This is a genomic window from Streptomyces glomeratus (assembly GCF_021462825.1).
GTDB classification, from domain to species: Bacteria; Actinomycetota; Actinomycetes; order Streptomycetales; family Streptomycetaceae; genus Streptomyces; species Streptomyces glomeratus.
The window spans coordinates 1-53,932 of record NZ_JAKEEB010000027.1; the positions used below are offsets into that span (position 1 = coordinate 1).

Consider the following 53,932-nt stretch of genomic DNA (forward strand, 5'->3'; position numbering starts at 1 on the left):
GCGCACGGCCCCGACTGGTGGCTGCTGGATACCGGTTACGGAGCCGCGGCCGACCACCGGGGCGTGCGCGACCTGGTCCGCGAGCTGAACACCGTCTACCGCCGGACTCCCGCCCTGTGGCAGCGCGACACCCGCCCCTCGGGCTTCCGCTGGGTGGTCTGCGATGCGGCCGACGACAACGTTTTCGCGTTTCTGCGCTTCGACGCCCAGGGCACACCCCTGCTCGCGGTGTCCAACTTCTCGCCGGTCGTCCGCCACCACTATCACCTGGACGTGCCCGACGACGTGCCGGCCTGGCACGAGGTCCTCAACACCGACGCGGCCCGCTACGGCGGCAGTGACATCCACGACGCGGGCCCCGTGACGCCCGGGGTCGGCCCGGGGCGCGGCATCCGTCTCACGCTCCCTCCTCTCGCCACCCTGTGGCTGGTTCCCGTCACCGGATGTCCCTCCGATGGGGGGCAATAAATTCCCGGGATATTCCCCGGGCGCATAGAATTCCGCTCACTCGCGCACTTCCCCACTCGGGCACTTTTCCCCGTCACCTATCGAAACGACGGGATTGCCGGCCGTCACCATCGGCCCCACCGGCGATCCATGAAACGTTTCTCGTGAATGGTTTGGCGTCGGAAATAGCGGGAATGGCTCGTTATGAGTGCTTCGGACAGGAGGCACCTCCGTGGAAACTGGCCCAGCAGATTCCGGGTGTGTGTGTCTCCCCTTGCGGTCTGTGAATGCGCCTTCCCACGGTGACTGCCCAGTCAGCCCCTTGAGGGAGTTGAAGAGCACCATGCGCATCGCGGTGAAGTCCAAGCAACACCCCCATGATGACGCCCCCGACACCACCGACGCCTTCGCGCGCCTGTGTGAGCTGCCCGAGGGTCCCGAGCGCCGGACACTGCGCGACGAGATCGTCCGGTCCTGGCTGCCGATGGCCGATCGCATCGCCCGGCGCTACCGAGGGCGGGGCGAGTCGGTCGAGGACCTCTGCCAGGTGGCGGCTCTGGGGCTGGTCAAGGCGGTCGACCGCTACGATCCGGCCCGGGGCTATGCCTTCGAGAGCTACGCCATCCCCACCATCACCGGCGAGATCAAGCGTCACTTCCGCGATCACATGTGGGTGCTCCATGTGCCCCGCCGAGTCCAGGACCTGCGCAATCGGGTACGGGCGGCGGTCAAGGAGATATCCCAGGAGAGCCCGGGGCACGGCCCCACACTCGCCGAGATCGCCGAGCACGCCCACCTCAGCGAGGAGGACGTCCGGGTCGGCCTGGAAGCCATGGACAGTTTCACCGCCCTCTCCCTGGACGCCGAGGTCTCGGGCAGCGACGACGGATACGCACTGGGTGACGCCCTGGGCGACTCGGACTCCGGGTACGACCTGATCGTCGACCGTGAGGCCGTCAAGCCGTGTCTGCGGTCGCTGCCGGAGCGCGAGCGCACCATCCTCTACCTGCGGTACTTCCGCGGGATGACCCAGAGCCGCATAGCGGACCAACTCGGTATTTCCCAGATGCATGTCTCACGTCTGCTCAGCGGCTGCTGCGCGCGCGTACGCGAAGAGGCTCTTGCCGATATCCCCTGACAAGGCCGATCCTGATCCTTCCCGGCCCCGATCCGCACTATCAGGGCCCGCGCCTGTGAAGGACTGCATCCGGCCGCCCGGCTCGGCGAATCGTCGACCGGACGGCCGTTTGCGGCGGGCTCACTGCCGAACCCTCCCGGGAACGGCTAGGCAGTGCGCCGCTCCTTCCGGACTATCCGTGAGAGGGTATTTGAAACACGCCGCCCACGGGACAACGGAAGGGAACCGAAAGGTTATTGACCGGAGATCATCGACCCGTCCCGGACAGGGCCCGCCGGACGTGTGCGAGCCGGGGGAAGGGGTACCCCGAGGACCGGGCCGGCACAGCGGGCCCGGAGGTGAGGCAGGCATGAGCCGTTCCGACGACACCCGGGCGAGCGCCTATGACGCGACCCCCTTCCTGCCGGACGAAGGGGGACTGGCCGCCTACCGGCGCGCGGCCGCGGACTGCCGGGGCTGCCCCCTGTACGAGAACGCCACCCAGACGGTGTTCGGCAAGGGGGACAGCTCCGCCCGGGTCGTGCTGGTCGGAGAGCAGCCCGGCGACCAGGAGGACCGGCAGGGCGAGCCCTTCGTCGGGCCGGCCGGACGCCTGCTGGACAAGGCCCTGGAGGAGGCGGGCATCGACCGCGGCACGGCGTACGTCACCAACGCGGTCAAGCACTTCAAGTTCACCGTCGTTCCCGAACGAGGCAAGCGGCGTATCCACAAGGCGCCGAGCCTGCGCGAGCTGAGTGCGTGCAAGCCGTGGCTGCGCGCGGAACTGGAGCTGGTCCGTCCGGAGGTCGTGGTGGCCCTCGGCGCCACGGCGGGCAAGGCGCTGCTCGGCGGCTCGTTCCGGGTGACCAAGGACCGGGGGAGCCTGCTGCCGATGCCCGGCACCGACGAGGAACAGTACGTCGTCGCGACCGTGCACCCTTCGGCGATCCTGCGCGCCGACGACCGGGAGGCCGCGTACGCCGGTCTCGTCACGGACCTGAGGGTGGTGGCGCGAGCGCTGAACGGGCATCGCCGCGCGTGATCCGAGGCCCATGTCCCGGCCCTCGCGTGTGACGGCCGCACCGTGATCGCCCCGCCTGGACGGCCGATCTCCGGGTACCCGCCCGCCATGCGTACCCTTCTGCAGCGCCTGAGCCGGCGCAAGAAGCCGACCCGTACCGCCACCGAAGAGCTGCTCGAAGAGGCGAAGCAGCAGGAACTCGAGGACGACACCGGCATCTCCCGGGACACCGGGGGCGGGGCCGGCGACCCGATCACACCGAGCCCACGCGCCAACCGCAACACCGCCGAGGGCCATCCCTCCGGCGACGACTCCTGACCGGACCCGTCGACGAACCAGGCGATCCCCGGGGGCACGGATCCGGCCGGGGAACCCCTCGGCGGCGACGCCCGCCGCCCCCCGGACGGGTCACCACGACCTGCGGGCCTCCTCGCCCACCCGGTGCAATGGACGCGTGACCGTGCCCCCGGACGACTGCCTCGCCCGCAACGAGTGGATCTGCGGCGCGTATCTGCGCACCCGCCGCCACATCCTTCTCGACGCGGTGGCCCAGCATCTGCAACTGACGGCGGCCTCCGTGCTCATCGCTCTCGTCATCGCCGTGCCGCTCGCCCTGCTGGCGCGCCGCTGGGCCGGGATCGCCGGGCCCGTCCTCGCCGTCACCACCATCCTGTACACCGTTCCGTCCCTGGCGATGTTCTCGCTGCTGCTGCCCCTGTACGGGCTGTCACCCACCCTGGTGGTCGCCGGTCTCGTCCTGTACTCGCTCACCCTGCTGGTCCGGAACATCCTCGCGGGACTGCGCGCCGTCCCCGAGGAGACCCGGCGGGCCGCCCACGGCATGGGATACGGACCGATCCGGCTGCTGGTCACCGTGGAACTCCCGCTGGCGCTGCCCGCCGCCATGGCCGGGCTCCGTATCGCCACGGTCTCCGCGATCTCCCTGGTCACCATCGGCGCGATCGTCGGCTTCGGCGGACTCGGGAACCTGATCTACGCGGGCATGAACACCTACTTCAAGGCACAGGTGCTGACCGCGTCCGTGCTGTGTGTGCTGATCGCCGTGGCCGCCGATCTGCTGCTGCTCGGCGTCCAGCGGCTGATCACCCCCTGGGCGAGGGCGGCACGCGGATGAGGACCCTGCGCGAGACCTGGCACTGGCTCATCGACCCCGTCCACTGGGCGGGCGACGACGGCATCGGGCACCGGCTGGCGCAGCACGTCCTCCTCACCCTCGGCTGTCTGATCATCAGCTGTGTGATCGCCCTGCCGGTCGCTCTTGTCCTCGGGCACCTCGGCAGCGGCGGCGCGCTCGCCGTCAACCTCTCCAACGCCGGCCGTGCCGTGCCCACCTTCGCCGTGCTGGTGCTTCTGCTGCTCACCCCGATGGGCCGCTGGGGACAGGGGCCCACCGTGGCAGCCCTCGTCCTGTTCGCCGTACCGCCTCTGCTCACCAACGCCTACGTCGGCATGCGCCAGGTCGACCGCAGTGTGGTGCGGGCGGCGCGGGGGATGGGGATGACCGGCCGGCAGACGCTGCTGCGCGTGGAACTTCCCCTGTCGCTTCCGATGATGGTGAACGGGGTACGGATCGCCGCCGTACAGCTCGTCGCGACCGCCACCATCGCCGCGCTCGCGGGCGGAGGCGGACTCGGCCGGATCATCACCGCGGGCTTCAACCTGGCGAGCACTCCGCAGGTGGTGGCCGGGGCGCTCCTGGTCGCGGTGCTGGCACTGATCGTCGAGGGGGTCTTCGAGTCCGTCGAGCGGCTGGTCCCGCTGCGGGCCGGAGGCTCACGATGAGACGGCACGCGGCGGCCGCGGTCCTGCTCCTCGCCGTCGGCTGCGCCACGGGCCCGTCCCTGGAGACACGCGGCCGGGTCACCGCGCCGCCCGGCGACGGCAGGCATCTGACCGTCGGCTCCGCAGGCTTCACCGAGAGCGACGTGCTCGCCCATATGTACGCATTGCTGCTGGACCACGCCGGCTTCACGACGTCCCTGATCACCGTCGCCAACCGCGAGCTGTACGAACCCGCCCTGGAGTCCGGGCGGATCGACGTCGTCCCCGAGTTCGCGGCCACCTTCGCGGACTGGCTCAACGCCAGGACCCACGGCCCCGACGCCCCGCCCGTCGGCTCGCCGGACCTCGGCACCACGATGAAGGCCCTGCGCAGACTCGCGGCGCCCCGTGGTCTCACCGTCCTCGACCCCGGGCGGGCGGTCGACCGGAACGCCTTCGCGGTGACCCGGGTGTACGCCCGTGAGCACCGCCTGAGGACGCTGAGCGACCTCGGCGGATCCGGTCTGAAGGTACGGCTGGCGGCAGGCGACGAGTGCGTGCGGCGACCGTACTGCGCACCAGGGCTCAGGAAGGTGTACGGCATCGACGTCATCGGTGTCGACCCGAAGGGCGTCGGTACCACCCAGGCCAAGCGGGCCGTGCAGAGCGGACGGGACCAGGTGGTGCTCACCACCACCACGGACGCGACCCTCGACGCGTTCGGGCTCGTCCTGCTCGCGGACGACAGACATCTGCAGAACGCGGACCACGTCGTCCCGGTCGTGGGCCGCTCCCGGGCGGGCGGCGCTCGCGTCACCAAGGCGCTCGGTGCCCTCAACCCTGTTCTCACCACGCAGGATCTGGCGTCGATGAACGATCAGGTCGACAGCCGGCGGCGGCTTCCGGGGGACGTGGCCCGTGCCTATCTCGAGGACAAGGGCCTGCTGAAGTGACGGCGTGCGACGTCCCCGGCCGGCCGGACGCGCCGACGGCGGGGCTCCGTCACGCGTCGGCCACCGACTCGTAAGGCACCTCGCGCCGCGAGACGCCCCGCGCGTCCGCGTCCACCGAGCGGCGCAGGGCCTCATGGAGCTTGGCGGGTGTCAGGACCCCCAGGAACCGTCGCCCGTCCAGCACCGCCACCCAGCCGGCGTCATGCTGGAGCATCACCGCGAACGCCTGCTTGAGCGGAGCGCCCACCGCCACCCAGGAGGTCATCCGGTGCGCGTGGTCACCGACCAGGCCACCCCCGGCGAGCTCGTCGACGCCCGCCCAGCCGTGCAGATCGCCGGCGGTGTCCAGCACGACCGCCCAGCGTGCCCCCTGCCCGCGCAGCCGGGCAGCCGCCGGCCCGGCGGGCTCGTCGAGCCGTGCGACCGGCGGCTGCTCCAGATCGCTCGGCTCGATCACGGTCACCGACAGCCGCTTCAGGCCCCGGTCCGCCCCCACGAACTCGGCGACACGCGGCGTCGCGGGCGCGCCCAGCACCGCCCCCGGCGTGTCGAACTGCTCGATCCGCCCCTGCCCGTACACCGCGATCCGGTCGCCGAGCCGGACCGCCTCCTCGATGTCGTGCGTGACGAGCAGCACCGTCTTGCGCACGGCCGTCTGCATCCGCAGGAACTCCTCCTGCAACTGCTCCCGCACCACCGGGTCGACCGCCCCGAACGGTTCGTCCATCAGCAGCACCGGCGGATCGGCGGCCAGCGCCCGTGCCACCCCCACCCGTTGCCGCTGACCGCCGGACAACTGGTCCGGGTAGCGCGGCCCGTAAGTCTTCGGGTCCAGGCCCACCAGGTCGAGCAGCTCGGCCGCGCGCGCCCGCGCCCTCGCCTTCCTCCAGCCGAGCAGACAGGGCACGGTCGCGGTGTTGTCCAGCACGGTCCGGTGCGGGAACAGCCCGACCTGCTGGATCACATAGCCGATCCGGCGCCGAAGCCGCACCGGGTCGACGGTCGCGACGTCCTCGCCGCCCACGAAGATCCGTCCCGAGGTGGGCTCGATCAGCCGGTTGACCATCATCATCGTGGTCGTCTTGCCGCAGCCGGACGGTCCGACGAGCGTGACCAGTTCGCCCTCGGAGATCTCGAAGGACAGGCCGTCGACGGCCGTCGTACCGTCCGGATACCGCTTGCCGACCTGCTCGAACCGGATCATTCCCTCACGCTAACGGCCCGGGTCACGCCTCGCTCATCAGCACCACCTCCAGGGTGCGCGGACCATGCACCCCCTCGACGCGCTCCAGCTCGATGTCACTGGTCGCGGAGGGCCCGGAGATCCAGGTCATAGGGCGTGTCGGGGTGAGCCGCCGCAGGGCCTGGGGCACGGACGACACGACCTGGTCCGGAACGCGTACGACACAGATGTGATGGTCGGGCACCAGGGTGATGCGGGGGCGCCCCTGGTCCGGCGAGCCGTCCAGCACCAGGGTGCCGGTCTCGGCGATCGCGACCGCGCAGCCGGTGACCACGCTGTCGACGCGGTCGAGTTCGTACGGGGTGCTCTCCGCCCGGTCGGCTACCTGCTCGACGCCCGTGAGCCAGTGGGACGGCAGTCCCGCCGGTACCAGCACGGTCCGCGCGCCCCGCGCCGCGAGAAGACCGGCAAGCACCGACGGCAGGCCCGGGGCGTTCGTGCGGTGCACGATCGCCCGGTAGTCCGCGAGATTCTCCGCGAGCAGATCCACCGTCTCCGCCGGGGTGCGCTCGCCGTGCCGCTCCCCATAGTCCCGGGGAACGGCCTGCTCGTACGGCGTTTCGTCCTCGGGTACGTCCGCCAGCGCGCGCCGTACCCGGCCCAGGATCAGCTCCCTGCTTCCGCTCACCTCACCTCGCCTCCTTCCCTCCGTGTGTGCGCTGCCACCAGTCGCGGAACGGTTCCGCGGGCAGCGCCGGCAGGTCCCGGCTCGCGCTCCACGCCCTGCCGGGGCCCGGCAGCGTCCGCGGGTGGAAGCGGCGCGAGCGCGACGCCAGGCGCTGACCCGCGCGCAGCGCTCCCGGGTGGCTGAACGCCCAGCGTGCCGCCCGCATCACCGCCCGCTCGGCGGCGTGTCCCTTCGCCGGCTTCAGCACGACCTTGTTGCCCGCCCGTGTCACGGGACCGCCCTCCACGACGCGCTCCCGCAGATGCACCAGCACCTCCGGAATGTCGATGGCGACCGGGCACACGTCGTAACAGGCGCCGCACAGCGACGAGGCGTACGGCAGCGAGGCGTCGATCTCGCTTCCGGTTCCCCGCAGTTGAGGGCTGAGGATGGCGCCGATCGGCCCCGGGTACACCGAGCCGTAGGCGTGGCCGCCCGCCCGTTCGTACACCGGGCAGACGTTGAGACACGCCGAGCAGCGGATACAGCGCAGCGCCTGACGGCCGACCTGGTCGGCGAGCGTGTCGGTGCGCCCGTTGTCCAGCAGGACCAGATGGAAGGCCCGGGGGACGTCCGCCGTGCCGGAGCCCGTGGTGCCCGTCCACATGCTCGTGTAGGGGTTCATACGCTCGGCCGTCGAGGAGCGGGGCAGCGTCTGCAGGAACACCTCCAGGTCCCGCCAGGTCGGCACGATCTTCTCGATGCCGACGACCGAGATCAGCGTCTCGGGCAGGGTGAGGCACATTCGCCCGTTGCCCTCGGACTCGACCACCACCAGCGTGCCCGTCTCCGCGACCATGAAGTTCGCACCGGAGACGGCGACCTTGGCCCGCAGGAACTTCTCGCGCAGGTGCCGCCGTGCCGCCTCGGCGAGTTCGGCGGGCGAGTCGGTGAGATCCTCGGGAGCCGGCCGGCCCCACGCGCCCATCCGGGAGCGGAAGATGTCCCGGATCTCGCCGCGGTTGCGGTGGATGGCCGGAACCAGGATGTGCGACGGCCGGTCTCCGCCCAACTGCACGATCAGCTCGGCGAGATCGGTCTCGTACGCCCGGATCCCCTCGGCCTCGAGCGCCTCGTTCAGGCCGATTTCCTGCGTGGCCATGGACTTGACCTTCACGACCTCCGACTCGCCTGTGGCCTTCACCAGTTCGGCGACGATCCGGTTCGCCTCGTGAGCGTCCGCGGCCCAGTGGACGGTGCCCCCGGCCGCAGTGACCGCCTCTTCCAACTGGATCAGGTAGCGGTCGAGATGACGCAGTGTGTGGTCCTTGATCCGCTTGCCCGCCTCCCGCAGCGCCGCCCAGTCGGACAACTCCGAGACGGCCCTGGCCCGCTTGGCGCGGATGGTGTGCGTGGCGTGACGCAGGTTCCCGCGAAGTGTCTCGTCGGCGACGGCTTTCCGAGCCGCCTCGGGAAACGCCGGCATCCCGAGGAACGTTCCACTCATGCGCTGCGCCCCCTCACCCGGTCGACGACGCTCATACCAGCGGCTCCTTCTCCGTGCTCGCCAGGATCTCCGCGATGTGCACCGGCCGCATGCCGACGCGCAGCCGCGTCATCGTGCCGCCGAGGTGCATGAGACAGGAGTTGTCTGCCGCGCAGAGCACCTCCGCGCCCGTGGACTCGGCGTTGCGCACCTTGTCGACGCCCATGGCCGAGGAGACGTCGGCGTTCTTCACGGCGAAGGTGCCGCCGAAGCCGCAGCACTCCTCGGCGCCGGGCAACTCGATCAACTCCAGTCCCTTGACGGCCCGCAGCAGCCGCACGGGGCGGTCGCCGAGCCGGAGGCTCCGCAGCCCGTGGCACGTCGGGTGGTAGGTCACCGGATGCGGGTAGTACGCCCCCACGTCCGTCACCCCCAGCACGTCCACCAGAAACTCGGTCAGCTCGTAGGTCTTCGCGGCGACGGGCGCCACCGTGGCCGCGAGGGCGTCCCCGCGGCCCTCGGCCCGCGCCCGCTCACCCATCCGCGGGTACAGTTCCCGCACCATCGCCGCGCAGGACCCGGACGGGGTCACGATCGCCTCATACCCCCGGAACACATCGGAGAACTGCACCGCGAGCGGCTCGGCGTCATGCCGGTAACCGGTGTTGTAGTGGGCCTGGCCGCAACACGTCTGCGCCGGCGGAAAATCGACCTCGACGCCCAGCCTGGTCAGGAGTCTCACCACGGCACGCCCGGTGTCCGGATAGAGCGTGTCGTTGACACAGGTCAGGAACAGAGCGACGCGCATCGCGGCTCCTCCGGTCGGTCATGGGACGCGTGCAGGGTAATGCGCGGACGTGGCGCGGGGAGGGGAGGGGCCGCCCCACGGCGCCGTGTCGCCTCGCGCGCTCCCGGCCCGCACATCGCCGCGCCCGTCGTTGTCTGTGTCCTCACCGGGGAAGAGGGCCCATGACCGCCGCCTTCGACGCCGGGTGGGCGACACCCGGGTAGCCGTATGCGGGCGTGTCCTCGGCGGTGACCCTGCTCAGCGACGCCAGGCCGCCGCTGACGTTGACCACCACGGGGGCGGCCGACCGTCGCAGCAGCGGCAGGAAGGCGTGGGTGACGCGGACCAGGCCGAACACGTTCGTCTCGAACACCGTCCGCATCACATCGGCGGTCACCTCCGCCGCGCCGACCACACCCCCGTCCCGCGTCCGGCTCTCGATACCGGCGTTGTCGACCAGGACGTCGAGTCCGCCGTCGGCCTCGATGCTCTTCGCCGCGGCCGCGACCGACGCGTCGTCGGTCACGTCGAGCAGGACCGCCCGCGCGCCCAGCCGCCCGGCGGCCCGGCGTCCGCGCTCGGGATCCCGGCTGCCCAGGTAGACGGTGTGCCCCGCCTCGACGAGCCGTCGCGCGGTCTCGAAGCCGAGGCCCTTGTCCGCTCCGGTGATCGGTGTGGTTGTCATGCCCCCAGGGTGCTGCTCCGCTTGCCCTACGGCCAGGGCCCTCTTGCCCGGTGGTGCTCCGGGCACGTCGTCGAGTCCCCGATCCGGGCATGACCGCGCCGCCGAGCCGGGCGGAAGTGGCAGGCAGCGCAGGTAATGTGAGGTGTTTTCTCCGCCGCCCACAGAGCCCTGGAGGTCCCCGCCCGATGGCCCAGTCGGTGGGTATCAAGGATGTCGCCCGCGTCGCCGGAGTCTCCGTGGGCACCGTCTCGAACGTCATCAACCGTCCCGAGACCGTCGCCTCCGAGACCCGCGCACGCGTGCTGTCCGCGATCGACCGCCTCGGCTACGTCCGCAGCGAGTCGGCGCGGCAGTTACGGGCCGGGCGCAGCCGGATCATGGGGCTGCTCGTCCTCGACATGGGCAACCCCTTCTTCGTGGACGTGGCCCGCGGAGCCGAGCGTGCCGCCCGCGAGGCCGGGCTCGGCGTGATGGTCTGCAACAGCGCGCAGAGCCCCGCCGAGGAGGCCGAATACCTGTCGCTCTTCGCCGAGCAGCGGGTGCGCGGCGTGCTGCTCACACCTGCCGACGCGACCGGCCGCAACATCGAGGCGTTCCGTCGCCACGGCATTCCGTTCGTGCTGGTCGACCGGGTCGCCGAGGGCACCACGGAGTGCTCGGTCTCGGTCGACGATGTGACGGGCGGCGCCCTGGCCGTGCGGCATCTCGTCGACGCCGGGCACCGCACCATCGCCTACGTCAGCGGGCCGCCCGGACTCCACCGGATCAGGGATCGCCGCACCGGCGCCCTGAACGCGCTCTCCGAGGCCGGACTGGGCCCCGAGGCGCTGCGGGAGCTGCCCACCGAGCGCCTCGACGTCGCGGCGGGCCGGGACGCCGGGGCCCGGCTCCTCGGGCTCGCCGACCGCCCGACCGCCGTCTTCTGCGCCAACGACCTGCTCGCGCTGGGAGTCCTGCAGGCCCTCTACGCGGCCGGGGTGAGCGTCCCCGAGGACCTTGCCCTCGTCGGCTACGACGACATCGAGTTCGCCGCTGCGGCCGCCGTGCCCCTCACCTCCGTACGACAGCCCGCCGTCACCCTGGGCACGCTGGCCGCGGAGCTTCTGCTGGAGGAGACCCGGGCGGGGTCGCCGGACGGCCGGCACGAGCACCGGCGGGTCGTGCTCCAGCCGGAACTGGTGGTGCGCCGCTCCAGCCTGGCGGCCCGCTGAACCGCTCCCGTGCGGGAGCCCGCCGCCGGCTGGGCTGCCGTTCAGCAAGCCCTTCTCGATCCCGGGCGCGTACGGCGCCGGACCGTGTGCTGAACTGGGGCGAGACTGCATCCGTCCGTCTCGGGAGCCCCGTTGACTCTCAGCTACCGCCAGCCCGGTGTCGTCCTCACCGACCGGCGCTTCACCGTGCCCCTCGACCACGACACCCCCGACGGGGAGACGATCGAGCTGTATGCGCGAGAGGCCGTCGCGAGCGACAAGGCGGACGCCGACCTGCCCTGGCTGGTGTACCTCCAGGGCGGTCCGGGCTTCGGGGCGAACCGTTTCATCGGAAAGCAGGCCTGGCTGGGCCGCGCACTGGAGGAGTACCGCGTCCTCCTCCTCGACCAGCGGGGCACCGGCGCCTCCACTCCCGCCAACCGCCAGACGCTCCCGCTACGCGGAGGGCCCCGTGAGCAGGCGGACTACCTCACCCGCTTCCGTGCCGACTCCATCGTCCGCGACTGCGAGGCCATCCGTGCCCGGCTCACCGGCGGCGCCCCATGGACCGTCCTCGGGCAGAGCTTCGGCGGCTTCTGCACCGTGAACTACCTCTCGACGGCCCCCGAGGGCCTGCGCGCTGCCGTGATCACCGGTGGGCTGCCCTCCCTGGACGCGCACGCGGACGACGTCTACCGGGCCGCGTACCCCCGCATCGAACGAAAGGTCGCCGCCCACTACACGCGCTACCCGCAGGACGTGGAACGCGCCCGCCGAATCGCCGAGTACCTGCTCCGGCACGAGCCCGTGCTGAACGGCGGCTACCGGCTCACCGCCGAGGCGTTCCAGTCCCTCGGCATTCTCCTCGGCGGCGGCGAGGGCAGCCACCGCCTCCACTTCCTCCTCGAGAACGCCTTTGTGCGCACCGCGCGGGGCCTCGCGCTCTCGGACTCCTTCCAGGAGGAGGTACAGGCTCTCCTGTCGTACGCGGGCCATCCCCTGTACGCGCTCGTCCACGAGGCGATCTACGGCCAGGACGGCCGTCCCACCGCCTGGTCCGCGGAGCGGGTACGGGCGGAGTTCCCGCAGTTCGACGCGGCGAAGGCGCTGGCGGGCGAAGACCCGGTGCTGTTCACCGGGGAATCCGTGCACCCCTGGATGTTCGACACCGACCCGGCGCTGCGCCCGCTGCGCGAGACCGCGCACCTGCTGGCCGAGCGCACCGACTGGACGCCGCTGTACGACCCGGCCCGCCTCGCCGCCAACGAGGTGCCGGTGGCCGCGGCGATCTACCACGACGACATGTACGTCGACACCGCGCACGCCCTGGAGACGGCCCGCTCGATCCGCGGACTGCGCACCTGGGTGACGGACGAGTTCGAACACGACGGCGTCCGCGCGGGCGGCCCCCGCGTCCTCGACCGTCTGCTGGCGCTGACGCGGGACGAGGTCTGACCCGAGAACCGGGCCGCGGACCGGGCGCGGTGCCTCCCTGACCCCTGATGCACGGGCGCTCCACGCCCACCGCACCCCCGGCAGGGCGGGCGCCGCCGGTCTGCGGCCATGACGGAGCCGCGGGACGACCCGAGAGATCGCGTATGTGCTTGCGACGCGCGGTGAGACGGGCGTCGACTCACCGGAGCCCGCCGTGTGCGGACCCGTCCCTCGACGTCGGGCCATGCCGTGGAGGCGGCACCGGGCCCGGAGCGCGCGGTGCGGTCGCTGCCGGAACACCGCACGTACGTCGAGGCGTTGACCGATCAGGACCCGGAGACGTACGCACGGTCCTTCCTGACCTCCCGTGCAGAGGCGGTGAGCGAGCGATTCGGTGGCAAACCGGCCGTGGCGTTGGAGCTTTTCGGCCACCGGCCGGTCACGGCTCCGACGGGGTGTCGAAGCCGTGCTTCCATCGTTTCCGCAGCCCACGCAGACGGCTTCTCGAAACGGGGATCGATGGACGACAAGGAACTGCTGGCCGAACGCTTCCAGACGCAGCGAGGGCACCTCAGAGCCGTCGCCTACCGGATGCTCGGCTCGCTGGGCGAGGCCGAGGACGCGGTGCAGGAGACCTGGTTGAGGCTGAGCCGCTCCGACGTGAGCGAGGTGACGAACCTGGCCGGCTGGCTCACCACCGTGGTCGGCCGGATCTGCCTGGACATGCTGCGCTCGCGCGCGGCACGCCGCGAGGAACCCATGGCCGACACCTTCGTCCCGGACCCCGTCGTCACGCCCCTGGGGCGCGTCGACCCCGAACAGGAGATGCTGCTCGCCGACTCGGTCGGGCTTGCCCTCCTCGTCGTCCTGGAGACACTGGAGCCCGCCGAGCGACTGGCCTTCGTCCTGCACGACATGTTCGCCGTGCCCTTCGACGACATCGCTCCCATCGTGGGGCGCACGTCCGCCGCGACCCGGCAGCTCGCCAGCCGCGCCCGCCGCCGGGTGCAGAGCGCGGAGCCCGCGTCCGATCCGGATCCGGCACGGCAGCGTGAGGCGGTGGAGGCGTTCCTCGCGGCCTCGCGCGCGGGTGACTTCGAGGCCCTGGTCGCCGTCCTCGACCCGGAGGTCGTGCTGCGGGCCGACTCCGGCCCCCTGGTGTCCGGCGTGGCCGCGTCCAAGGTGGTGCGCGGCGCGACGACCGTGGCGAAGGGGGCGCTCATGTTCCGGCAGTACTCCGCATACGCCCGGCTCGCCCTGGTCAACGGCGCGATCGGGCTGGTCACGGAGCCCGAGGGCCGGCTCATATCGGTCATGGGCATCACCGTCGTCGGCGGCAGGATCACCGGCATCTACATCCTGTCGGACCCCGAGCGGCTGGAGCGGCTGGGCCTTGCGGCACCGGCGGCCTGACCCGCGGGGTCAGACCCCGGTCCGTTCCGCCACGCGCAGCGGAGCCACCGCCCTTCCGTCAGGAAGCAGTTCGCCGGTGTCGTCGAAGACGATGGTGCCGTTGCACAGCAGGTTCCAGCCCTGCTCGGGATGGGCGGAGACGATCACCGCGGCGTCGTGGTCGGGGCGGTCGGCCGACGGACACGGAGGAAGGTGCGTGCACATGACGTCTCTCCAGGGTCGTACGACGGTGTGTCTCCGTGGTAGCGGAGTTTGTTTTCGTACGGATGAGAGGACCACCACAGGGCAGGAAACTCAACGGTGAGCTTTCCCTTCGGGGCAGCCGTGGCGCGGTGCCCAGGTACAAGCGGTCAGTCGTTCCACTCAGGCTCCCGCCCGCTGGTCGCGAGCGCACGGTGGAAGGCGGGGGCGTCGGCCGCGGTGGGCACGGGCGCCCCGTAGCCACCGGTGGCCCGGGCCTGTTCGGCGATCTGTTCGACGACGCCGAGAGTGACCCGTGCGGTCTCCTCGCTGACGATGAACGGCCGGCCGGTGGCGCGGGCCAGGTCCCAGCCGTGCAGGGCGAGTTCCTGCAGGGTGATGGCGGCCGCGAAGGAGGCGGGCATCTCTCCGGTGCCGAACTCGGTGACACCCTCGTACGCCGCCGGGTCGGCCCACGCCGTGGCGGCCAGGGCGGCGGACTCCGCGACGGCCGCCGGCGACATCGCCTGGGACAGGCCCTCGCGCGGCTGCGGTTCCTTGCGGGCGGCCCGGGCGGAGGAGGACAGGGTCCCGCCCAGGTGGGCGAGGAGTTCGGCGACGGTGAACTTCTCGCAGGGGGTGCGGTCGTCGAGCTGTTCGGTGCGGATGCCGGAGGCCGTGGCCGCGACGGCGTCGGCGCATTCCTTGAGGGCGGGGTACAGCGTGCTGTGCCGGGCGTTCATGGGGTTCCTTCCTCGGGGGTGGCGTGCCGGTGCGTCCGGCGGGGGTCGGTGCGGTCGGGCCGCGGGGGGTGCCGGCTCAGCCGGTGAAGAAGGGCACGGGTTCGCCCTGCTCGGCGTAGGTCGTGAGCTGGGCGAACTTCGTCGCCCAGCCGTACGTGAAGTCCCGGTAGGCGTCGTCGACGGCGGGGAATCCGCGGTGGGTGAAGCGCAGGGTGACGCCGCCCTCCGGGCGGGGCAGCACCTCATAGCTCTGGACGGTGCCGGTCCAGGGGCCGTTCTCGCCGGCCAGGACGAGCCGCCTGCCGGGCTCCGCCTCCGTGATGCGCAGTCGCCACGGCTCCGGCACACCGGGGAAGCGCAGTTCGTGCACGCCGTCCACGCCCTCCTCGGCGGTGGCGGTCGTGGTGAACCAGCCGTAGATGCCCTCGGCCGTGGAGATCGCCGTGTACACGGTGTGCGGGTCGGCCTCGATGTGCAGCTGCATCGCGATGTCAGCCATGACGTGTGTTCCTTCCGTCGTTGCGATCAATTTAGTGAAGACTAAAATGACGAAGCGCTCGATGGCAAGCTGTAGCGGTGGCTAAAATGACGTCCATGGATGCGGTGCGAGCGGTCGCGGAACCCAGACGGCGCGAGATCCTGCGCCTGGTCTGGGACGCGGAGCTGTCCGCGGGCGAGATCGCCGAGCGGTTCGACGTCACCTTCGGGGCCGTCTCGCAGCACCTCAAGGTGCTGCGCGATTCCGGCCTGGTTACGCTGCGCCAGGAAGGCAAGAAGCGCTTCTACCGTGCCGACCGTGAGGCCATGGGCCCACTGGCCGACTATCTGCAGTCCATGTGGGCCGCGAAGCTGGACACACTGGCCGAGCTGGCGGAGGCGGCCGAGCGGGTGGAGCGTGGGGGGCCCGGACACTCCGAAGGGGCGAGCCCTTGAACGCGAACGTGGTCACCGTGGAACGGCTCATCGCCGCCCGGCCCGAGACGGTGTTCTCCTTCTTCACCGACCGTGACAGGTGGCTGTCCTGGATGGGCAAGGACGGCGAGTTCGCCTTCGAGCCCGGTGGCGCCTATCGCACGACCGTCACCGGTGAGAACGTCGCGGAGGGCCGTTTCCTCGAGATCGACCCGCCCACACGGCTGGTCTTCACCTGGGGCTGGGCGGAGGGCGGGATGCCCGTGCCGCCCGGCTCGACCACCGTTGAGATCACCCTCGAGCCGGTCGCCTCCGGGACCCTGCTGCGCCTGGTCCACCGGGACCTGCCCTCCCCGGAGGCGTGCGCCGCGCACGAGGAGGGCTGGGTGCATTACGTCGACCGGCTCACCACGGTGTCGGCGGGCGGCGACCCGGGGCCCGACGACTGGATGTGAGCCGGCGGGGAACGGCCGGTTCGGCGCCCCGCCCGGCCCGTGCAACCGCCGGGGCCCTCCCCGAAACGGGTTTCTGCGGCAACGGCCGAGGTCGTTAGGGTGAACGTCATGCACGCCACCCCAGTCGCCCCCTCCGACCTGCGCGCCGACTGCAGCCGCTGCTTCGCTCTGTGCTGTGTCGCGCTGCCCTTCGCCCGTTCGGCCGACTTCGCCATCGACAAGGACGCCGGCACCCCCTGCCGGAACCTCCGGGACGACTTCCGCTGCGGCGTCCACACCGAGCTCCGGCAGCGCGGCTTCTCCGGCTGCACGGTCTACGACTGCTTCGGTGCCGGGCAGAAGGTCTCCCAGGTCACCTTCGGTGGGCAGGACTGGAGGTCGGGCGGCCCGGAGCACGCACGGCGGATGTTCGACGTGTTCCCCGTGGTGCGCCAACTCCACGAACTGCTGTGGTACGTGGCCGAAGCGCTCACCCTGCCCGCCGCCCGGCCGGTCCACGCCGACCTCCGCCGCATGCGGGAGAAGACCGAGCGGCTCACCCGGCGGACCCCGGAAGAACTGGGGCGGCTGGATGTGGCGGCGCACCGGCAGGAGGTCAACGTGCTGCTGCTGCGCGCCAGTGAGCTGGTGCGCTCGGGTGCGGGGCGCCGCACCAAGGACCGGCGGGGCGCCGACCTCATCGGCGCCCGACTGAAGGGCGCCGATCTTCGGGGTGCCAGTCTGCGTGGCGCCTGCCTCATAGCCGCCGACCTCACGGGTGCCGATCTGCGCGGCGCCGATCTCATCGGTGCCGACCTGCGCGACACGGACCTCACCGACGCCGATCTGACCGGTGCTCTCTTTCTGACCCAGCCCCAGATCAACGCCGCCCGGGGCGGCGCGGGCACCAGGCTCCCGGCGTCAGTCGCGCGCCCCGGTCACTGGGCAGCGCACCTCTGACGGTGTGTCGGGGAAGGCCGCCGGCGCACGCGGCGGGGCGGCCCGCCGGTCGAGATGCAGCCGGAGGTCCTCCGGGATCACCGTCAGCCGCTCCGCGACCCGCAGCCGGTAGGCCGGGTCCGGCCGCAGCTCGTAGCGGCGCAGCAGGAGCCCCAGCACCAGCGTCGCCTCGTGCAGCGCGAACTGCCGCCCGATGCAGGCCCGCGCCCCCGTCCCGAACGGCTTGAACGTGTGCGCGGCGCGCGCCCGTACGGCGCCCGCCTCGAACCGGTCCGGGTCGAACCGCTCCGCGTTCGCGCCCCACACCTCCGGATCCCGGTGCAGCAGGGGCGTCAGGACCAGGGCCCAGGCGCCCCGGCGCATCGGATGGACGCCGTCCAGCACAGTGTCGTCCCGCGCCTCCCGCGCGTAGGCGGGAGCGGTCGGCCACAGGCGCAGGGATTCGTCGAGGACCCGGCGCACATACCGCAGCCTGGCGACCTGCTCGTAGCCGGGCCGGGCGACGTCACCCCACACCCGGTCCACCTCCTCCCGGGCGCGCGCGGCGACGTCCGGGTGCCGGGAGAGATAGTGCAGGGCGAAGGAGAGCGCTCCCGAGGTCGTCTCGTGCCCGGCCACCAGGAAGGTGATCACCTGCCTGCGGACGTTCTCGGGCGCCAGCCGCTCCCCGGTCTGCGGATGCGCGGTCTCCAGCATCCGGTCGAGCAGGTCGCCACTTCCGGCGCCGGTGCGCCGGGCGCGTACGAGGTCGTCCACCGTGCGGTTCAGATAGGCCATGTCCACCTCGTTGCGCCGGGCGGCGTCCCGCAGCAGGAGTGAGCTCAGCGGCCCGGGGATGACGTTGCGGCGCTGCGCGAACGTCAGCGTGCCGACCATGGCGGTCACGAAGGGATGCGGCCGGGAGCGCTCGAAGGAGCCGAAGTCATGGCCGAAGCCGGTCCGCGCGATGGTCTCCAGCGTCAGCTTGGTCATGTCCCCGGGCACGTCCACGGGCCGGCCCCCGGCCTGCTCCGCGTCCCAGCGGTCCAGCAGCCGCTCGGCCACGTCCAGCATCATCGGGTGGTAGCCCGCCATCGCCTCCCGGCTGAAGCCGGGGGCCAGGATGTCGTGCGCCAGCTGCCAGTTGGGCTCGTCGTTGTACGCCGTGAACAGCCCGTCCCCGGCCATCGGCCGGAGATTGGCGACCCCGAGGCCCACATGCTTGGCGAAACGCGACTCGTCGGCGAGATCGGCCGCCAGGCGCCCGCCCCACACGAAGACGATCTCCCGGCTGAAGTACTTCCTCCGGAAGATGGGGCCGAGCAGACGGCCGTAGCGCATCGAGTCCTGCAGCGGCCTGCGGCGGTCGGCGCCGAGTACGTCTCCGACGAACGGGAGCCGGTGCGGCGGGTGAGGGATGCGGTCCAGCTGCGGCCAGCCCAGTCGCGCGCTGCGGAAACCCCTCGGAAGCGCGGTCGCCGTCGTCTCCGCCATGACGCCATCTCCCTTGATGCAACGCAGGCCGGGCCCCGGCCGAGCAGGGCCGACGGGCATGTTGTACGTGGGTTCAATAGCGTTTTCAGTCTCGTCCCGTCGTTGAACCCGCGTCAAGTAGAGTGCGGTCATGGCCGCGAACCAGGGGGAGCGCACGCGCCGCCGGCTCAGCACCGGGGAACGCAGGGAGCAGCTCCTCGCGGTCGGGGCGCGGCTGTTCTCGGAGAGCCCCTACGACGAGGTGTGGATCGAGCAGGTCGCCGAGATCGCCGGGGTCTCGCGCGGGCTGCTGTACCACTACTTCCCGACCAAGCGTGACTTCTTCGCGGCGGTCGTGGAGCGCGAGAGCGAGCGGATGCTGCGGATGACGGAGGCCGTCCCCGGGGTTCCGGTGCGCGATCAGCTCGCCGCCTCTCTGGACACGTTCCTCGCGTACGTCGAGGAGCACGCGCACGGCTTCCGTGCCTTCCATCGCGCGGACGCGGCGGGGGACCAGGCGGTGCGGAGGGTCTATCAGCGGTCACTGGCGGCGCAGGAACGGCAGATCCTGGCGGCGCTCGCGGCGGATCCCGAGTTCGGAGCGGCCGTCCTGGAGCGACCCGGCGTGAGGATCGCGGTGCGCGGCTGGCTGGCCTTCACGACGGCCGTGTGCCTGGAGTGGCTGAGGGGGGCCGCCCTGTCCCGGGACCAGGTGCGTGATCTGTGCGCCCGCGCGTTGTGGGGTGTCATCGCCTCCTGAGGCGGGCGCCCGCCGTCCCTGTGTCGCGAAGTGTCGGGGGCCGCGGCCGTTGTGTGCCGGGCCTGGTTGGCGCACATCCCGATCTCCGCTAGGTTAGGCAAGGCTTACCTAAGGAGGTTGGGAATGGCTGACCGTCATGCCTGGACGGCCGCGCCTGCCGCGGCGGAGCGCGCCCGATCCGTGCCGGCCGCGGCATGGTCCTGCGCGGTGACCGCGGAAGGAGGCCGGGAGGAACTCGTCGGCGCACACACCGTGCTGGCGGACGGCCGGGTACTGCTGCATCTGCCCGAGGACAGCACGCTGCACGCCGTCGCGCTCTGCGCCCCGCGCGGAGAGCCGTCCGCGGTACTGGAATTCGCCGATGTCGCGCCGGTCCCGGTACGGTCCCGGATCCGCGCCCGGCTGTGGCTCGCCGGTTCCCTCGTACCCGAAGAGGGGAACCTGGTCCTGAGGCCGACGCGTATCGCGCTGCGCCGGGCGAACGGCGTCGTCGCCGTGGACCCCGGCGAGTACGCGGCCGCCGGCCCCGACCCGCTCGCCGCGGCCGAGGCCGGCCTGCTCACCCATCTCGCCGACGCCCACCCCGAGACGGTGGAGCGGCTCACCCGTCTCGTCGAGCCCGGCAGCCTTCACGGCGCGGTACGCGTCCAGCCGCTCGCCGTCGACCGCCACGGGCTGACGCTGCGTATCGAGCGGGCGCGAGGCCATGGCGACGTACGTCTTACGTTCCACCGGCCCGCCGATGACGCCGCCCAGCTGACCGAGCGCATGCATGTGCTGCTCGCCCAGGCCCAGCGGGCCGCCTGCCCCCGGACGCTACAGCGGCAGCGCACAGACGGCGACCGGTGAGGCGAACGGCTCGCCCGCGAGCCGCAACCCACCGCTCGCACGGTCGACGTGGAAGACACTGACCGTGCCGGAGCGCTGGTTCGCCGCGAACAGCAGCCGCCCGTCCGGGGAGAGCGCAATATGACGCGGGAAGTCACCGCCCACCGGCACCGTGTCCAGCAGCCGCAGCCGGGCGCCGCCCGCCTCGACGGCATATCGGGTCAGACTGTTGTGGCCACGGTTGGCGAGGTAGGCGTACGACCCGTCCGCCGTCACCACGAACTGGGCCGGATAGCTCGTTCCCTCGCCCGTGCCCGTGGACTGAGGCTCGCCCGGGGTGAGGCGCCCGGTCCGGGGATCGTAGGCGCAGACGACGGCCGTGTTGTCGACCTCGTTGGCCAGGTAGGCGAAGCGACCGCCGGGGTGGAACGTCAGATGCCGGGGCCCTGCGCCCGGCCGGGTCCGCGCCCGGGAGACCTCGGTGAGCGTGCCCCGGGAGGGGTCGAGACGGTAGGTGTAGACGGTGTCCGTGCCCAGGTCGACGGCCAGCACATGGTCCCCGTCGGGGCCGGTGAGGAACTGGTGGGCGTGCGGCCCCTGCTGCCCTGGACCCGGTGGCGGGCTGGAGTGCGTGACGAGGTCGGTGCGCTCGCCCAGCGCGCCCGAGGGATCGATGGGGTGAACCGCCACGCTGCCCGAGAGGTAGTTGGCGCTGAGCAGCCACCGCCCGCCCGGATGGACCGACAGATGACAGGGGCCCGCCCCTCCCGTGCCACGGGCGCCCAGAATCCGGCGCCCGTCCAGGCGCACGGCCGTCACCGCACCGTCCTGTCGCTCGTCGACCGCGTAGAGCGTGCGCCCGTCGGGATGCGCCGCGAGATACGACGGGTCGGGCACGCCGCTCAGCGTGCCGGACCCGGTGATCCTGCCGCTCTCCGGGTCGTACGACGCGAAGCCGATGCCCTGGCCGTCGCCCTCGACGGAGGTGACGTGCCGAGGAACAGCGCGCGGGGGCCGAAGGAACGGCGCGGTGCCGAGGGCGTACGGGCCGGAGCCGGCCGGGAGGTGTCCGAAGCCTGTCCGGGCGCGGCGGGTGTCGCGACCGTCGTCACCGCGGTCGCGGCCGTGGCGGCGCCGAGGAAACGACGCCGGCTCCAGCCCCCGCCGGACGAAGCCCGTGTCATGTCCGCACCCTTGCTCATCCCGCACCTCGAGAATCGACGGCCTCATCCGAGACCGCCACCATGGCCCGTCCCGGCCGTCAAGTGCAAGAAAGGCAATGAGGGTTGCGCATTCTGCAACAACCGGCGGTCACCAGTCGCCGTCCTCCACCGGGTGGCCCGGCGCGTCGCCCAGTGGCTTCACCTGGTGCGGTGACGGCTGCTGCCACGGCTCGTGGTCGTCCCCGAGCCAGTCGCCGGCCGGCTTGACCGCGCCGAGCGTGTCCGTCGGCGCGAGGTCCTGGCCGTCCTGGTCGTAGTAGTCGAACCACGGGAGCCCCGCCTCTGTGTACGCCGCACGGTCCACCGGAGACGGCGGGGGCGCCTCGCCCGTGATCCTGCGCCACTGCGGGGGCGTCACCAGATGCACGAACACCCGCCCGGCCGGCTCCTTGGCCCAGCTGCCGCGCGGCCAGTCGTCCCGGTAGACCTCCTGGCGCATCGAGCCGCCGACGCCCAGCCCCATCGCGGGTGCGCTCGGCGGCGGACCGCCCGTGGCCCGGGCCATGGCGGGCGCCGCGGGCGGAGCGCCAGGGGCCGGCGGGGCGCCCGCGTACGGACCCGAGGCCGCCCGGGCCCTGGCGAACTCCAGGGCCCGCTCGCGCTTTCGCCGCTCCTCCTCACGCCACTTCGCGAGCGGGGCCTCCCGGAGCGGGAAGGCCTGCAACTGCACGCCGCCCCAGACCTCCTCGCCGGTGACCTGCCCTTCGACCGTGGCCCCCAGCCCCAGAGGCACCGCCACGAACTGGCGGACCGTGCCCCGGCCGGAGTTGATCCCGTCGAGCCACGGCTGGCGCGGCAGCACCACGTAGTTCTGCGGATCCCGGGTGAGGCGGGAGCTCCATGACCTGCCGGAGACGGCGCACACCTTGCCCACGCCCACCTGGAGGGCGGCCGGTTCCGACGCGCCGAAGCTCAGCCACATGGCCTCACGCAGATACACCGGCAGCATCACCCCGCCGCGCGCACGCCACTCGCCGGGCACCGTCCGGGCGTAGTCCTCCACCCGGCGGACGGGGAACTCGCCCAGCCCCGGCGGCAGCGGATGCGTGCCCGTCTCCGGCAGCCGCAGCGTCCGCATGAACCGGACCCGTACACCCCCCGGCAGCAGCAGTGTGTTCCCTTCGATCCGTGCCGCGTCCATGCGCCCCCCTCTTTTCGGCCCGTCCGTCCCTTCCTCATCTGGAACGCCCCGGCGGCCGTGGACGGTTCCGGCCCCGGAGCACATCGCGCAGCCTGGAGAGCCTTGGGCGCAGCACGCGCTCCCGCACCCTGGTGAGAAGCGGGTACCGCTCGCGCTCCTCGCGGGCGCCGCGGTCCAGCTCCTCCAGCAGGCGGCGGGTGCGGTGCTCGGTGTCCAGCTCGTCGAGGATGCGGTTGACCTCGGTCAGCACGGCGCCCTGCAAATGCCAGTGCCGTGCGTCCCGCTGCACGTTCTCCAGCAGCAACTGGGCCAGCTTGTCGCGGGTCGCGCCCGCCGTGACCAGCTCCTCGGCGAGGCGTCCCTCCGCGGACTCGGCGCTGCGGCTGACGTCGGTGGTGACGAGGACCGCGAAGCTGACCACGGCGTCGCCGATCTCGGACAGCAGCCGCTCCAGCGTCGCCCCCGTCTCCGGCTCGAACAGCGGGTCGGGGTCGCATTCCTTGGCCAGGTCGGCGAGGGTCCGGGCGATCACCCGCAGCACGACGGTGCAGATCTCCAGCGTGTCCAGACCGGTGCGCAGCACGATCCGGTGGAGCAGGCCCTCACGGACCCGGGGGTTGAGCTTGAGACTGTCCTCGGCCTGCCGCAGCGCCGCGTCCACCTCGACGATGTCGTGGTCGAGCCGACGGGCCTCGAACAGCCGTGCAGTCGCCAGGGCCGCCGGGACCGGTCCCGCCGCCTGCTCGCCGACGCGCAGCATCAGCTGCCGCATCCGGCGCGCCAGATCCTCGATGGACTCTCCGGCGGTGCTCACCCACACCGGCGGAGCGAAGAACAGATTGGTTCCCAGGCCGACCACCGCGCCGATCACGGTCTCCAGGACCCGGGCCCAGGCCGTGCTGCCGACCTGGGTCACCCCGAGGACCAGCATGGCGCTGATCGCCACCTCGGGCACATACTCGCTGACCCGTACGACATGGCCGACGGCGAGCGAGGCCAGGATGATCAGGGCCAGGCTCCACCAGGTCAGACCGACCAGGATGCTGAAACCGATGGCGATGACGACGCCCGCCACCACGGAGTTCACCCGGCGCACACTGTTGGTGAGCGTCGCGTACAGAGTCACCTGGACCACCAGGAGGGCCGTCAGGGGCGCGGTGAGCGGGGCCGGCTCGGGGCTGAGGCGCACGGCGACCACGTAGGCGACGGTCGCGGCCGCGGTCGAACGAACCGCTTGGACGACCTCGGGCACCTGGCGCCATTTCACCAGCCGGGCGGTGACCCTCGCCCATGCCTCACGCACATCTCGCATCCCTATCGCTCTTCCCTCTCCACCTGGGCATCGAACGTATGAGTGGGAAGGGTCACCCGTCGACATGCGGTTCGGCTCAGGCGTGCAGCTTGTCCAGGAACGCGGACAGGTTGTCCATCATCCGGGCGATCTGCTGCTCCGGGGTGAGGCTCTCCTCGAAACGGCCGCCGCCCTCGGGCACCTTCCTCCCGCGTATGTACAGCGGGCAGGCGAGGTCCGTGCACATGTAGACACCGACCGAATTCCCCTCGCGCCCCGCCGCGCCCGCCTTGCGGGCCGTCATCAGGGAGACGCCGTTGCCCGGGTGCGTGGTGAGACAGAGCGAGCACATGCTCCGGTGCAGAAAACCGCGCTGCGAGGACGGAAAGCGCAGCGCGACACCGACGAGACGGCCGGCGCGCTCGGTGACGAGATAGCTGCGGTCGGGTGCTCCCGGGTCCCGCCAGCCCAGGAAGTCCAGGTCGTCCCAGGGGCGTTCACCGAGGTCGCGGGGCACCGCCAGCCGCTTCGCCTCTCCCTTCGAGCAGTTGATGAACGCGTTGCGGATGTCCTGCTCGGTGAGCGGTCTCATGAGAAGTCCTTCTGCGGAACGACGCTGAACCCGGTCCGGAAACCTAGGGCTCTTAGGATTCTGCCTAAGCTAGCGATGGGCGGCGGGGCGGAACCAATGGTTTTCCGGAGCGGTCGGCAGATCGTCGGCGTACAGTGCGAACGCTCATATGCCGCACCGGCCCGAGCCGGCCACGCATGCGGGCCGACCCGGGATCGGCCAGACGGTGGGCTCCCTCGGTTTCCGGGATCGGCCAGACGGTGGGCTCCCTCGGTTTCCGGGAGCGGAAGTGGCGGGACACGACGGTGTGGGAAGCCCGGCTTCGAGTTTCCGGAGCCGGTCGACTTCGAGGGGCCGTAGGGCACCGCGATCGCAGGTGTCCGCTAGTCGCCCTCCTCCGGTGTGCCCGCCTGCGCGTGTACCTGGGTCTCGACGTCACTCCGTGTCCTGCCGTGTTCCTTCGCGTACTCGGCGATCTCGATCTGAAGGTCGCGGTCGAGGTCTCTCCAGGCACGGATCGCGGTCTCGTACAGGTCGGATTGCCGTTTGGTCCATGCGCTGGCGGTGGGCGGACCGTACATCTCGCGCAGCCCCGCCGCCTTCGTCTCCGCTTCGCTCGCCGCCCGCTGCATCTCCACAATCTCCTCAAATGTCTTCGCCACGGCCCCGGATATTAGGCGGGCTCATCGGGGCCGGGTTCCACGACCCGCTCGGCGTTCACGGAGATCGACCGGTCGGCCCTAGGTATCATGTCTTAAATTAGGTTCTGATTTAAGCGCGGGTTAAGGCTGCGCCCGGGCGCGGCGCGGGCAGTATCGTGCAAGTCGGGCAGGGCCGGAAGGAGTCACATGGCGGGGCGGAACGGGCGCACGGTACGTGACCTGCGCCGGGGCAATCGCGCCGAAGTGCTGCGGCGGCTGTACTTCGACGGCCCGATGAGCCGGTTCGAACTGGGCCCGGCGACCGGTCTGAGCTCCGGCTCCATCAGCAACGTGGTCGCCGAACTGGTCGCGGACGGACTGGTGGAGGAGGCCGGCAGCGTCGACTCCGACGGCGGCCGCCCGCGCACCCTGCTGCGCGTCGCGCCCGGCAGCGGGCACATGATCGGCATCGATGTCGGCGAGACCCGTGTCCGCGTCGAGCTGTTCGACCTGGCCCTCACCGAACTGGCCCGGACCGACCGGGCGCTGGAGCACCAGCGGTACGACGTCGAGGTCGTCGTCGGGCACATCCGCGACGGTATCGCGGAGGTCCTGGCGGCCGCCGGCATCGCCCCCGAACGGCTCCTGGGCGTCGGTATCGGCGTACCCGGCATCGTGGCCCGCACCCCCGGGCAGGGCGCCGTCGTGCACGGCCAGACCATCGGCTGGGACGCCGTGCCGGTGGAATCCCTGCTCCGCTCAACGTGCCGGCTCCCGGACTCCGTCCCCTACTTCATCGACAACGGGGCCAGGACCCTCGGCCAGGCCGAGATGTGGTTCGGCGCCGGGCGCGGCGCCCACAGCGCGGTCGTGGTCCTCTTCGGCTCCGGCGTGGGAGCCTGCCTCGTCACCGAGGAGGTGGGCAGCGGGCGCGCCGTGGAGTGGGGTCATCTGACGGTGCGCGTGAGGGGGCGGCGGTGCCGGTGTGGCGCCTTCGGCTGCCTGGAAGCGTATGCGGGCGCGGAGGCGCTCATCGACCGCTGGCGCGAACAGGGCGGGCGGCCGCCCGAGCACGCCGACGAGGAGACGGCGCTGACCGCCCTGCTGGCCGCCGCCTACCCGCCCGAGGGCGTAGAGGCGGACCCGGTGGCGCTCGCCCTCCTGGAGGAGACCGCCGAGTACCTGGGCGCCGGCCTGTCCGACCTGATCAACCTCTTCCAGCCCGAGCGGATCCTGATCGGCGGCTGGGCGGGCCTTCAACTCGGCTCCCGGTTCCTGCCGGCGGTGCGCCGGCACGCGATCGCCTACGCCCTGCGGTATCCGGCCGAACGGGTCACCATCGACCTGGGCAGGCTCGGTCCGGACGCGGTGACGGTCGGTGCGGCGATCCTGCCGCTCGCGGACTTCTTCGCCCGCGGCGGGCGGCGCGCGGAACCGGCGCACGAGGGGAGGCGGCCGACCTGGCGGACAGCGCTGGAGGAACGGTCGCCGCGCTGACCGGCGCTGGGGGAGGTGGCTGCGTTGTCGGTGCCGAGGATTGGTGGTTGCGCTGTCCGGTGCGGGGGGATCGGTGGTCGCGCTGTCCGGCGCTGGGGGATCGGTGGCTGCGTTGTCGGCGCCGAGGAACGGGTGGTCGCGCTGTCCGGCGCTGGGGGATCGGTGGCCGCGCTGACCGGCGCTGGGGGAACGTCGTCGCGCTGTCGGTCACCGGAACAACGGTCGCCGCGCTGACCGGCGCGTCCCGCCGCCCCGGCGACCGGTGCCCGGCGTGGTTTCGCCGACGTCTCCCTGGGGTACTCGCGGGTTCGCCCGGAAGGGGCCCGTGACCCCGCTCGCGGGCCCCGTTCGCCGGGCGAGCCGAGAACGGAGTGAGCGCCGTGACCGAACGACGGCAACGGGGTCCCGGCGAGCAGGCCCGTCCGGTCCCGCGGGACATGCCGGACCAGCAGGCCCGCAACGCCGAGGATCCATGGGACGTCCGCACCGCCCGGGACGAGAGCGAACGCACGCCGGACACCGGCGAGTCGGCGAGCGACGTACCCGACACCAACGAGGCGGGCACCGGCCCGAAGGGTGCCCCCCAGCCCGGCACAGTCCACCCCGAGCATCCCGTCCCGGACGAGCCGGCCGACTGACCCCGCACCGGCCCGCCCGCCACCCGACCGGGGCCGACCGGTGCGCGGCCGGCCCCTTCCGCATCAGGAGCGGTTGGCGAACGCGTCGACGCCGGTGAGGTCGGCGGACAGCTCCCACAGGCGCGCGGCCTGCTCAGGGTCGGTCGCCCAGTCCCTGACTCCGCCGCGCCCGCCGTCCGCCGGCGCGGGTGCCGCGATGTCGCAGTCCTCGCAGTACACCCCGCCGATGCCGGCGAGCTGGGGCGAGGTCGCGGCCCACACCTGGGTGGCCGCTCCCTGCTCGGGAGTCTTGAAGGCGCCGGGGTCCACCAGCGCGCCGGTCTCGTCGATCCAGCCGCGCTCGATCATCTCCTCCCGGGTGAGGTGGCGCTGGAGCGGGGTGAGGATCCCGCCGGGATGCAGGGAGAAGGCGCGCACGCCGTGGTCCCGGCCAAGCCGGTCGAGGTGCACGGCGAACAGTACGTTCGCGGTCTTGGCCTGCCCGTACGCCTCCCACTTGTCGTAGCCGTGCTTCCAGTGCGGATCGTCCCAGCGGATCGGGGAGCGGTGGTGGCCCGCGGACGACACGGAGACGACCCGGGCCCCGCCCGGTTCGATGGCCGGCCACAGGCGGTTGACGAGCGCGTAGTGGCCCAGGTGGTTGGTGGCGAACTGCGCCTCCCAGCCGGGGCCGACCCGGGTCTCCGGGCAGGCCATGACACCGGCGTTGTTGATCACGAGGTCGAGGGTGCGGCCGGAGCCGAGAAAACGATCGGCGAAGGCGCGCACGCTCTCCAGGTCGGCGAGGTCCAGTTCGTCCACCTCCACCCGGTCGAGGCCCGCCAGGGCCTTCTCGGCGGCGGCACGGCGCCGCGCCGGGACGACGACCCGGGCGCCCGCCTCGGTGAGGGCCCGTGTCGTCTCCAGGCCGAGCCCGGAGTAGCCACCGGTCACGAGCGCGAGCTTGCCGGAGAGATCGATTCCCTTCAGGACGTCCTTCGTCGTGCTCCGAGCGCCGAAGCCCGAACCGATGCTGTGCTGTGCAGTGATCATGCACCGCACGCTACGAATTGAAGAGCACTCGAAGTCAACCCGGCGCCGCAACCGGCGTCGGCACCGGCCCTCTCCCGGTCCGGGAGGTATTCCTCCGGTCCGGGAGGAACTCTTCCGGCCCAGGACGAAGAAGAGCCCCGACCGGACGGGGGGATCGCGGTCGGGGCGGTCAGTGGTGGGCGTGGACGGCGGTCGCCTCTCGGCGAGATGCTCCACAGGGCTTCAGCCGAACGATCGTCCCTGTGGGCGAGAGATGAGGCCCGGGGACACTGTCCCGTCCGTTCCCACAGCTGGTTCAACGGAAAACTACCGATCGGTGTTCCGGAAGGCCGCCCATCTGGACGTGATCTGCGTCACCTCCGGTACGCGGACCGCCGGCCTACGCGTCCGGCGCCAGCGGACTGTCCCCCAGCATGGCGAGCAGATGCGCCGGATCCCGGTAGACGGCGCGGGCGCCCGCCTCCCGCAGATCCGTCTCCGGAATGCCGCCCGACAGCAGGCCGACACAGGTCACCCCGGCCCGGGTGCCCGCCCGCATGTCCCACACCGTGTCACCGACGAACACCGCCGACTCCGGCGGCACCCCGACCAGCTCCAGGGCGTGCTCGACGGGCTCGGGCGCCGGCTTGCCGGCCTGTACGTCGTCGGAGCTGGCCGTCGCCGCGATGGCGTCGTCCGCCCCGATCGCCCGGCGCAGCGCCGACAGCTCCCGTCCGCTGGCGGACGTGGCCAGCACGACGTTCCACCCGTCGTGGTCGAGCCGCCGCAGCAGCCGTCCTGCGTCCCTCAACGGGGGCAGCCGATCGAAGAACGTCCCGTACAGGGCCGTGTGCGCGGCGACCAGCGTGTCGACCTCGTCCCGGTCCCGGCCGCCCAGGAGATGCGAGATGAGGTCCTCGGAGCCGAGGCCCACCGACCGGTGGATCGCATGCATCGGCACCTGGTGACCCGCCTGACGGAAGGCCTCCCACCACGTCGTGACATGCAGATGGTTGGTGTCGACGAGGGTCCCGTCCACGTCGAAAACGGCCGCCCGTCCCATGATCTTCCTCCCTCATGTACGGGCTCGGGTACCACGGGACGCGCCCGTTATACGCGTGGGCACCGTCCGCTCCCTGGTCCAGTTCAGCAGCTCGTCCGCGGTCCAGGTGGTGATCACGCGCTCGGCGGGCACCCCGCACTCCTCGGCCCGGGCACAGCCGTGGATCTGCCAGTCGAGTTGCCCGGGCGCATGCGCGTCGGTGTCGATGGAGAACAGCACGCCCGCCTCCACCGCCCGTCGCAGCAGCCGGCGCGGCGGGTCGAGCCGCTCGGGCCGGCTGTTGATCTCCACGGCCGTACCGGCCTCGGCGCACGCGGCGAAGACCGCGTCCGCGTCGAACTCCGACTCGGCGCGCCCGCGCCCGGTGACCAGCCGCCCGGTGCAGTGGCCGAGCACATCGGCCAGCGGATTGCGGACGGCGGCGATCATCCGCCGGGTCATCGAGCGGGCATCCATCCGCAGCTTCGAGTGCACCGACACGACCACGACGTCCAGCCGGTCCAGCAGTTCGGGCTCCTGGTCCAGGGAACCGTCGTCGAGGATGTCGCACTCGATACCGGTGAGCATCCGGAACGGTGCCCACTGCTCGTTGAGCGCGGCGACCACCTCCAGCTGCTCGCCCAGCCGCTCGGCGGACAGCCCGCGAGCGACGGTGAGGCGGGGGGAGTGGTCGGTGAGCGCCGCCCACTCGTGCCCGAGCCGCGCGGCCGCTCGGCCCATGTCCTCGATCGGGCTGCCGCCGTCCGACCAGTCGGAGTGCAGATGGCAGTCGCCGCGCAACAGCGCCCGCAGGCGCTCGCCGCCACGTGTCAGCGGCGTCTCGCCCTCCCGCTCGAGCTGTTCCAGGTAACCCGGGACCCGCCCGGCCAGTGCCTCCCGCACCACCTGGGCGGTCTTGGGGCCGATCCCGCGCAGCGACTCCAGCGTCCCGGCAGCCGTCCGTTCCGCGATCTCCTTCTCCGGAAGCGCCGCCAGCACGGCGGCCGCGGTGCGGAAGGCCCGTACGCGGTAGGTCGGCGCCCCGGCGCGCTCCAGCAGGAACGCGATCCGGTCCAGCGCTGCGACGGGACCCATCGGAACCTCCTCACCCCCAGCCTTGCCCAGGCGTGCCCGGCGTGCACGGCGGGCGCCCCCCGGGTGCCCTTCACCTGGCCGGACCAACGGGAAGGACAGGCCGTCGGCGCCTGGGCAGGGCGGCGACGGCAGGGGTGGGGGAGCCCCGGTGGCAGGGGCCTGCCCGAAGCGCTCCTGATCGCCAGGGGATCTACGCTCTATTCATGACCGAAATCGCGAGCCCCCACATCTCCCGTCCGCGGATCATGGTGCTCGGGGTCCAGCCGGGCAATCCGCCGTTCCGAATCGTGGAGATCGACGGCCAGGTGGTCGCCGAGGCGAGGTCGCTCACCGATGTGCTGGCGGTCGCCGCGGAGGCCGGTATCCCGGTCCACGACCTCGACGACCCCGACGTGGTCCGTTGGGTGGGCGGGGACAAGCTGACCTGGACGCTGCACTGAGGGCCTGTCGTCCCCTCCCGCAAGGTGGTTCCGCGGCACGGCACGGCCCTGCGCAACGGCCGGTTCGGCGCGGCGGCCGGACGCCGGCGCACCCGCCGGGCGGGCCTCGTCGCCTTCGCCGAAGCCCGCCCTCGAGTGCGTCCACGATGCCCGCCGGACGAGCGGACGGTCGGTCAGCCGACCGCCCACTTCTGGTTGGCGCCACCGGAGCAGGACCAGATCTGCAACCGGGTGCCGTTCGCGGAGTTGTTGTCCGTCACGTCCAGGCACTTGTTCGCCTGCGGATTCACGATGTCGTGGGCCGCGGTGACCGTCCACTTCTGGTTGGGCCCGCCGGTGCAGTCCCACAGTTGCACCTTGGAGCCGTCCGCCGTGCCGTTTCCGGCCACGTCCAGGCACTTGCCGAGCGCCCTCAGGGTGCCGTCCGATGCCACCGTCCACTTCTGGGCGGCCGTGCCGTTGCAGTCGTACAGCTGGACAGGGGTGCCATTGGCCGAGTTCGCGCCCGCCACGTCCGCGCACTTGCCTGCGAGCCCGGTGATCGGGGCGCCGGTGCCGCCGGCGCTGTCACTCGTCGTCATCCGTACCGAGTCCACGACGAGTTGCTGCGGAAACGCCGTGGAAGCGTCCGGGTCGCCCGGCCAGTAGCCGCCGACGGCGAGATTGAGGATGAGGAAGAAGGGCTTGTCGAACACCCAGGTCCGGCCGCCCAGATCGGCCGGGGTGCGCCGCTGGTAGACCGTGCCGTCCACGGACCAGGTGATCGAGCCGGGCGCCCAGTCCACGGCGAAGGTGTGGAAGGCGTCCGCGAACGCCTGGCCGTTCGGCAGGGAGTAGGCCGCGCCGATGCCGCCGGAGCCCGAGTAGCCGGGTCCGTGGATGGTGCCGTGGACGGTCCCCGGCTCGTAACCGACGTTCTCCATCACGTCGATCTCACCGCTGTCGGGCCAGCCGACCCGCCCGATGTCGTTGCCGAGCATCCAGAAGGCCGGCCACATGCCCTGCCCGCGCGGAATCTTCATCCGGGCCTCGACATGGCCGTACTGCGCCGTGAACCTCCCCGAGGTGTTCAGCCGGGCCGAGGTGTACTGGCATGTGCCGTACCAGCACCGGTAGTTCGCCGGGTTCTCGCGGCGGGCCGTGATGACCAGATGTCCCCGGCCGTCCAGCGCCGCGTTCTTGTTGCCCGGCGTGTAGTACTGACGCTCGTGGTTGTTGACGTTGTCGCCGGTCTCGATCTGCCACTTGGCGGAGTCGACGGCGGCACCGGCCGGGCCGTCGAAGGTGTCGGAGAAGACGGTCGCCTCCGCCGCCTGCGGGGCCGCGTGGGCGACGGGCGTGAAGGCGGACGCGGTGAGCACCGCGGAGAGCGCGGCGAGGAGGCATCTGCGCAGCAGGCGTGGGCTGTCCATGAGCTCCCTTTCCGTACGGCCGCCCGGAGGCGGGCGGGCCGACTGAGGTGGGGGGTTGGCAGCGCAGCCGTAGGCCCCGGCCGCGCCGCAGGAAAGCTCTTAAAGATTCAGCTCTTGATTCAAGAGGTGAGGTAAGGGGTCGTCAAGACTCTGGTACGGACCGGAAGCCGGCCTCTTCGTCTGTTCAGTCCTTGCCGCGCCGCCGTGCGCGTGCGTGCACGGCTCGCCCCAGCCGCCGTCCGAGAAGCAGATAGCCGAGCAGCGCACCCGCCGTGTTGAGGATGACGTCGTCGATGTCGAACGCGCGGCCGGTCACGAGCGCCCCCTGGGCCAGCTCGACCAGCAGCATCACGACCGCGGTGGCGATGCCCACGCGCAGGACACCCCGGGTGCCGGGCGCCAGGACCGGCAGGAGAAACCCGAACGGCACACCGAGCAGGACGTTTCCGCCGATCTGCCGGACGGCGCCCCGTGCCGCGGGCCGTTCGAGGTAGGCGCGCAGGGAACGGCCCGGGTGCAGGTTGCTGTGGACCAGGGCCCGGGATGCGGGCGACGGCTGCAGCGTCATCCGGGCCAGCGCCGCGGCGAAGCCCACCATCGCGATGAAGGCGAGCGCCATGATCAGCAGCCGGACGGGGAGCGGGAGCGGTCGCCGCTCCCGTGCTGCCTCCGTGGCCCGGCGGCGACCGGACTTCGCGAGACGCGCGCTGAACGCCGTACGTGCCATCCGACCCTCCCGGTTTCAACGTCCCTTCGGCTAGAGCCTGTTACCCCCGATGGGGCCGCTGATGCCGGGTCGCTCCAAGACCGGGGGAGTCGCCGCCGCCCTGCGGCCGGGGTGCGCCGCCGGCGGTTTCCCTTCCCGCGGGCGGGGCACTCCGTGCAGCAGCCGCTCGCGCGCCGCCGATACGCGGGCGCGCCACGGTGCTTGGATGACATGTCGGACATTCCCGGATGCGGTGGTGGGTGGAGGTGGGGCATGAACGCGCGTACGGCACTGGTGACGGCGCTGGAAGTGCTCGGCTGGTGGGCCGCCCTCACCCTGCTCTGGCTCGTCCTCATCAGCACCGTCGACACCCTGGAATGGGCGGTGGGGACCTCCGCCGCGCTCGTCGGCGCGGTCACGGCACGCGCCGCACGACGGGCGGTAGGCGCACGGTGAACGGCTGGACCTGGACGGCCACGATCGCGCTCGGTGTGGGCGTGGGCGCCGCCGTGTGGGGCGTCGTCACCGGGCCGCTGCGCCGCCGCGTCGTCGCCCAGAACCTGTCCAGCGCGCTCGCCGCCCCGGGACTGCTGCTGCTCGCCCAGGGCTACGGGCGCCCCGCATATGTCGACCTCGCGCTTCTCCTCGCCCTGCTCGGCCCGGTCGGCACCCTCGTCTTCGCCCGGCTGCTCGCCGACGACCTCGCCGGCGACCCGCCGCGGGCCTGGGCCGTCACCCTCGCCGTCGCGGGATACGGGGCCGTGGTGGTGCTGGTCCTGTGCGCCGTCACCGGCCCCGGGCGGGCGATGGTCAAGCTGCTGGTCGTCGGGGCGCTCCTGATCGGCGGCAATCTCGTGGCCTCACGGGCGCTGTCCGGCGGATTCCCCGGGAGCCGCCGTGGATGACCCGCTGATCGTCGTCGTCCTGCTGCTGGTCGCCGCCGCGGCGACCGCGGCCGTCGCCGTGCGCGACCCCGTGCGCCAGGCGCTCGTCCTGGCCGTGCTCGGCGTCTGCCTCGCCCTGCTGTTCACCGTCACGCAGGCCCCGGACGTGGGTCTGTCACAGCTCGCCGTGGGATCCGCGGTGACCCCGCTCCTGATCATGCTCTCGGTGCGCAAGGTCAGACGAAGGCAGCAGGACGGGAAGGAGAAGGAGCGATGACCCGGCGCCTGCGGATGATCGTCCTGGCGCTCGGCGGCGCCGGCCTGGCGGCGCTGTTCGTCGCCGCGTGCTTCGGCATGCCGGGCTTCGGCGGCGACCGGCACCCCTACGGCGACCGGGCCGTGCACGCCTCTCTGGCCCGGAGGACCGCCAACACCATCAGCTCCGTCAACTTCGACCAGCGTGCTTTCGACACGCTCGGCGAGATGAGCATCCTGTTCACCTCCGTCCTCGGCACCGTCGTACTGCTGCGGCAGACCCGCGACGAGAAGCGCGGGCGCCCACAGCCGCAGGAGGTCGCGCTGCCGGTCCGCCGGTACGCGCTTGTCGTCCTGCCCGTCGCCCTCGTCTCCGGTCTCTACGTGATCGCGCACGGCCAGCTCAGCCCCGGCGGCGGCTTCCAGGGCGGAGTCGTCGCGGCGACCGCCCTGCACCTGCTCTACCTGGGCGCCGACTACCGCGCCCTGGAACGCATCCGGCCGATCGGCGTGTTCGAGGTCGGCGACGCGCTCTCCGCCTCCGCATACCTGGTCACCGGGCTCGCGGGCGTCCTCGCGGGCACCGCCTTCCTCGCCAACACCCTGCTTCCGTACGGCACCTTCAACACACTGTCGTCCGGCGGGACCGTGCCGCTGCTCAACGCCGCCATCGGCATGGAGGTCGCCTGCGCGATCGTCATCCTGCTCGCCCGCTTCCTGGACCAGGCCGTCGAGATCGAGGAGGACAACGGGAAACGATGACCGTACTGCCGTATCTCGTCGCCGTGTGGATCTTTCTGACCGGATGTTACGGCCTCGCGACCAGCCGCAACCTCATCCATGCGGTCGGCTGCCTCGCCGTCTGCCAGTCCGCCACCTACGTCCTGCTGCTCGCCGTCGGCTACCGCGCCGGCGCGACCGCGCCCGTCTACTCCGACATCAAGCCCGGCTCGCGGCCGGTCGTGGACCCGGTGGTGCAGGCCCTCACCCTCACCGACATCGTCGTCGGCGCCACCGTCACCGCCCTGCTGCTCTCCCTCGTCATGCAGATCTCCAAACGCCACGGCACCGTCGACCCGGACGAACTGCGGGAGCTGCGCGGCTGATGAACCACCTGCTGCCGTTGCTCGTCGCCGCACCGCTGCTCGGTGCCGGCCTGCTGATCGCCTGCGGACGCCGGCTGCCGCGCGTCGCCGCCGAGAGCTTCGGCTGCGCCGTCTCGGCCGGAACCGCCGCACTCGCGATCTGGCTGTGCCTCAACTCCTCGCCACCTTTGACCGAATGGGTCGGAGCCTGGACGCCCCGCAACGGCACGAGTGTCGGGATCGTCCTCGTCGGCGACGGTCCCGGACTCGGCATGTCGGCCCTGGCCTCCCTGCTCACCCTGGCCTCCCTGGCGTACTCCTGGCACTACTTCGACGAACCGCCCCGCCGGCACGCCGGTTCCTACCCGGCCCTCATGCTGCTGTTCCAGGGCGGAATGTGCGGCTTCGCGATCACGGGCGACCTGTTCAACGCGTTCGTCTTCTTCGAGCTGATGAGCGCCGCCGCCTACGCCCTGACCGGATACCGCGTCGAGGAGGCGAAAGCCGTACAGGGCGCCCTGGCCTTCGGCGTGATCAACTCCTTGGGCGCGTACGCCATGCTCATGGGCATCGCGCTGCTCTACGCGCGCACCGGCGAGCTGGCCCTGACCCACATCGGCCGGGGGCTGGACACCCACGGCGGTCCCGACGCGCTGACCCTCGCCGCCTTCGTCCTCGTCCTGACCGGGCTGCTGGTGAAGGCCGCGGCCGTGCCCTTCCACTTCTGGCTGCCCGACGCGCACGCCGTCGCACCCACCCCGGTGTGCATGCTGCTGTCCGGCGTCATGGTCGAGTTCGGCGTCTACGGAGTCTGGCGCGTCTACGGCACCGTCTTCTCCGGACCGGGCGGGATCCCGGCTGCCGACCTGGAGCGCGCGCTCACCGTCCTCGGGATCCTCACGGGTGCGGTCGGCGCGCTGATGTGCTGGTACCAGCGGCATGTGAAGCGGCTCCTCGCCTGTTCGACCATCGCCCATGTGGGGCTGTTCCTCGTCGGTGTCGGCTCCCTGCTGCCCGAGGCCGACGACGGGGTCGCGCTGTACCTCCTCGGTCACGCCGGCGTGAAGGCGGCCCTGTTCGCCTGCACCGGCCTGCTGCTGGACCGGTTCGGCTCCGTCGACGAGCACGCGCTGCACGGGCGCGGCCGGCCGCTGCGCGGGGTCGCGGTGATGTTCGTCCTCGGCGGCCTGGCGCTCGCCGGAATGCCGCCGTTCGGCATCTCCCTCGGCAAGGCGGTCACCGAGGAGGCCCTGGGCGGGCCGCTGACCGTGGTGTACGTCCTCGTGTCGGCGGTGACGGGCGGCGCGGTGCTCCGGGTCGCCGCGCGGGTCTTCTACGGACTGGGTCCGCAGCCGCGGGTCGGGTCCGCGTGCGAGACCACCGGGGCCGGCGAGGAGCCCGAGACCCGGCACCGGTTGAGCCGGATCCCGGACACCATGAGGGCCGTGCCCGCCCTGCTGCTCGCCGGCTCGCTCGCCGTCGGCGTGGTGCCGGGCTTCGCCCGTATCGTGGCGCGCTCGGTGAACGAGGCCGGGTCCGGCGGGGCGCTCACCTCCGCCCACTGGACCGCGGCCGGCGTCCTGCTGGGGCTGGTCTCCACGGCGCTCGCCCTGGCCCTGGCCGCGCTCGCCGTCACCCGCCCGGAACTGCTCGGCGCACGGCCGTGGACGCTGCCGCTGCGCCGGCTGCAGTCCGGGCACATCGGGGACTACGTGGCCTGGGTCCTGCTGGGCACCACCCTGCTCGGGGCTCTGGCCCTGCCCGGGATCCTGACCGGCTGACGAGTCGGGGGCTCAGGTGCCGTAGGACACCTTCACCTCCTTGAAGCCGAGGGATTTCAGCAGTCCGTCGAGCATGGCGGTGGTGTTCGTCTCGGCGCGCGCGGTCAGTTCGCTCTCCTTCGCGGCCTCGCCGATGTGCCGGACCGCCAGCTTCTGCACGGCGCGTTCGCTGTTGGGGTTGTCCGAGAAGAGGTCGCCGATGCGGTCCAGCAGACCCCGCTGTTTGGAGACGGCGTAGGAGCGGTCCGGGTCGAGCGTGGGCTTGCCCAGCGCCGCGTGCGGCAGACGGAGCGTGGCGGACGTCCGGTCGGCGTCGACCGTCACGTCCTGCCGGCCGACCCTGCCGAGGTCGACGTACGCGTCCACGGTTCCCGCGCCCACGTACAGTGTTCGGGTGCCGCGGATCGCCGACGGCAGGTACTTGGAGTCCCTCTCCAGGTCCACGACCACCTGGAAGGTGCCGGAAGCGGCCTCGTACCGGCTCATGTCCTGGATGGACCGCAAAAGCACGGGCCCCGACCGGTCGTGCGTGTCCATGCCGAACAGGTCACGCAGCCCCGGAAGCACACTCAGCCGCAGTCCCGCGAACAGCACCGCGAGTACCGCGACCAGGGCGATGACCGCCTTGGCCCAGGCGGGCGTCCGCCGCCGCACGGACATCGGTTCGGGCCTCTGCTTCGTGGACGTCGTCATATCGACACTCCTCCCTTCTTCTCGCCGGTTTCCCGTCAGGGGCCCCTGCCGAACGCGGAGTTCGCCGATCGCGGCCGCGGACGGCCGTACGCCGCACGGCCCCGCATCCCCGGGCGGCGGCAGGGCCCGTCAGTAGCATGTGGCGCGCAGCCCGTTTTCGATCATGCGAGGAGCGGAACGTGCGTGACATCGCCGTCTTCAGCGGCAGTGCCCATCCCGAGCTCGCGGCGGAGGTGTGTGCGCACCTCGGGGTGCCGCTCAGCCCGGTGCGGGTCAGCAGATTCGCCAACGACTGCCTGGAGGTGCAGCTCCAGGCCAACTGCCGCGAGCGGGACGTGTTCCTCGTGCAGCCGCTGGTCGCCCCCGTGCAGGAGCACCTCGTCGAGCTGTTGTTGATGTGCGACGCGGCACGCGGCGCCTCCGCCGGGCGGATCACGGTGGTCATGCCGCACTACTCGTACGCCCGCTCGGACAAGAAGGACGCGCCGCGGATCTCGATCGGCGGGCGGCTGGTGGCCGACCTGATGGTGGCGGCCGGGGCCGGCCGCGTCCTGGCCATGACCCTCCACTCGCCCCAGGTGCACGGCTTCTTCTCGGTGCCGGTCGACCATCTGCACGCCCGCCGGGAGCTGGCCGAGCACTTCCGTCAGTACGACCTGTCGCACGCGACCGTCGTCTCGCCCGACCTCGGCAACGCCAAGGAGGCGGCGGCCTTCGCGCGGATGATCGGGGCGCAGGTGGCGGCGGGCGCCAAGCAGCGGTTCGCGGACGACCGGGTCAGTATCAACTCCGTGATCGGCGACGTCGCCGGACGGGATGTGATCGTGCTGGACGACGAGATCGCCAAGGGCAGTACGGTCCTGGAACTCCTGGAGCGGCTGCGTGAGTCGGGCCCGCGGTCGATCCGGATCGCCTGCACCCACGGCCTCTTCGCGGCCGGTGCCCTCAAACGGCTGAGCGAGCAGCCCGACGTCCTGGAGATCGTGTGCACGAACACGGTGCCGGTCCCGGTCGAGGAACGCACCGGCAAGCTGCGGATCCTGTCCATCGCCCCCGCCCTGTCCGAGGCCGTCCGCCGCATTCACAACGGTGAGTCCGTCAGCGCTCTGTTCGACCAGCCCCGGAACGAATAGAGCCGCGCAGTGACGCAACATCAGCCCTGAGCAGCGGTGATGTCACAAGCGCGGACGAGGCCGCTGTGAATTCGCGATGCGTTTGAACACGCCGGGGTCCGGCTGCGTACAGGGAGTGGGGATTTTCATGCCCGGCCCGCCATGACGTGTAGGAGTACTCCCTTGAGACGCAACACGCGCAGACGCCCGACAGGCGCACGGCGCGCGACCTTTGCAGCAGTCGCGCTGATCATGGGCGGAGGGGGGCTGGTAGCAGCGAATGTCTACGCCTCGGCGAGCGAAGGCGGCTGGGGCGGAACATCCGGCCAGAGCGGCGACCAGGCCCTGACCTCCAGGACGGTCACCCTGGACTGCCCGGACGTCGGCCAGAAGCTGACCGACGTTCCGGACCCGGCGCAGTCGCGGGTCGACACGGAACTGGCCACCCTCGACAAGCAGATCACCGAGGCGTACGACCGGCTGGCCTCGACACGCGAGGCGCAGGCGAACGACGGGAGCTACGTCCAGAACTCGATCCTCGGCCCGCTGAAGGACAAGCGCGCCGCCGTGATCGACCGGATCAAGGCCGACTATCAGCAGGCGGGCGCCACCGCTCCCGGTGCGATCGACGGCATGGCCCCGTGTACCGGGGTCCCCGCCGAGCAGGGGCAGCCCCCGGCCGCCGGCCAGAACGGTGAGGGGCAGAACGGCAGCGGCCAGAACGGCAGTGACCAAGCCGGCGGCGGCCAGGAGGGCAGCGGCCAGAACGGCAGCGGCCAGAACGGTCAGCAGCAGGGAAGCGGCGGACAGGCCGTCGGCGGCCCCGTCGCCTCCGACTTCGTGGACATCCGGAGCGTGCAGCCGAACGTCCGGAAGCCCGCTCCGCAGACCGGCGCCTCCACCGGCGCGTTCGTGACGAAATGCGGTGTCAACGCCAACGGCAACCACAACACCGACAATGTGATCGTGGCGCCGGGCGTGAAGAACGGTGCGCACCATCTGCACGACTACGTCGGCAACCAGTCGAACGACGCCTTCGCCACCAACGACACGTTCGCGGCGGCCCAGACGAGCTGCGAGAACCAGCAGGACAAGTCGTCGTACTACTGGCCGGTGGTGCGTGTTCAGGACGGAACGCAGGACTTCGACCAGAACAACGACGGCGGCGGCAAGGAGGGGAACGTCGGCAAGATCCTGGTCGCCAAGCAGGCCGAGATCACCTTTGTCGGCAGCCCGACCAGCAAGGTCGTCGCGATGCCGCGCTTCCTGCGGATCATCACCGGTGACGCCAAGGCGTTCACCAACGGTCCGAAGAACGCCAACGCCCACTGGAGCTGCACCGGCTTCGAGGACCGCCAGCTGACCGACAAGTACCCGATCTGCCCCGACGGCAGCAGCGTGGTGCGCTCGTTCGCGTTCCAGAGCTGCTGGGACGGTCAGAACATCGACAGCGCCAACCACCGGACGCACGTCGCCTTCGCCGACGCCGACGGCAACTGCCAGAACGGCTTCAAGGCGATCCCGCAGCTCACGATGCGCCTGGTGTACGACGTGCCGCAGCCGGTCATCGAGAACGGCCAGGTGAAGAACCCCTACGCGGTGGACGGCTTCCCCGAGCAGCTGCACAAGCCGATCACCGACCACGACGACTTCATCAACGTCATGACCGACGAGCTGATGAGCCAGGTCGTCGACTGCGTCAACAGCGGTCGCCAGTGCGGGGGCGGGGCCGGCGACCAGCCGCCGAGCACATCGGCACCGTCCCCCGACCCCACCTCGGGTGACAACGGGGGCTCCGGCCAGGGCTCCTCCTCCGGCGGCTCGACGGGAACCGACCCGGGCACCCCGTCCGGCGACGACTCCGGGTCGGGATCTTCCTCAGGTGACAACTCGGGCTCCGGTTCTTCGTCCGGCGACAACTCGGGCTCCGGTTCTTCCTCAGGTGACAACTCGGGCTCCGGTTCTTCGTCCGGCGACAACTCGGGCTCGGGTACGGGCTCCTCGTCCGGTCACCAGTCCGGGTCCGGGGCCGGGTCAGGCTCCGGCGGCAAGCAGACGTCGCAGCCCACGGCCGGTACGCCGGGCACCTCGGCGACGGACGGCGGCTCGGGCAGCGGCCGCGGTGGTGCGGCTCCGAGGGTCTTCGCGAGCTCCTCGCCCGCCCGGAGCGACGCGTCCGCCGCGCCGGGGAGCGGCTCGGAGGACAGCCACACCGGGCAGGCGGCAGGGGAGCCCTCGGCGGCCGGACAGCCCTCTGCGGAGGGCGGGGTCGCTCCGTCCGCCGCGCCGGGGACCCAGCCCCAGGCGGTCACGGGCGGCCTGGCCGAGACCGGCGCCCACCTGTGGCCGGCCGCGGCCGGAGGGGTGCTCGTGATCGCGGGGCTGGTGCTTCTGCGCCGTATCGGACGCCGGTCCTTCTGACCCCCTCGCCAAGAGGCACACAGGAAGGCGGCGGGACCTGCCCGGCAGGTCCCGCCGCCTTCACCCGTCCTGGTCGGGGCCGCCGACGCGGACCCGCCGGATCAGTTGATCTCCAACGGCCCGCTACTCTCCGACCGGCCGAGTGCCTCGTCCAGCGACGCCGCCGGCGGAAGCAACTCGGCCAGGCGGGTGAGGCGCAGGATGCGCAGCGTCAGCGGATGGGTGCAGACCAGATGCAGCGTGCCGCCCCGCGCGAGTACCCGACGCCTGGCGCGGAAGAGCAGCCGCAGCCCCGAGCAGTCGAAGAACTCCGCCGGCCGCAGGTCGATGACGATCCGCGGCGCCGGACGGCCGGTCGCGGAGTCCAGGAACGGCGTGATCTCCAGGGCCGCGACGACATCGATCTCGCCGTGGAACTCGAGCACCAGATGACCGCGGTCCCGGTGGATGCGCAGATACCGGGGGAGGGGTGCGGGGCCGTGCTGCATCGACATCGCCTCCACCGACTCCGGGCTCGAAGGAACCCAACGGCCATGCGCGTTAGGCAAGTTATCTCGGTGGAGTGAATTCCAGCATGTTCGATTGACATATGTCTTCTATTTGTGGAGCGTGCCACGCTGACGGTACGTCAGTCCACCAGCAGAACCAGCTTGCCCGTGGTCCGGCCGGTGTCGCCGATCTCGTGCGCCTTGGCGGCATCCGCAAGCGGGAACGTCCCGGAGATCGTGGCGCGCAGCTTGCCCTCCGCGACGAGCCCGGCGATGGCCCTCATACCGTGCTGGTCGGCGTCGACGAGCATCTCGGTCGCGCGTACCCCGAGCCTTTCGGCCTCCAGGGGCAGCTCCTTCGATCCCTCCGGCAGGATCGTGACCAGAATTCCGCCCGCACGCAGGGTGCGCAGCGAGCGCTGGACGTAGTCGCCGCCGATCGTGTCCAGGACCACGTCCACGTCCCGCACCGTCTCCGCGAAGTCGGTCTCCCGGTAGTCGACCAGTTCGTCCGCGCCCAGTTCGCGCAGGAAGTCGTGCTTGCCCGCGCTGGCCGTGCCGATGACATACGCGCCGCGCGCCTTGGCAATCTGCACGGCCACGTGCCCGACGCCGCCGGCGGCCGCGTGGATCAGCACCCGCTGTCCGGGCCGCAGCTGGGCCGTCTCGACCAGGGCCTGCCAGGCGGTCAGCGAGACCAGCGGAAGCGCGGCGGCCTGGGTGTGGTCGATGTTCGAGGGCTTGTGGGTGAGGGCGCGGGCGGGGACGGTGACGTACTCGGCGTGCGAGCCATGGCCGAACGGGTAGGGCAGCATGCCGAAGACTTCGTCCCCGGTCCGGAAGAGGGCGACGCCGAGTCCGGTCTCCTCGACCACGCCGGAGACGTCCCAGCCGAGGACGAACGGCGGCCGGCCGAGGAATCCGCCGGTGGCCCGGTGCTTCCAGTCGGTCGGGTTGACCCCGGCCGCGCGTACCCGGACCAGCACCTCGTTCGGTCGCGGTGCGGGGCGCTCCAGCCGTACTTCCTTGAGGACCTCGGGACCGCCGAGGACGTCCTGGCCGATGGCGCGCATGGTGTTGGTGTTCACAGTGCTCATGGTGTGCCAGCCTGCCGGGGTCCGCCGCTCGAGAAAATGGCACGATTGCCAACCTTCGATAGGATCGTGCCATGCAGCGTGTGGAACGGATCGTGGTCCTGGCGCTCGAGGGCGTCTATCCCTTCGAGCTGGGCATCCCCAGCCGGATCTTCGGCGCGGCCGAGGGGCGGTACGAGGTGCTGACCTGTTCGGTCGACGGGCGGCCGGTGCGCAGCAACGCGGACTTCTCGATCGCCGTGGAGCGCGGGCCGGAGGTGCTGGCCACGGCCGACACCGTGGTGGTCGCCTCCGTCGCGCCGTCCTACATCACCTCGGAGCTTGCGCCGGAGGTCGCCGCCGCCCTCGCACAGATCCGTCCCGACGCGCGGATCGTCTCCATCTGCACGGCGGCCTTCGTCCTCGCGGCGGCCGGCCTGCTGGACGGACGGAAGGCGACCACCCACTGGCAGGTCGTCGACCGGTTCCGCCGTATGTACCCGCATGTCGACCTCGATCCGGACGTCCTCTTCGTCGACGACGGGCGGGTCCTCACCTCCGCCGGAGCCGCCTCCGGGGTCGACGTCTGTCTGCACATCGTGCGCACGGACCACGGCAGTGAGCTGGCCAACGCGGTGGCCCGCCGGTGCGTGGTGCCGCCGTTCCGGGACGGCGGCCAAGCGCAGTACATCGAGCAGCCGGTGCCGCAGCACGGGGCGGCGAGCACGGCCGCGGCCCGTTCCTGGGCCCTCGAACACCTCGATGAGTCCCTTGCGCTGGCCGATCTCGCCCGGCACGCCGGGATGAGCCTGCGCACCTTCGCCCGCCGATTCCAGGAGGAGGTGGGCATGAGCCCCGGCCGATGGCTCATCCAGCAGCGTGTCGCCCGCGCCCGTCACCTGCTGGAGTCCACCGATCTTCCGGTGGACCAGATCGCCGGGGAGGTCGGCTTCGCCACGGGGGCCTCCCTGCGGCAGCACCTGCACGCGGCGATCGGGGTGTCACCGCAGGCCTACCGGCGCACGTTCCAGGCGGCGCGCTGACGGGCTCCCGCTCACCGGCTGCGATGCAAGGCGACCAGCAACTGCCAGGACTGATCGGCGATCTGACGCGGTGACGCCTCGATGAGGCCGTGCAGCCAGTCCGCCAGCACGCCCGCGAAGGAGGCGGCCACGGCGGACGCCACCAGGGGGGCGTCGGCGGCGCCCGCGAGTTCGCGCTCGGCAAGGCTTCGGGCGCGCAGATCCCGGTGCAGGACCCGGCCGAGCGGTCCGCCGCCCCCCGGAGTGAGCAGCGTGCGGTAGAGGGCGGCGTGCGGGGCGAGCCCGGCGAAGAAGTCATTCAGGGCCGCGGGGGCGTGCACCGGGTCCGGCCGGCCGCGCCAGGCGTGCAGCGCGGCCACGGCCTCCCGTACGACATCGGCGCAGGCGTCGACGGCCAGTGCCTCCAGGTCCGCGTAGTGCACGTAGAACGTGGCGCGCCCGACCCCGGCCCGGCGCACCAGCGCGGCGACGCTGACCTCGTCGAGGGGGCGTTCGGCGCACTCCCGCAACAGGGCTTCCCGTAGCCGCGCGCGGGTGCGGGAAGCCCGGGGATCCACCGGTGGCACCGCGGTCATCGCGCCACCACCACGGCGGCCAGGGCGAGCGCGCCGGGCAGCGCCTGGGCGACCAGAATCCGCCGGTTGGCGGTGGCGGCCCCGAACATGCCCGCGATCACCACGCAGGCCAGGAAGAAGACCCGTACACGGAACCCGGTCGGATCGGCGGCGAGGAGCCCCCACGCCAGACCGGCCGCCAGGAAGCCGTTGTACAGACCCTGGTTGGCGGCCAACGGCGCCGTGGCGCGCGCCATCTCGGGCCCGAACCCGTGCAGCCCGCGCCCGGGCTTCTTCTCCCAGAGGAACATCTCCATCACGAGAATGTACGCATGCAGGACGGCCACCAGCCCGACCAGTACGTTCGCCACGATCTCCATCGCCGACCGACCTCCACCCCGAAAAAGTTACTGGACAGGTGTCCAGCATACCTGGACAGGTGTCTTGGAATCACGTGATCTTCGGGGTGCGGCCGGCGTCAGGCGCCGGGCGCCGTGAACACGCGCTCGCCCCCGACATAGGTGAGCGCCACGCCTGTCCCGCCGATCTCCTCGGGTGGGCCCGCGTACGGGTCGCGGTCCAGCACCACCAGGTCCGCCAGCGCCCCGGGGCTGATACGGCCGGTGTCGTCGAGGTGGTTCACATACGCCGATCCCGCCGTGTACGCCGTCAGCGCCGTCGTCAGGCCGATACGTTCCGCGGGCAGGAAGGCCGGGGCGGAGCCGCCCGGCAGAACCCGGTTGACCGCGACATGGATCCCGTGCAGCGGGTCGGGGCTGCTGACCGGCCAGTCGCTGCCCGCCGCGAGCCTCGCCCCGGAGCGCAGGAGGGCGCCGAACGGGTACTGCAGGGCGGCCCGTTCGGCTCCCAGGAACGGGATGGTCAGCTCGTCCATCTGCGGTTCGTGCGCGGCCCACAGCGGCTGGACGGTCGCCGTGGCACCGAGCCGTGCGAAGCGCGGGACGTCGTTCGGATGCACGATCTGCAGATGGGCCAGGTGCGGTCTGGTGTCGCGGCGCCCGTTGGCCTCGCGGGCCGCCTCGACGGCGTCCAGCGCGTCCCGTACGGCCCGGTCGCCCAGCGCATGGAAGTGGCACTGGAAGCCGAGCGCGTCCAACTCGGAGACATACGAGGGGAGCCGGGCGGGGTCGAGGAAGCTGGTGCCCCGGTTCGCGGTGGCACAGCCGCACCCGTCCAGATACGGGTCGAGCAGCGCAGCCGTGCCGGTCTCGGCGATCCCGTCCAGCATCAGCTTGACGCTGCCCGCGCGGAACCGGCCGTGGCTCAGGGCGGCCCGGCGCTCGACGAGTTCGGGGATCTGCTCGGCGCCGCGCTCGCGGTCCCACCACAGCGCGCCGACGACCCGGGCGGTCAGCGAGCCGTCGCGGGCCGCCGTGAGATACGCCCCGGACGGGTCGTCCATCCCCAGGAAGTCGCCGACGAGGGCGTCCTGCCAGGCCGTGATGCCGAGCGCGTGCAGATGCCGCTGGGCGTACAGCAGCGCGGCGAGCAGATCGGCGGTGGTGGCCGCGGGCGTCAGCCGGCCGACGTGGCTCATGGCCCCCTCCTGGAGCATGCCCGTGGGCTCCCCGGAGGCGTCGCGCTCGAACCGTCCGTCGGCCGGATCGGGAGTGTCGCGGGTGATGCCCGCGAGTTCCAGGGCACGGCTGTTGACCCAGGCGCCGTGATGGTCGCGGTTCACCAGGTGCACCGGCCGGTCCGGGACCACCGCATCCAGCAGCTCCCTGGTCGGTGTCCCGCCCTCGAACGCCTCCAGAGACCAGCCGCCGCCGGTGATCCACTCGCGGTCCGGATGCGCCTCGGCGTACGCGCGGACGGCGGCCAGGGTGTCCTCGGCGGTCCTCGCGCGGGTGAGGTCGCACCGGGTGAGTTCGAGCCCGGCCGGGACGGGGTGGACGTGCGCGTCCTGGAATCCGGGCAGCAACAGCCGTCCGGCCAGGTCGACCACCTCGGTCCTCGGACCCGTGAGTTCGCGAGCCGCGCCGTCGCCGACCGCGGCGATCCGGTCACCGGCGACCGCCACCGAGGTGGTGAAGGGCCCGTCGGGGGTGAGGACGGGGCCACCGGTGAAGAGAAGATCGGCGTGCATGGTTCTCCGTTCCGTCGAAGGGCGCCGGAGGGCCGGCCGGGGGTGACCGGGATGGGCCCCGGCCGATCGGCTCGTCGGGCCGCGCGTCGCGCGGAAAAGGGCGTAAGCGATCGAGTATCGCCGAACTTCTGCCGCGCGTACCGGCGTTGGCGGCCGGTAGCAGGGCGCGCCGCCGAGTGAAACCCGGGGACGGGGTATCCGGGGACCCATGGGGGGCGGGGTGGCCCCGCCCCGGACCTCTCAGGGAGGAAGGCATGACACTGGTCATGGCGGGCGTCGTGGTCCTGGACTGCGCCGAGCCCGAGAAGCTCGCAGTGTTCTACAGGGAACTCCTCGGCGCCGAGGAGACCGACGCGACCGCGAACCGGGTGGAGGTTCGCAGCCCCGACGGGATGCGGATGGCGTTCCGCCGTGACACCAACGCCACCCCGCCGAGCTGGCCCCGCCCCGAGAACTCCCTCCAGGTGCATCTGGACTTCCTGGTCGACGACCTCGACGAGGCCGAGCGCAGGGTGGTCGGCCTGGGCGGCCGTCCACTGGAGGCCAAGGACGCGGCGGGGCCGTTCGAGGAACGCGGTTATGCCGACCCCGCCGGGCACTCCTTCACCCTGCGCCTGACCCGGGCCACGGGGCCGAAGCAGGGGTGAGGCGGCGCATGGCCGTGCGGCGGCGTGGGACTCAGTCCCGGCCGCCGTTGGTCCTGGCCGGCCACACACCCGTCGACCGCTCGATCGCCTTCGCTCCCGTGCGGTCCGCCACACTGCGTGCCACGGCGAAGAGGGCGCCCTGGACGGCCGCCGCGAGCAGCACCTCGCCCCAGCCGCGGTCCTTGTCCAGCGCGTCGGGCGCGTCGTCCTCGTGGCGGATCGCCTTCCACGCCGTGCGGAAGGCGAGCCCCGCGAGGGCGCCGCTCGCCCAGCCGAGGGCGAATCCCACCGGCTTGTAGACCAGCGGAAGCTTCGCCTTCTTCTTGTCCTTGGCCACGTTCCTCTCCTGTCCTTTGCTGTGCTGTCTGTCAACCTGCTGCCCGCGCGCCCGCGTACCGCGCGTCGCGGCCGCTGCCGCCCCGCCGTCAGGGCCGGCCCGCGGCCGGCACCTCCTCGCGCGCGGGCACCGGACCCGGCGGCGTGCCGTCACCGAACGGGCGCCCGCCCAGCCCCTCCCGGCCGTGCGGCGAGAGCCAGCCGGCCAGGTCCGGTCCGAGCGGCACGATCCCGGTCGGGTTGATGCCCGTGTGGACCTGGTAGTAGTGCCGTTTGATGTGGTCGAAGTCGACGGTGTCCCCGAAACCGGGCGTCTGGTACAGGTCGCGGGCGTACGCCCACAGCACCGGGTCCTCGGCCAGCTTCCGGCGGTTGCACTTGAAGTGGCCGTGGTAGACGGGGTCGAAACGTACGAGTGTGGTGAACAGCCGGATGTCGGCCTCGGTGATCGTGTCGCCGACCAGGTACCGTCGCCCGGCCAGGCGCTCCGACAGCCACTCCAGCCGGCGGAACACATCGGTGCACGCCTGCTCGTACTCGGTCTGGCCGGTGGCGAAACCGGCCCGGTAGACGCCGTTGTTGAGGTCCTCGTACACGACCCGCATCACGTCGTCGATCTCGTCACGCAGTCGCTCGGGGTACAGGTCCGGCGCCCCTTCGCGGTGCAGCGCCGTCCACTCGGTGGCCAGATCGAGGGTGATCTGCTGGAAGTCGTTGGTCACCAGCCGACCGCTCGGCACGTCCACGACGGCGGGCACGCTCACGCCGCCCGGATAGCCGGTCTCCCGGGCGTTGTATGCCTCACTGAGAAAGCGGATGCCGAGGACGGGGTCACGGCCGCCGGGGTCGAGGGTGAACCGCCAGCTGCGGTCGTCCTGGACCGGATCGGCGATGGCCAGCGACAGGGCGTCCTCCAGGCCGAGCAGCCGCCGCGAGATCACGGCGCGGCTCGCCCAGGGGCAGGCCCGGCTGACCACCAGCCGGTAGCGGCCCTCCGCCACCGGCCAGCCGTCGCGCCCGTCCGCCGTGACGCGGTCGGCGAAGTGACTCCTGGACCTCTTGAACTGCTTCTTCCCGTACGCGCTGTTGCCGTCGGCCATGCTGCCTCTCCTGACGTGGGCGTCCGCCCGCACGGAAGGCGGGTTCCCCGTTTTGCGCCTCGGCACCGTGTGAGGCCGGTGGATCGGGGCAGTCGGGCGACGTGAGCGGGACATCTTCCAACACGGGACAGTCGGCACGGCCCCGGCCGGCGGGGGAGCCTTCGCACCGCGAGGCGCCCGGCCACGGAACCGGAGGGCGTGGCGGGAGCTCGGACGGCAGGACTCGGGTGACGGTGCTCGTGGCACTCGGCGCGAACCTGGTGATCGCCGTCGCCAAGGCCGTGGGCGGACTCCTCGCGGGCTCGCCCGCCCTGCTGTCGGAGGCCGCTCACTCCGTCGCCGACAGCCTGAACGAGATCTTCCTGCTGGCCGCCCTGCGCCGCAGCCGCCGCCCGGCCGACCGGCGACATCCCTTCGGCTATGGCAAGGAGCGGTTCTTCTGGTCGCTGCTCGCGGCCGTCGGCATCTTCGTGATGGGCGGCTGTTTCTCCTTCTTCCAGGGCCTCGAAGCCCTGAAAGGCGGCGCCAAGGAGTCACACAGCGGCTATGTGGCGGGGCTCGCCGTGCTCGTCGTGGCGCTGCTGTCGGAGGGCGGCTCCCTGGTGCGGGCCCTGCACCAGGTGCACCGGCAGCACGATACGGCCGCCCAGGCGCTGCGGGACCCGGCTCTGCGCACGGTGCTCGCCGAGGACAGCACGGCGGTGCTCGGCGTGGTCCTCGCGATCGCCGGTATGGCGCTGCACATGGCCACGGGGAACGTCGTGTGGGAGGCGTCCGCCTCGCTCGCCATCGGTGTGCTGCTCGTGTACGTCGCCTACCGCCTCGGCCGGGAGGCCCGGGACCAGCTGATCGGCCAGGCGGCCGACCCGGAGCTGAGCGACCGGATCCGCGCGCTGCTGAAGGCACAGCCCGAGATCGACAGTGTGGAGGCGCTGCTCACCATGCAACTGGGCCTCGACTCCCTTCTGGTCGCCGCGCGCGTCGACCTGGTCCCCGGCCTGGACAGCGAAGAGGTCGAGGAGGTCGCGGTGCGCATCAAACGCTCGGTCGCGCACACCGTCCCGGAGACCCACCAGGTGTTCCTCGACATCACGGACGCCCCGACCCGCGCGGCGGAGCGGCGTGAGGGTGGCCCCGCCGCGGCGGGCGAGCCCGGCGGGACCTGACGACGCCCCCCGGCGGGGTCAGACGGCCGTGGCGGGCCCGTCGGCGCGCTCCGCGTCCCGGCGCTCCTGCTCGGCCAGCCGATGCCGGGCGTCCGCCCAGTCGAGGGGCAGCTCCGCGGCCGGTACCTGCCAGAAGGTGAAGACCGAACGGCTCATCGTGGAGCGCAGGCCGTTCATCACCGAGCGGTGGGGCTCGGCCTTGGCGTACGCGTACAGGGCCTGCCTGTCCTCCCACGCCGAGAGGGTCCAGAAGGTGCGCTTGAGCGGCTGGGCGACCAGTGAGGCGCCATATGCGCCCGGCGCGCTCCTCACCTGCTTCCATGCGGCGAGCGAGCGCAGAAAGAACCGGGGTACGTCGGCGAACGACCGGACCTCCAGGCGGGACGCCATCACGACGGCCTCGGCGTCGGGTGCGGGGGCGTTGACGGTGGTCCAGGGGAGTGTGGGCACGGCACTGCCTTCTTCCGGCGGGGAGTGGAGGGTGTCCGTGGTGCGAACAGACCGGCAAGGAAGCGCGACAAAGGGCGCACCACGGGCACGGGCGAGCGGGAGGCTCACTTGGATACCTCCGCTATCCATGTTAGACAGTAGAGGTATCCAATGACCAGAGCGGAGCCGCCACGATGCGCCTGTCAGAGCTGAGCCGCCGCAGTGGCGTCTCCGTCACGACGATCAAGTACTACCTTCGTGAGGGGCTGCTCCCGCCCGGCCGTCAACTGTCCGCGACCCAGGCCGAGTACGACGACGACCATCTGCGGCGACTGCGCCTGATCCGCGCGCTCACCGGCGTCCGCGGTCTGTCCGTCAGCACCACCCGGGACCTTCTGGGCGCACTGGAGGAGCACACCGGTGACATCCACCTGCTGCTCGGGCTGTCCCTGGGCTCGATCGGTCCGGCCGCCTCGGCGGGACCGGCCGGGGAACCCGCCGACGCCGCTTCGGAGGGATCCGCGGAACGGGCTGAAGTCGACAAGCTGGTGGACGAGTTGGGCTGGGTGGTCCACAAGGGCGCGCCGGCCAGGACCACCCTGGCCGAGACCCTGGCCTCGCTGCGCAGCCTCGGCGCCCCGCTCGACCGGCGTGCCCTGCTGCCGTACGCGCGCCTGGCGGAGCGGACCGCGGCCCTCGATCTCGACCAACTCGAAGGACTCGACGACTCGTCGGAGGTCATGGAACGTGCGCTTGTGCTGACCGTTCTCCTGGAGCCCGCGCTGCTCGCCCTGCGGCGCCTGGCGCAGGAGAACGAGTCGGCCCGCCGGCACGCCGACGGCTGACCGGGTGCCCGGCTCCCGCGGCATACCGGCGGCCGCCGTGCGGCGGCCCGTGGCGCCCGACCCCGATCGGCCCCGTGCCCCGGATGGCCGCCGACGTCACCGCCGCGGACGGGCCGCTCGGTGCCCCGCGGGAGCGCGGTCACCGCCGCCGGGCCCCGGTTGAGGCGGCGTCCCGGAGGAATCATTCTGGACCATATGGAGGAAGTCGCCGCTGCGGCGATCATCGATGCCCGGGGCACGGTGACGGGATGGAGCGAAGGTGCCCGGCGGCTGACGGGATACGCGGCCGAGGACGTCGTGGGACGCCCGGCGCAGGAACTGCTCGCCGGTGACGTGTCCCCTCCGCCGCTGACCGCGCTGACCGGCACCGTCATCCTGCGGCACCAGGACGGCCGCCCCGTCCCCCTCCGCGTCAGCGCGTATCCCCTGCTGGGCGTGGACCCCGAGCCGCGGGCGTTCGCGGTCACCACCGTGCCCGATGCCGGGGAACCGCTGCTGGTGGCCCACGCCTTCCAGCAGGCGCCGATCGCAATGTCCGTGTTCGACACACAGCAGCGGTGTCTGCGCGCCAACGACAAAACCGCCGAGATCCTGGAGGCCGAGGCGGACGAGCTGGTGGGGCGGAGGCTCGGCGACAGCCTGGTGAAGGACGACGAGTCCCGCCGGCGCTTCCGAAGCCACCTGCGCCAGGTCGCCGAGACCGGGCGTCCCGCGCACTACGAGAGCCACACCCGTATGTCCTCGGAGCGCCGGGAGCATGCCTGGACCATCGACATGTGGCCGGTGCGCAGCGGCTCAGGTCCGGTGACCGCCGTCGCCGTGGCTGCCGTCGACAACAGCGAACAGTACCGGGCCCGTGACCGTCTGGCCCTGCTGAACGAGGCCGCGACCGCCATCGGCACCACGCTGGATGTGACGCGCACCGCCGAAGAGCTGCTGGACGTGGCCGTTCCGCGGTTCGCCGACTTCGCCATCGTGGACCTTTTCGACTGGGTCCTCGGCCAGGACGAACGGCCCATGCGACGCGGCGACGGCCTCGTCCTGTGCCGCGTCGCCCATCGGTCCGCCACCGAGGGGACACCCGAGGCCGCGGTCAGGCTGGGCGAGGACGACACCTACGCGCCCCACTCGCCGCCCGCACGCGCGTTGCGGGAGTGCCGGGCCGTGCTGCGCCGGGCGGGCGAGCCCGACTTCGACCGCTGGCTACAGGAGCGCAACGCCCGGGGAGTCGGCGATCCCGCGGCCCGCCGCGGCGCCCACTCCCTGGTGGCGGTGCCGCTGAGAGCCCGCGACACCACCCTGGGCGTCGCGGTCTTCCTGCGCATCGGCAAGCAGGACCCGTACGCCGACGACGACGCCGTCCTCGCCGAGGAGCTCGCGAGCCGGGCGGCCGTCTGCGTCGACAACGCCCGCCGCTTCGCACGCGAGCGGTCGACCGCGCTCGCCCTCCAGCACAGCCTGCTGCCGCGCGGTCTGCACGGGCCGGTCGCGCTCGAGGTGGCCCACCGCTATGTCCCTTCCGTGGCCAGGGCAGGCTTCGGCGGTGACTGGTTCGATGTGATCCAGCTGTCCGGCAGCCGGGTCGCCCTGGTCGTCGGCGACGTGGTCGGGCACGGTATCCGCTCCTCGGCGACCATGGGCCGTCTGCGCACGGCCGTGCGCACTCTGGCCGACGTGGACCTCGCGCCCGACGAACTCCTCACCCACCTCGACGACCTGGTCGCCCATCTCGCGGCGGAGGAGGCCGGCGACGAGGTCGGCGAACTCGGCGCGACCTGTCTGTACGCCGTCTACGATCCCGTCTCGCGCCGTCTGGGCCTGGCCGCCGCGGGACACCCCGCTCCGGCCGTCCTGCGGCCCGACGGCAGCGCCCGGCTCGTCACCATGTCGGCCGGCCCGCCCCTGGGCGTCGGCGGCCTGCCCTTCGAGGCGACGGAGGTGGAGCTGCCACAGGGCTCGCTGATCGCCCTCTACACCAATGGGCTGATCGAGGGCCGCGGGCGCGACTTGGACCGCGGCGCCACCGAACTGTGCCGAGCGCTGGAGGTCCCGCGAGACTCCCTAGACGCCCTGTGCGACACGGTGCTGACGGCCGTGCTCTCCGAGGAACCCGGCGACGACGTGGCCCTGCTGCTGGCCCGGACCCGGGCCCTGGGCGCCGACCGGGTCGCCACCTGGGACGTCCCGGCGGACCCGGCGCAGGTGGCCGCCGCCCGGCAGCAGGCGATCGAGCGGCTGGCCCGGTGGGGCCTCGAGGAGACCGCGTTCGTCACGGAACTGGTGGTCAGCGAGCTGGTGACCAACGCGATCCGGTACGGCGGGCCGCCCATCCAGCTGCGGCTGATCCGCGACCGCTCGCTGATCTGCGAGGTCTCCGACGGCAGCTCCACCTCACCGCATCTGCGCCGGGCCCACGCCTTCGACGAGGGCGGCCGGGGCCTGTTGCTGGTCGCCCAGCTCACCCAGCGCTGGGGCAGCCGGCAGACCGACGAGGGCAAGACGATCTGGGCCGAGCAGCCGCTCCCCGACTGACACACGACCGCAAAGACGCGGACGGCCGCACGGCGGGGGCGCCGTGCGGCCCGCGGCTCCGGCTCGTTCACTTCCCGGTGGGCTCCAGCACGAAGACGGGGATCTCACGGTCCGTCTTCTTCTGGTAGTCGGCGTACGGGGGATAGGCGGCGACCGCCCGCTCCCACCACTGCGCCTTCTCCTCGCCCGTCACCTCACGGGCCGTCATCTCCTGGCGTACCGCCCCGTCCTGGAGT

Annotated in this window: 58 protein-coding genes and 3 pseudogenes (1 of these 61 cut by a window edge); 32 read left to right on the top strand and 29 right to left on the bottom strand. The window is 72.0% G+C overall.

From position 1 onward, the window contains the following. The 7 genes from LZ604_RS25585 to LZ604_RS25615 form a co-directional block, all read left to right on the top strand. Positions 1-468, top strand: a 468-nt coding sequence (locus LZ604_RS25585) for an alpha amylase C-terminal domain-containing protein (protein ID WP_234517825.1), incomplete at its 5' end; no start/stop codon positions are given. 322 nt (positions 469-790) lie between these two features. Continuing rightward, positions 791-1,585 (top strand): SigB/SigF/SigG family RNA polymerase sigma factor, encoded by a 795-nt coding sequence (locus LZ604_RS25590; protein ID WP_234517826.1) that lies wholly within the window; start codon positions 791-793, stop codon positions 1,583-1,585. A 349-nt stretch (positions 1,586-1,934) separates the two neighbouring features. Beyond that, a complete protein-coding gene (locus tag LZ604_RS25595) occupies positions 1,935-2,606 on the top strand; it encodes a UdgX family uracil-DNA binding protein (protein ID WP_234517827.1) in 672 nt (223 codons plus the stop codon). A gap of 87 nt (positions 2,607-2,693) precedes the next feature. Continuing rightward, positions 2,694-2,903, top strand: a complete 210-nt coding sequence (locus tag LZ604_RS25600; protein ID WP_234517828.1) for a hypothetical protein — start codon at positions 2,694-2,696, stop codon at positions 2,901-2,903. A gap of 136 nt (positions 2,904-3,039) precedes the next feature. Continuing rightward, positions 3,040-3,720 (top strand): ABC transporter permease, encoded by a 681-nt coding sequence (locus tag LZ604_RS25605; RefSeq protein ID WP_234517829.1) that lies wholly within the window; start codon positions 3,040-3,042, stop codon positions 3,718-3,720. Then, entirely contained in the window at positions 3,717-4,388 is a 672-nt protein-coding gene (locus tag LZ604_RS25610) for an ABC transporter permease (protein ID WP_234517830.1), read from the top strand. Before LZ604_RS25605 ends, LZ604_RS25610 begins: the two co-directional genes overlap by 4 nt. Then, positions 4,385-5,320, top strand: a complete 936-nt coding sequence (locus tag LZ604_RS25615; protein ID WP_234517831.1) for an ABC transporter substrate-binding protein — start codon at positions 4,385-4,387, stop codon at positions 5,318-5,320. Before LZ604_RS25610 ends, LZ604_RS25615 begins: the two co-directional genes overlap by 4 nt. Positions 5,321-5,369: 49 nt before the next feature. On the opposite strand, the gene LZ604_RS25620 is transcribed toward LZ604_RS25615, so the two are convergent. The 5 genes and pseudogenes from LZ604_RS25620 to LZ604_RS25640 all read right to left on the bottom strand — a co-directional run. Then, entirely contained in the window at positions 5,370-6,524 is a 1,155-nt protein-coding gene (locus tag LZ604_RS25620) for an ABC transporter ATP-binding protein (protein WP_234517832.1), read from the bottom strand. Between the two features lie 22 nt (positions 6,525-6,546). Further along, positions 6,547-7,191 carry a LutC/YkgG family protein gene (locus tag LZ604_RS25625; RefSeq protein ID WP_234517833.1) on the bottom strand — a complete coding sequence of 215 codons (645 nt, stop codon included), beginning with the start codon at positions 7,189-7,191 and terminating at the stop codon, positions 6,547-6,549. Position 7,192: 1 nt separating this feature from the next. Further along, positions 7,193-8,677, bottom strand: coding sequence for a LutB/LldF family L-lactate oxidation iron-sulfur protein (locus LZ604_RS25630; RefSeq protein ID WP_234517834.1), 1,485 nt, complete (start codon positions 8,675-8,677; stop codon positions 7,193-7,195). Between the two features lie 31 nt (positions 8,678-8,708). Next, entirely contained in the window at positions 8,709-9,464 is a 756-nt protein-coding gene (locus LZ604_RS25635) for a (Fe-S)-binding protein (protein WP_234517835.1), read from the bottom strand. Between the two features lie 163 nt (positions 9,465-9,627). Then, positions 9,628-10,128 (bottom strand): annotated as a pseudogene (locus tag LZ604_RS25640) (SDR family NAD(P)-dependent oxidoreductase); the annotation flags it as partial. Positions 10,129-10,313: 185 nt separating this feature from the next. Here LZ604_RS25640 and LZ604_RS25645 point away from each other — a divergent pair. From LZ604_RS25645 to sigJ, 4 genes and pseudogenes are all read left to right on the top strand, one after another. Next, a complete protein-coding gene (locus LZ604_RS25645; RefSeq protein WP_234517836.1) occupies positions 10,314-11,339 on the top strand; it encodes a LacI family DNA-binding transcriptional regulator in 1,026 nt (341 codons plus the stop codon). A gap of 132 nt (positions 11,340-11,471) precedes the next feature. Next, positions 11,472-12,773, top strand: a complete 1,302-nt coding sequence (locus LZ604_RS25650; RefSeq protein WP_234517837.1) for an alpha/beta fold hydrolase — start codon at positions 11,472-11,474, stop codon at positions 12,771-12,773. A 210-nt stretch (positions 12,774-12,983) separates the two neighbouring features. Further along, positions 12,984-13,178, top strand: a pseudogene (locus LZ604_RS25655) (PIG-L family deacetylase); the annotation flags it as partial. Positions 13,179-13,271: 93 nt separating this feature from the next. Then, a complete protein-coding gene (gene sigJ, locus LZ604_RS25660; RefSeq protein ID WP_234517912.1) occupies positions 13,272-14,165 on the top strand; it encodes an RNA polymerase sigma factor SigJ in 894 nt (297 codons plus the stop codon). A gap of 9 nt (positions 14,166-14,174) precedes the next feature. Here the strand turns inward: sigJ and LZ604_RS25665 are convergent, their stop codons facing one another. The 3 genes from LZ604_RS25665 to LZ604_RS25675 all read right to left on the bottom strand — a co-directional run bounded on the left by LZ604_RS25665 (position 14,175) and on the right by LZ604_RS25675 (position 15,587). Then, on the bottom strand, positions 14,175-14,369 hold the full coding sequence (locus tag LZ604_RS25665) for a DUF5999 family protein (RefSeq protein WP_234517838.1): 195 nt from the start codon (positions 14,367-14,369) through the stop codon (positions 14,175-14,177). Between the two features lie 146 nt (positions 14,370-14,515). Beyond that, on the bottom strand, positions 14,516-15,088 hold the full coding sequence (locus tag LZ604_RS25670) for a TIGR03086 family metal-binding protein (protein WP_234517839.1): 573 nt from the start codon (positions 15,086-15,088) through the stop codon (positions 14,516-14,518). Positions 15,089-15,164: 76 nt separating this feature from the next. Further along, positions 15,165-15,587, bottom strand: coding sequence for an SRPBCC family protein (locus LZ604_RS25675; protein ID WP_234517840.1), 423 nt, complete (start codon positions 15,585-15,587; stop codon positions 15,165-15,167). A gap of 95 nt (positions 15,588-15,682) precedes the next feature. On the opposite strand from LZ604_RS25675, the gene LZ604_RS25680 reads away from it, so the two are divergent. From LZ604_RS25680 to LZ604_RS25690, 3 genes are all read left to right on the top strand, one after another. Then, a complete protein-coding gene (locus tag LZ604_RS25680) occupies positions 15,683-16,021 on the top strand; it encodes an ArsR/SmtB family transcription factor (protein ID WP_234517841.1) in 339 nt (112 codons plus the stop codon). Beyond that, positions 16,018-16,455 (top strand): SRPBCC family protein, encoded by a 438-nt coding sequence (locus tag LZ604_RS25685; RefSeq protein WP_234517842.1) that lies wholly within the window; start codon positions 16,018-16,020, stop codon positions 16,453-16,455. Before LZ604_RS25680 ends, LZ604_RS25685 begins: the two co-directional genes overlap by 4 nt. Positions 16,456-16,563: 108 nt before the next feature. Beyond that, complete coding sequence (locus LZ604_RS25690; protein WP_234517843.1) at positions 16,564-17,394, top strand: pentapeptide repeat-containing protein; 831 nt, start codon at positions 16,564-16,566, stop codon at positions 17,392-17,394. Here LZ604_RS25690 and LZ604_RS25695 read toward each other — a convergent pair. Then, a complete protein-coding gene (locus tag LZ604_RS25695; RefSeq protein ID WP_234517844.1) occupies positions 17,356-18,867 on the bottom strand; it encodes a cytochrome P450 in 1,512 nt (503 codons plus the stop codon). The two genes, LZ604_RS25690 and LZ604_RS25695, sit on opposite strands and share 39 nt — an antisense overlap. Positions 18,868-18,997: 130 nt before the next feature. Here LZ604_RS25695 and LZ604_RS25700 point away from each other — a divergent pair, with 130 nt between their 5' ends. Both LZ604_RS25700 and LZ604_RS25705 read left to right on the top strand, forming a co-directional pair. Then, the gene (locus LZ604_RS25700) at positions 18,998-19,606 is read left to right on the top strand and encodes a TetR/AcrR family transcriptional regulator (protein ID WP_234517845.1); all 609 of its coding nucleotides are present in this window, start codon (positions 18,998-19,000) and stop codon (positions 19,604-19,606) included. Positions 19,607-19,729: 123 nt separating this feature from the next. After that, positions 19,730-20,455 carry a DUF2470 domain-containing protein gene (locus LZ604_RS25705; protein ID WP_234517846.1) on the top strand — a complete coding sequence of 242 codons (726 nt, stop codon included), beginning with the start codon at positions 19,730-19,732 and terminating at the stop codon, positions 20,453-20,455. Here LZ604_RS25705 and LZ604_RS25710 read toward each other — a convergent pair. From LZ604_RS25710 to LZ604_RS25730, 5 genes and pseudogenes are all read right to left on the bottom strand, one after another. Beyond that, a pseudogene (locus LZ604_RS25710) lies at positions 20,423-21,618 on the bottom strand (lactonase family protein). The gene LZ604_RS25705 and the pseudogene LZ604_RS25710 sit on opposite strands and share 33 nt — an antisense overlap. A gap of 127 nt (positions 21,619-21,745) precedes the next feature. Further along, the gene (locus LZ604_RS25715; RefSeq protein WP_234517847.1) at positions 21,746-22,798 is read right to left on the bottom strand and encodes a hypothetical protein; all 1,053 of its coding nucleotides are present in this window, start codon (positions 22,796-22,798) and stop codon (positions 21,746-21,748) included. A gap of 34 nt (positions 22,799-22,832) precedes the next feature. Continuing rightward, the gene (locus LZ604_RS25720; RefSeq protein ID WP_234517848.1) at positions 22,833-24,110 is read right to left on the bottom strand and encodes an FUSC family protein; all 1,278 of its coding nucleotides are present in this window, start codon (positions 24,108-24,110) and stop codon (positions 22,833-22,835) included. Between the two features lie 76 nt (positions 24,111-24,186). After that, positions 24,187-24,681, bottom strand: coding sequence for an FBP domain-containing protein (locus LZ604_RS25725; protein ID WP_234517849.1), 495 nt, complete (start codon positions 24,679-24,681; stop codon positions 24,187-24,189). A 362-nt stretch (positions 24,682-25,043) separates the two neighbouring features. Next, a complete protein-coding gene (locus tag LZ604_RS25730; RefSeq protein ID WP_234517850.1) occupies positions 25,044-25,322 on the bottom strand; it encodes a hypothetical protein in 279 nt (92 codons plus the stop codon). A gap of 186 nt (positions 25,323-25,508) precedes the next feature. Here LZ604_RS25730 and LZ604_RS25735 point away from each other — a divergent pair, with 186 nt between their 5' ends. Both LZ604_RS25735 and LZ604_RS25740 read left to right on the top strand, forming a co-directional pair. After that, positions 25,509-26,798, top strand: a complete 1,290-nt coding sequence (locus tag LZ604_RS25735; RefSeq protein WP_234517851.1) for an ROK family transcriptional regulator — start codon at positions 25,509-25,511, stop codon at positions 26,796-26,798. Between the two features lie 380 nt (positions 26,799-27,178). After that, positions 27,179-27,436: a hypothetical protein gene (locus LZ604_RS25740; protein WP_234517852.1), complete on the top strand. Its 258-nt coding sequence runs from the start codon at positions 27,179-27,181 to the stop codon at positions 27,434-27,436. A 63-nt stretch (positions 27,437-27,499) separates the two neighbouring features. Here the strand turns inward: LZ604_RS25740 and LZ604_RS25745 are convergent, their stop codons facing one another. From LZ604_RS25745 to LZ604_RS25755, 3 genes are all read right to left on the bottom strand, one after another. After that, complete coding sequence (locus LZ604_RS25745) at positions 27,500-28,468, bottom strand: SDR family NAD(P)-dependent oxidoreductase (protein ID WP_234517853.1); 969 nt, start codon at positions 28,466-28,468, stop codon at positions 27,500-27,502. 379 nt (positions 28,469-28,847) lie between these two features. Further along, positions 28,848-29,510, bottom strand: coding sequence for an HAD family hydrolase (locus tag LZ604_RS25750; RefSeq protein ID WP_234517854.1), 663 nt, complete (start codon positions 29,508-29,510; stop codon positions 28,848-28,850). Between the two features lie 12 nt (positions 29,511-29,522). Continuing rightward, on the bottom strand, positions 29,523-30,584 hold the full coding sequence (locus LZ604_RS25755) for a PHP domain-containing protein (RefSeq protein WP_234517855.1): 1,062 nt from the start codon (positions 30,582-30,584) through the stop codon (positions 29,523-29,525). Positions 30,585-30,787: 203 nt separating this feature from the next. On the opposite strand from LZ604_RS25755, the gene LZ604_RS25760 reads away from it, so the two are divergent. Beyond that, on the top strand, positions 30,788-31,024 hold the full coding sequence (locus LZ604_RS25760) for a hypothetical protein (RefSeq protein WP_234517856.1): 237 nt from the start codon (positions 30,788-30,790) through the stop codon (positions 31,022-31,024). A 173-nt stretch (positions 31,025-31,197) separates the two neighbouring features. Here LZ604_RS25760 and LZ604_RS25765 read toward each other — a convergent pair whose 3' ends face one another. Beyond that, on the bottom strand, positions 31,198-32,436 hold the full coding sequence (locus LZ604_RS25765; protein WP_234517857.1) for a lectin: 1,239 nt from the start codon (positions 32,434-32,436) through the stop codon (positions 31,198-31,200). A 184-nt stretch (positions 32,437-32,620) separates the two neighbouring features. Further along, positions 32,621-33,163 carry a VanZ family protein gene (locus LZ604_RS25770; RefSeq protein ID WP_234517858.1) on the bottom strand — a complete coding sequence of 181 codons (543 nt, stop codon included), beginning with the start codon at positions 33,161-33,163 and terminating at the stop codon, positions 32,621-32,623. A 252-nt stretch (positions 33,164-33,415) separates the two neighbouring features. Between LZ604_RS25770 and LZ604_RS25775 the strand changes: the two genes are divergently transcribed. Genes LZ604_RS25775 through LZ604_RS25800 form a run of 6 tightly spaced genes read left to right on the top strand, consistent with a single transcriptional unit; the run spans position 33,416 to position 37,147 of the window. After that, positions 33,416-33,598 carry a hypothetical protein gene (locus tag LZ604_RS25775; protein WP_234517859.1) on the top strand — a complete coding sequence of 61 codons (183 nt, stop codon included), beginning with the start codon at positions 33,416-33,418 and terminating at the stop codon, positions 33,596-33,598. Next, on the top strand, positions 33,595-34,047 hold the full coding sequence (locus LZ604_RS25780) for a monovalent cation/H+ antiporter complex subunit F (protein WP_234517860.1): 453 nt from the start codon (positions 33,595-33,597) through the stop codon (positions 34,045-34,047). Before LZ604_RS25775 ends, LZ604_RS25780 begins: the two co-directional genes overlap by 4 nt. Next, complete coding sequence (locus LZ604_RS25785; RefSeq protein ID WP_234517861.1) at positions 34,040-34,303, top strand: Na(+)/H(+) antiporter subunit B; 264 nt, start codon at positions 34,040-34,042, stop codon at positions 34,301-34,303. Before LZ604_RS25780 ends, LZ604_RS25785 begins: the two co-directional genes overlap by 8 nt. Continuing rightward, positions 34,300-35,043, top strand: a complete 744-nt coding sequence (locus tag LZ604_RS25790) for an MnhB domain-containing protein (RefSeq protein ID WP_234517862.1) — start codon at positions 34,300-34,302, stop codon at positions 35,041-35,043. The genes LZ604_RS25785 and LZ604_RS25790 overlap by 4 nt, the downstream gene beginning before the upstream one ends. After that, positions 35,040-35,387 (top strand): sodium:proton antiporter, encoded by a 348-nt coding sequence (locus LZ604_RS25795; RefSeq protein ID WP_234517863.1) that lies wholly within the window; start codon positions 35,040-35,042, stop codon positions 35,385-35,387. The genes LZ604_RS25790 and LZ604_RS25795 overlap by 4 nt, the downstream gene beginning before the upstream one ends. Continuing rightward, positions 35,387-37,147, top strand: a complete 1,761-nt coding sequence (locus LZ604_RS25800) for a complex I subunit 5 family protein (protein WP_234517864.1) — start codon at positions 35,387-35,389, stop codon at positions 37,145-37,147. The genes LZ604_RS25795 and LZ604_RS25800 overlap by 1 nt, the downstream gene beginning before the upstream one ends. A 12-nt stretch (positions 37,148-37,159) precedes the next feature. Here the strand turns inward: LZ604_RS25800 and LZ604_RS25805 are convergent, their stop codons facing one another. Then, complete coding sequence (locus tag LZ604_RS25805; RefSeq protein ID WP_234517865.1) at positions 37,160-37,840, bottom strand: DUF4230 domain-containing protein; 681 nt, start codon at positions 37,838-37,840, stop codon at positions 37,160-37,162. 179 nt (positions 37,841-38,019) lie between these two features. Here LZ604_RS25805 and LZ604_RS25810 point away from each other — a divergent pair, with 179 nt between their 5' ends. Both LZ604_RS25810 and LZ604_RS25815 read left to right on the top strand, forming a co-directional pair. Next, the gene (locus LZ604_RS25810; protein WP_234517866.1) at positions 38,020-38,973 is read left to right on the top strand and encodes a ribose-phosphate diphosphokinase; all 954 of its coding nucleotides are present in this window, start codon (positions 38,020-38,022) and stop codon (positions 38,971-38,973) included. A gap of 141 nt (positions 38,974-39,114) precedes the next feature. Next, positions 39,115-41,373, top strand: a complete 2,259-nt coding sequence (locus LZ604_RS25815) for a DUF1996 domain-containing protein (RefSeq protein ID WP_234517867.1) — start codon at positions 39,115-39,117, stop codon at positions 41,371-41,373. A gap of 101 nt (positions 41,374-41,474) precedes the next feature. Here the strand turns inward: LZ604_RS25815 and LZ604_RS25820 are convergent, their stop codons facing one another. Together LZ604_RS25820 and LZ604_RS25825 are read right to left on the bottom strand one after the other, a co-directional pair. After that, the gene (locus tag LZ604_RS25820) at positions 41,475-41,861 is read right to left on the bottom strand and encodes an anti-sigma factor antagonist (RefSeq protein WP_234517913.1); all 387 of its coding nucleotides are present in this window, start codon (positions 41,859-41,861) and stop codon (positions 41,475-41,477) included. A 140-nt stretch (positions 41,862-42,001) separates the two neighbouring features. After that, positions 42,002-42,958, bottom strand: coding sequence for an NADP-dependent oxidoreductase (locus LZ604_RS25825; protein WP_234517868.1), 957 nt, complete (start codon positions 42,956-42,958; stop codon positions 42,002-42,004). 71 nt (positions 42,959-43,029) lie between these two features. Here LZ604_RS25825 and LZ604_RS25830 point away from each other — a divergent pair, with 71 nt between their 5' ends. Beyond that, entirely contained in the window at positions 43,030-43,977 is a 948-nt protein-coding gene (locus LZ604_RS25830; protein ID WP_234517869.1) for a GlxA family transcriptional regulator, read from the top strand. Between the two features lie 11 nt (positions 43,978-43,988). On the opposite strand, the gene LZ604_RS25835 is transcribed toward LZ604_RS25830, so the two are convergent. From LZ604_RS25835 to LZ604_RS25845, 3 genes are all read right to left on the bottom strand, one after another. Then, positions 43,989-44,552 (bottom strand): TetR/AcrR family transcriptional regulator, encoded by a 564-nt coding sequence (locus tag LZ604_RS25835; RefSeq protein ID WP_234517870.1) that lies wholly within the window; start codon positions 44,550-44,552, stop codon positions 43,989-43,991. Next, complete coding sequence (locus LZ604_RS25840) at positions 44,549-44,911, bottom strand: DUF1304 domain-containing protein (RefSeq protein ID WP_234517871.1); 363 nt, start codon at positions 44,909-44,911, stop codon at positions 44,549-44,551. Before LZ604_RS25840 ends, LZ604_RS25835 begins: the two co-directional genes overlap by 4 nt. Positions 44,912-45,009: 98 nt before the next feature. Then, complete coding sequence (locus LZ604_RS25845) at positions 45,010-46,641, bottom strand: amidohydrolase (protein ID WP_234517872.1); 1,632 nt, start codon at positions 46,639-46,641, stop codon at positions 45,010-45,012. 254 nt (positions 46,642-46,895) lie between these two features. On the opposite strand from LZ604_RS25845, the gene LZ604_RS25850 reads away from it, so the two are divergent. Further along, positions 46,896-47,288 (top strand): VOC family protein, encoded by a 393-nt coding sequence (locus LZ604_RS25850; protein WP_234517873.1) that lies wholly within the window; start codon positions 46,896-46,898, stop codon positions 47,286-47,288. 31 nt (positions 47,289-47,319) lie between these two features. Here the strand turns inward: LZ604_RS25850 and LZ604_RS25855 are convergent, their stop codons facing one another. After that, positions 47,320-47,625 carry a DUF4235 domain-containing protein gene (locus tag LZ604_RS25855; protein WP_234517874.1) on the bottom strand — a complete coding sequence of 102 codons (306 nt, stop codon included), beginning with the start codon at positions 47,623-47,625 and terminating at the stop codon, positions 47,320-47,322. Positions 47,626-47,713: 88 nt separating this feature from the next. Then, complete coding sequence (locus LZ604_RS25860; protein ID WP_234517875.1) at positions 47,714-48,724, bottom strand: glutathione S-transferase family protein; 1,011 nt, start codon at positions 48,722-48,724, stop codon at positions 47,714-47,716. Between the two features lie 227 nt (positions 48,725-48,951). Here LZ604_RS25860 and LZ604_RS25865 point away from each other — a divergent pair, with 227 nt between their 5' ends. Further along, positions 48,952-49,890, top strand: a complete 939-nt coding sequence (locus LZ604_RS25865) for a cation diffusion facilitator family transporter (protein WP_234517876.1) — start codon at positions 48,952-48,954, stop codon at positions 49,888-49,890. A gap of 18 nt (positions 49,891-49,908) precedes the next feature. Here the strand turns inward: LZ604_RS25865 and LZ604_RS25870 are convergent, their stop codons facing one another. Next, positions 49,909-50,340, bottom strand: coding sequence for a DUF3291 domain-containing protein (locus LZ604_RS25870; RefSeq protein WP_234517877.1), 432 nt, complete (start codon positions 50,338-50,340; stop codon positions 49,909-49,911). Between the two features lie 173 nt (positions 50,341-50,513). On the opposite strand from LZ604_RS25870, the gene LZ604_RS25875 reads away from it, so the two are divergent. Then, positions 50,514-51,164 carry a MerR family transcriptional regulator gene (locus LZ604_RS25875; protein ID WP_234517878.1) on the top strand — a complete coding sequence of 217 codons (651 nt, stop codon included), beginning with the start codon at positions 50,514-50,516 and terminating at the stop codon, positions 51,162-51,164. A 195-nt stretch (positions 51,165-51,359) separates the two neighbouring features. Beyond that, positions 51,360-53,696 carry a SpoIIE family protein phosphatase gene (locus tag LZ604_RS25880; RefSeq protein ID WP_234517879.1) on the top strand — a complete coding sequence of 779 codons (2,337 nt, stop codon included), beginning with the start codon at positions 51,360-51,362 and terminating at the stop codon, positions 53,694-53,696. A gap of 67 nt (positions 53,697-53,763) precedes the next feature. Here LZ604_RS25880 and LZ604_RS25885 read toward each other — a convergent pair whose 3' ends face one another. Beyond that, positions 53,764-53,932, bottom strand: the 3' portion of a protein-coding gene (locus LZ604_RS25885) for a nitroreductase family deazaflavin-dependent oxidoreductase (protein ID WP_234517880.1). Its footprint extends 278 nt past the window's final position; the window shows 169 of its 447 coding nt (coding positions 279-447); its start codon lies beyond the right edge, outside the window; its stop codon occupies positions 53,764-53,766.

Excerpts from the sequence above, each read along its gene's own strand:
- LZ604_RS25590 (WP_234517826.1), top strand. The coding sequence starts at position 791 with ATGCGCATCGCGGTGAAGTCCAAGCAACACCCCCATGATGACGCCCCC.
- LZ604_RS25595 (WP_234517827.1), top strand. The coding sequence starts at position 1,935 with ATGAGCCGTTCCGACGACACCCGGGCGAGCGCCTATGACGCGACCCCC.
- LZ604_RS25600 (WP_234517828.1), top strand. The coding sequence starts at position 2,694 with ATGCGTACCCTTCTGCAGCGCCTGAGCCGGCGCAAGAAGCCGACCCGT.
- LZ604_RS25610 (WP_234517830.1), top strand. The coding sequence starts at position 3,717 with ATGAGGACCCTGCGCGAGACCTGGCACTGGCTCATCGACCCCGTCCAC.
- LZ604_RS25615 (WP_234517831.1), top strand. The coding sequence starts at position 4,385 with ATGAGACGGCACGCGGCGGCCGCGGTCCTGCTCCTCGCCGTCGGCTGC.
- LZ604_RS25620 (WP_234517832.1), bottom strand. The coding sequence starts at position 6,524 with ATGATCCGGTTCGAGCAGGTCGGCAAGCGGTATCCGGACGGTACGACG.
- LZ604_RS25630 (WP_234517834.1), bottom strand. The coding sequence starts at position 8,677 with ATGAGTGGAACGTTCCTCGGGATGCCGGCGTTTCCCGAGGCGGCTCGG.
- LZ604_RS25635 (WP_234517835.1), bottom strand. The coding sequence starts at position 9,464 with ATGCGCGTCGCTCTGTTCCTGACCTGTGTCAACGACACGCTCTATCCG.
- LZ604_RS25645 (WP_234517836.1), top strand. The coding sequence starts at position 10,314 with ATGGCCCAGTCGGTGGGTATCAAGGATGTCGCCCGCGTCGCCGGAGTC.
- sigJ (WP_234517912.1), top strand. The coding sequence starts at position 13,272 with ATGGACGACAAGGAACTGCTGGCCGAACGCTTCCAGACGCAGCGAGGG.
- LZ604_RS25665 (WP_234517838.1), bottom strand. The coding sequence starts at position 14,369 with ATGTGCACGCACCTTCCTCCGTGTCCGTCGGCCGACCGCCCCGACCAC.
- LZ604_RS25670 (WP_234517839.1), bottom strand. The coding sequence starts at position 15,088 with ATGAACGCCCGGCACAGCACGCTGTACCCCGCCCTCAAGGAATGCGCC.
- LZ604_RS25675 (WP_234517840.1), bottom strand. The coding sequence starts at position 15,587 with ATGGCTGACATCGCGATGCAGCTGCACATCGAGGCCGACCCGCACACC.
- LZ604_RS25680 (WP_234517841.1), top strand. The coding sequence starts at position 15,683 with ATGGATGCGGTGCGAGCGGTCGCGGAACCCAGACGGCGCGAGATCCTG.
- LZ604_RS25690 (WP_234517843.1), top strand. The coding sequence starts at position 16,564 with ATGCACGCCACCCCAGTCGCCCCCTCCGACCTGCGCGCCGACTGCAGC.
- LZ604_RS25695 (WP_234517844.1), bottom strand. The coding sequence starts at position 18,867 with ATGGCGGAGACGACGGCGACCGCGCTTCCGAGGGGTTTCCGCAGCGCG.
- LZ604_RS25700 (WP_234517845.1), top strand. The coding sequence starts at position 18,998 with ATGGCCGCGAACCAGGGGGAGCGCACGCGCCGCCGGCTCAGCACCGGG.
- LZ604_RS25705 (WP_234517846.1), top strand. The coding sequence starts at position 19,730 with ATGGCTGACCGTCATGCCTGGACGGCCGCGCCTGCCGCGGCGGAGCGC.
- LZ604_RS25715 (WP_234517847.1), bottom strand. The coding sequence starts at position 22,798 with ATGGACGCGGCACGGATCGAAGGGAACACACTGCTGCTGCCGGGGGGT.
- LZ604_RS25720 (WP_234517848.1), bottom strand. The coding sequence starts at position 24,110 with ATGCGAGATGTGCGTGAGGCATGGGCGAGGGTCACCGCCCGGCTGGTG.
- LZ604_RS25725 (WP_234517849.1), bottom strand. The coding sequence starts at position 24,681 with ATGAGACCGCTCACCGAGCAGGACATCCGCAACGCGTTCATCAACTGC.
- LZ604_RS25735 (WP_234517851.1), top strand. The coding sequence starts at position 25,509 with ATGGCGGGGCGGAACGGGCGCACGGTACGTGACCTGCGCCGGGGCAAT.
- LZ604_RS25745 (WP_234517853.1), bottom strand. The coding sequence starts at position 28,468 with ATGATCACTGCACAGCACAGCATCGGTTCGGGCTTCGGCGCTCGGAGC.
- LZ604_RS25750 (WP_234517854.1), bottom strand. The coding sequence starts at position 29,510 with ATGGGACGGGCGGCCGTTTTCGACGTGGACGGGACCCTCGTCGACACC.
- LZ604_RS25755 (WP_234517855.1), bottom strand. The coding sequence starts at position 30,584 with ATGGGTCCCGTCGCAGCGCTGGACCGGATCGCGTTCCTGCTGGAGCGC.
- LZ604_RS25760 (WP_234517856.1), top strand. The coding sequence starts at position 30,788 with ATGACCGAAATCGCGAGCCCCCACATCTCCCGTCCGCGGATCATGGTG.
- LZ604_RS25765 (WP_234517857.1), bottom strand. The coding sequence starts at position 32,436 with ATGGACAGCCCACGCCTGCTGCGCAGATGCCTCCTCGCCGCGCTCTCC.
- LZ604_RS25770 (WP_234517858.1), bottom strand. The coding sequence starts at position 33,163 with ATGGCACGTACGGCGTTCAGCGCGCGTCTCGCGAAGTCCGGTCGCCGC.
- LZ604_RS25775 (WP_234517859.1), top strand. The coding sequence starts at position 33,416 with ATGAACGCGCGTACGGCACTGGTGACGGCGCTGGAAGTGCTCGGCTGG.
- LZ604_RS25790 (WP_234517862.1), top strand. The coding sequence starts at position 34,300 with ATGACCCGGCGCCTGCGGATGATCGTCCTGGCGCTCGGCGGCGCCGGC.
- LZ604_RS25795 (WP_234517863.1), top strand. The coding sequence starts at position 35,040 with ATGACCGTACTGCCGTATCTCGTCGCCGTGTGGATCTTTCTGACCGGA.
- LZ604_RS25800 (WP_234517864.1), top strand. The coding sequence starts at position 35,387 with ATGAACCACCTGCTGCCGTTGCTCGTCGCCGCACCGCTGCTCGGTGCC.
- LZ604_RS25805 (WP_234517865.1), bottom strand. The coding sequence starts at position 37,840 with ATGACGACGTCCACGAAGCAGAGGCCCGAACCGATGTCCGTGCGGCGG.
- LZ604_RS25815 (WP_234517867.1), top strand. The coding sequence starts at position 39,115 with ATGACGTGTAGGAGTACTCCCTTGAGACGCAACACGCGCAGACGCCCG.
- LZ604_RS25820 (WP_234517913.1), bottom strand. The coding sequence starts at position 41,861 with ATGCAGCACGGCCCCGCACCCCTCCCCCGGTATCTGCGCATCCACCGG.
- LZ604_RS25825 (WP_234517868.1), bottom strand. The coding sequence starts at position 42,958 with ATGAGCACTGTGAACACCAACACCATGCGCGCCATCGGCCAGGACGTC.
- LZ604_RS25830 (WP_234517869.1), top strand. The coding sequence starts at position 43,030 with ATGCAGCGTGTGGAACGGATCGTGGTCCTGGCGCTCGAGGGCGTCTAT.
- LZ604_RS25835 (WP_234517870.1), bottom strand. The coding sequence starts at position 44,552 with ATGACCGCGGTGCCACCGGTGGATCCCCGGGCTTCCCGCACCCGCGCG.
- LZ604_RS25840 (WP_234517871.1), bottom strand. The coding sequence starts at position 44,911 with ATGGAGATCGTGGCGAACGTACTGGTCGGGCTGGTGGCCGTCCTGCAT.
- LZ604_RS25845 (WP_234517872.1), bottom strand. The coding sequence starts at position 46,641 with ATGCACGCCGATCTTCTCTTCACCGGTGGCCCCGTCCTCACCCCCGAC.
- LZ604_RS25850 (WP_234517873.1), top strand. The coding sequence starts at position 46,896 with ATGACACTGGTCATGGCGGGCGTCGTGGTCCTGGACTGCGCCGAGCCC.
- LZ604_RS25860 (WP_234517875.1), bottom strand. The coding sequence starts at position 48,724 with ATGGCCGACGGCAACAGCGCGTACGGGAAGAAGCAGTTCAAGAGGTCC.
- LZ604_RS25875 (WP_234517878.1), top strand. The coding sequence starts at position 50,514 with ATGCGCCTGTCAGAGCTGAGCCGCCGCAGTGGCGTCTCCGTCACGACG.
- LZ604_RS25880 (WP_234517879.1), top strand. The coding sequence starts at position 51,360 with ATGGAGGAAGTCGCCGCTGCGGCGATCATCGATGCCCGGGGCACGGTG.